Here is a 57671-nt window from a genome sequence, read left to right as displayed (position 1 = left end):
TTTGTGACACATGCTTTACTTGACAGCTGCACCACCTGGGGCACACAGCTTTTCTGGCCCTTCAGCACGTACGGCGTGGCATTTTACAACGTCTTCGTTGTGGACCCTCTGTACACGCTGCCTTTCCTGCTGCTGGTGGGCGCCACCCTGTTTTATAAGCGGAACAGCCCTAAAAGGCGCTTCTTCAACTATGCAGGCCTGGCAGTGAGTTCCGCCTATCTGCTGTGGTCTTTCGTGGCTAAAAGTATGGCGGATAGGGTTTTTGAGCAAAGCATGGCGCAGCAATCCGTCGGTTATACTTCCTTTATCAGTAAACCCACTCCCATGAACACCATATTCTGGTCGGTTACAGCCAAGGATGACAAGGGCTTTTACAATGGGTTTTACTCGCTCCTTGATCAGGACAAGAACATCAGTTATACTTTTGAGCCGCAGAACGCGTCGCTGCTGGCACCCTACCGGCGCAACGCAAAGCTGGAGCGCCTGTTAGAGATAACCAAAGGCTACTACACAGTAGCAAAAGCCGACGACGGAAGCCTGCTGATACACGACCTGCGCTTTGGCCGCTACGATGGCTGGCAAGACAGCGGCGGGCACTTTGTGTTTGTCTACAAACTTTGGCAGGATGAGCAGGGCGCTCTTCACTTTAAGGAAATCAATAACCGCCCTAACGTTGACAAGGCATACCTCCTTAGGTACTGGGAGCGTATAACCGGGAAAAAGTAATCAAACAAAGCACTTAACGAAGTATAAACCAACATCAAACTATGGCACAAAACAGGTGGCAACTGACCGGAAAAAAAGCAGTAGTAACAGGCGGCTCAAAAGGCATTGGCGAGGCAATTGTAAAGGAATTCCTGGAGCTGGGAGCTGAGGTACTGGCCGTGGCCCGCAAGCAGGAGGACCTGGAGAAGCTGCGGGAACAGCACACAGAACGCCTGCACATCCTGTCGGCTGACGTTAGCCAAGCAGAAGGCCGCGAGGCAGTGGCTACCTGGGTAAGCCAACAGTGGGGGCAGATGGACATGCTCATAAACAACGCCGGCACTAACATTCGTAAGCCCACAGCCGAGTATACTCCTGACGAGTACAATTTTATCATGCAGACCAACCTGCAGTCTGCCTTTGAGTTAAACAGGCTGCTGTACCCGGCGCTGCAGAAGTCGGAGCAGGGCAATATTGTTCACGTTACCTCAGTGGCAGGGCTGCTGCACGTGCGCACCGGCAGCATCTATGGCATGACCAAAGCCGCCCTTACGCAGCTCACTAAAAACCTGGCGGCAGAGTGGGCTAAAGACGGGATTCGCGTGAATGCCGTTGCTCCCTGGTACATCAGCACGCCTTTGGCGCAAACAGTGCTTCAGAACCAGGACTTCTACAACAACGTGATCAGCCGAACCCCGATGCAGCAGATCGGCAAGCCGGAGGATGTGGCAGGGGCCGTGGCCTTTTTATGCCTACCGGCGGCAGCCTTTATCACCGGCCAGACCCTTGCCGTAGACGGCGGCTTCACCATCAACGGTTTTCACCCCCTGTAAAAGCGTCAGAACCAGCTTTATAAGCATAATTAACAGGATAAATAGTGTTGAATGTCAGCAAAAATGCTTATTTTTGTATGATATGGATTTGAGTGCCCACTACTGTGGAACGGTGCTCGCAAAATGAACCCATGACACACAAAAAACCGCTATTCATTCTTGGCCTTGCGCTGTTCTCTCTTAGTGTAGTTTCCTGTAAACCAGCTTGTCCTATTTCATCCTGCCATGTGCGCATGGAGCACATCCACGGCAACACGGAATACCGTGGGCAGCCGATATGGAAAAAGCAGAACCCGAAAATGGGGGAGAAGATGGACAAAGCCTCGCAGGAGAAAACCCACGAAGGACACTCCAAAGCTAAAAATAAGGAATAAGCTATATAGGCGGTAAGGCTTTTTTGCCTTAACTTGCCCTTTCATCACACCATTTACATTATTTTAGACCTTTTAACATGACAGAAGGCGAACGAATAATACCGATCAACATTGAGGACGAAATGCGCGGTGCGTATATCGACTATTCAATGTCTGTTATCATTTCCAGAGCCTTGCCCGACGTTCGGGACGGACTGAAGCCTGTGCACCGCCGCGTGCTGTACGGAATGTCTGAACTGGGGGTATCGTATAACAAGCCCTACAAGAAATCTGCCCGTATTGTGGGAGAGGTGTTGGGTAAGTATCACCCGCATGGCGACTCCTCCGTGTACGAAACCATGGTGCGTATGGCCCAGGACTGGTCTTTGCGCTACCCGCTGGTTGACGGCCAGGGTAACTACGGCTCCATAGACGGCGACTCTCCGGCGGCCATGCGTTATACTGAGGCCCGCCTGAAGCGCATTGCCGATGAGCTACTGGCTGATCTGGAAAAGAATACGGTAGACTTTGTACCTAACTTTGACGACTCGCTGAAAGAGCCGAGCGTTATGCCTGCCAAGCTGCCAAACCTGCTGATCAACGGCACGTCCGGTATCGCGGTGGGTATGGCCACGAACATGGCGCCGCACAACCTGACAGAGGTGGTGAACGGCATTGTGGCTTACATCGACAACAACGAGATCACCATTGCCGAACTGATGCAGTTCATCACGGCACCGGACTTCCCGACCGGCGGTATCATACATGGCTATGACGGCGTAAAGTCTGCTTTTGAGACAGGCCGTGGACGCGTGCTGATGCGTGGACGCGCCACGTTTGAGACCACTCCGAGCGGCAAGGAGCAGATCATCGTTACCGAGATCCCATACATGGTGAACAAGGCCTCTCTCATAGAGAAGACGGCTGCGTTGGTTAATGAGAAGAAGATCGAAGGCATTGCCGACCTGCGTGACGAGTCTGACCGCGACGGACTGCGCATTGTATACGACCTGAAGCGCGACGCCATTCCGAACGTGGTGCTGAACAACCTCTACAAGTATACGCAGCTGCAGTCCTCTTTCGGCGTGAACAACGTGGCCTTGGTGAAAGGCCGCCCAATGACGCTGAACCTGAAGGACCTGATCAAGTACTTTGTGGACCATCGCCACGAGGTAGTTATCCGCAGAACGCAGTATGAGTTGGACGAGGCCAAGAAGCGTGCTCACATCCTGGAGGGCTTGCTCATTGCGCTGGACAACCTGGATGAGGTGATCAACCTGATCCGTTCCTCCCGTGACCCTGAGATAGCCCGCAACGGCTTGATGGAGCGCTTTGCCCTTTCTGAGATCCAGGCCCGTGCCATACTGGACATGCGTCTGCAGCGCCTGACAGGCCTGGAGCGTGACAAGATTCAGGCAGAGTACCAGGAGATCATGAAACTGATCGACCACCTGACGGCCATCCTCAACGATGAAGGCCTGCGCATGCAGATCATAAAGGATGAACTGACAGAGATAAAAGACCGCTACGGCGACGGACGCCGCACCGGCATTGAAGCCAGCACCGGCGACATCTCGTACGAGGACATGATCCCGGAGGAGAACATGGTGATCACCATCTCCCACGAAGGCTACATCAAGCGTACTTCGCTGAACGAGTACCGCAGCCAGAGCCGTGGCGGCGTGGGCTCCAGAGGCGTGGCCGCATCCAAGGAAAGCGACTTTACTGAGCACCTGTTCATCGCCAACACGCACCACCACATGCTGTTCTTTACAGAGTTCGGGCGTGTGTTCTGGCTCAAAGTATACGAGATTCCGGAAGGAGGGAAGACCACGAAAGGCCGTGCGATCCAGAACCTTATCCAGATAGAGCGCGACGATAAAGTGCGGGCCGTGCTGAACGTGCATGACCTGAAAAACCAGGATTATGTGCTCAACCACAACCTGGTGTTTATCACCGAGCAGGGCACGATCAAGAAAACGGTACTGGAGGCGTACTCCCGCCCAAGAACCAACGGCATCAACGCCATCTCCATCAACGAAGGCGACCGCCTGCTGGACGTGCAGCTGACCAATACCAGCAGCGAAATTGTGATTGCGCTGGAGTCGGGTAGGGCCATCCGCTTTAACGAAAGCCAGGTGCGCGCCATGGGCCGCACGGCTGCGGGTGTGCGTGCCGTAACGCTTGCCGGACCGGATGATAAAGTAGTTGGTATGGTTTGTGTAGAGAATGAGAGCACCAACCTGTTAGTGGTATCGGAGAAAGGCTTCGGCAAGCGCTCGCTCCTGGAAGAGTACCGAATCACCAACAGAGGTGGTAAAGGCGTTAAAACACTGAACATTACTGAAAAAACAGGGAAACTTGTTGCCATTAAAGGCGTAACCGACACTGATGACTTGATGATCATCAACCGCTCAGGCATTACGATCCGTCTGCGGATTAGCGAGTTACGGGTGATGGGCCGCGCCACGCAGGGCGTTCGCCTGATCAAGCTGAACGAGGGCGACCAGATTTCTTCTGTAGCCAAAGTAGAGGTGGAGAACGAGGAGGAAGTGGAAGAGGCAGTAATGGAACAGGCAGAACTTTCGCCGGACGATTCGCTGCAGCCGGATACGATGATAGATCCTGAGGCTACAGAAGAAGAATAAACTTAACTAGAACGCAATATTAAAGCTATATTACGTTAAGCAAAAAACAACAACAAACCATTATTCGAAGCATGAAAAAAGTACTTTTGACAGCCTTAGTAGCCGGTACCATTTCGGTTGCAAGTGCTCAGAACTCGGCTGTGAACAGTGCAGTCTTAAACCATAAAAATGGTACGCTTGACAAAGCACTGGCTGACATTGAGAAGGCCACAGAGCATAAAAAAACAAAAGAGAAGCCTAAAACCTGGTTCTACCGCGGTGTAATTTTGCAGGACATGATCGGCAACCCGATCTACGGCAAAAACACTGATGAGAACACGCCACTGGAAGTACTGGAGTCTTTCAACAAAACTGTAGAGCTGGATGGTGAAAACGGGGAGTATGGCAAGCAGGTGCCGGAGCGCATGCAGATGCTGTATGGCCAGGTGCTGAACCAGGCGGTAGAGTTCCATAACAACCAGGATTGGCCAAACGCTATCAGCAAGTATGAGCTGGCGCACAAAATAAGCCCGGAGGATACCACTGCCGTGCTTTATGCCGCTTATGCTTCCACAGCAGACAACAAGTACGATCAGGCAATCGGTTTTTACGATGAGCTGCTGAAAATGGGCCACACAACAGAGGATGTTTACAAGGCTAAAGTACAGCTGCAGCAAGCCACCGAGGCCAGCGACGATGCCATTATGCAAACCCTGGCTGCCGGCCTGGAGCAGCACCCGAACAGCGTGTACCTGATGCAGGAAGAACTGAAGTACTACCTGAAGAACGACCGCGCTGACGAGGCTATGGCAAAGCTTGACAAAGCCATTGCGGCAGACCCTAGCAACGCAAGCCTTTATGCTGTAAAAGGCAACCTGCTGGAGCGCAAGAAAGACCTGGACGGCGCGAGAGAAGTTTATAAGAAAGCCACTGAGGTAGACCCAACTAATTTTGACGCATACTATAACCTGGGCGTGCTGGAGTTTAACCGTGGCACGGATGTAAACAACAAAGCTGCCAAGATGGACTATGCCACTTATAAGAAGAAAGGCAAAGCGCTTGAGGCCGAGGCTAAGAAATACTACCAGGCATCAGTGCCATACTTTGAGAAGGCACACGAGATTCGTCCGGACGACAAGTCTACGATCCAGAACCTGATCAACGTATACACCAGATTGGGTCGCAAAGCAGATGCTGACAAGCTTTCTGCCAAGCTGAACTAACATTTCGATAACGCAAGTAAAAAGGAGAGACTGTAAAGTTCCTCCTTTTTTTATTTTCAAACTGTTTATTAGGGATGAAGAAGTATAAGTTTATGTCCTAATAAATGGCTCTTTACATACTTTACTTAACATAATATAAATTATAAGACTTAAAATGTACGATAGAAACTATCTATTTAAGTGTCACTTATAATGTACTTTATGTTAAGTAAAGAGAACGTAAATTGTATACCCTGTATTTGTAGGATGCTGCAGCAGGCGCTGCCGTAACTAAACGATTTCCCGCTCCGTTCAAACAAAAGATTAAACTTTCCTTATATAGGTGGCTTATACCCACTGCTGTAAGGATCAAACATGAACCAACTATGAGAAAAAATATTTTAGCCGCAGGAATTACAGTTATGCTACTGCTCTTCAACTCCTGCGCTACCAATCCTGTAACAGGCAAAAAAGACATTGTATTGATGTCTGAAGAGCAGGAAATTGCCCTAGGCGCTCAGTCAGACCCGGCTGTGGTGGCACAATTCGGGCTGTACGACAACAAGCAGCTACAGCAGTTCATCCAGTCCAAAGGCCAGGCCATGGCCGCAGTATCGCACCGGCCGGGTCTCAAGTATGAGTTCAAGATCGTGGACTCGCCGGTGATTAACGCATTTGCTTTGCCGGGCGGCTATGTATACTTTACACGCGGCATTATGGCACATTTTAACAACGAGGCGCAGTTTGCCGGTGTGCTTGGCCACGAGATCGGCCACATCGCGGCACGCCATTCCGTGCAGCAGCAGTCTAAGGCTACGCTCGCGCAGGTTGGCCTGATAGCCGGTATGGTTATTTCGCCGGAACTCGCGCAGCTCGGCGATGCTGCGTCGCAGGCGCTTGGCCTTCTCTTCTTAAAGTTTAGCCGCGACGACGAGCGGGAATCTGACGAGCTTGGTGTTGAGTACGCTACTAAAATTGGCTACGACGCCTCAGAAATGGCAGACTTTTTCCTGACGCTGCAGCGAAAACAACAAGACAGCGGCAGCACCATCCCCGATTTTATGTCCACGCACCCAAACCCAGCCGAACGCTATACTACCGTGCACGAACTGGCGGCGCAATGGAAAAAGAAAGAAAACCTGACCACTGCGAAAGTGAACCGCAATGAGTACCTTAGAATGATTGACGGCCTGGTTTACGGAGACGACCCGCGTCAGGGCTTCGTGGAGAACAGCACATTTTATCACCCCGACCTGAAGTTTAAGTTTCCTGTTCCAACAGGCTGGAATCACATGAACTCGCCGCAAGTGTTTCAGATGGCGCCCAAAGATGGCGGCGCAATTATGAACCTTACCCTGGTGCCCGGCGAAACGCTTGAGCAGGCCGCGCAGCAAATGCTGCAAGGCTATAAACTGCAGCCGGTTGAGTCGCAAAGTATAACAGTGAACGGACTGCCCGCCCTGGCCATTGTGGCAGACCAGCAACAGGAGCAGCAAACCGTCCGCACGCTCACGTACCTGATCCGCTACAACAACAATAACTACAGCCTGATGGGCATCACCACGGCGCAGAGCTTTAACAACTACTTTCAGGCCTTTAAGACAACGATGGATAATTTTTCAGTGCTGAGCGATCCTGACAAGTTAAACCGCCAGCCGGAACGCATTAAGGTGGTTTCTGTGCAGCAGAGCGCAACGCTGGGCCAGGTGCTGCAAAAATACAACGTGAAGAACGACCGCTTGGAAGAGTTGGCTGTTCTGAACGGCATGGAGCTAAAAGACCCCGTGGAGCGCGGAACACTCATCAAGACCATCAGCCACTAACAGCCGGTTAATTTATACTTTAGCGGGAGCCTTGGTTTATACCGAGGCTCTTTTTTTAATTTAGTTTGCTGATAATCAACAATAACACACAACAAATAAAATTCCGGCTGCCCGCCACTGGCAAAATATCGCGGAAAAAGTATAACTTTAAACTTGTTTCAGCCATGCTACCCGGCGCCGGTAACATAATACAGACTTTCATTTCGGATAAGGAAGCGAAATCTTTATGAAAACAGCCTTGCGTATACTTCTACCAGCACTTATACTTGTTTTAAGCACCACCGCTTTGTTTGGGCAGAGCTACCAAAAAGTTGTGGCAGAGTCTGGCGATGGCATTTACCTGTTGCTGCGCCGCTACGGCCTGGACCCTTCCGAACACCTGCAGTCTTTTCTGGAGCTTAACGAAGACCAGCTTGGGCAGGACAACAGTCTTTTTGCCGGCCGTACGTATCTGCTGCCCGTTAATGCTGGCTCTTCTGGTGCCGCAGTCCCTGAAGAAAAGCCTGCCCCCTCTCCCACCATGCTGGTTGAGCCGCTTTTTGGCAAAGCCTATGAGCGCGTTGAAGTGCTGGATAGACAGTTGCAGGGCACTGTATACTACCTGGTGGCCGGACATAGCGGCCCTGACCCCGGTGCCATCGGCAAGTATGGCCCGTATGAGCTCAGCGAAGATGAATATGCGTATGACGTGACAATCCGGCTGGCGCGCCGGCTGATGGAGCATGGCGCCACCGTTTACATGGTTATCCAGGACGAAGACGATGGTATCCGAGATGACAATATACTGAAGATGGACACTGATGAAGTCAGCTACTTCGGAAAACCCATCCCGTACAGCCAGAAACAGCGCCTTCGTAACCGTGTGGCCGACATAAACAAACTTTACCTGAAGCACCGCGGCGCCCACCAACGCATGCTCTCCATCCATATAGACAGCCGCAGCAAAGGGCAAAACATCGATGTGTTCTTTTACCACCATGAAAACAGCCCGGATGGGAAAGCATTGGCAGAGCAGATCCACCAGGTATTTGACCAGAAGTATAACCGGCATCAGCCTAACCGCGATTATTTTGGAAACGTAAGCGCGCGCAGCAGCCTGTATGTAGTGAAGTACAGCCACCCGCCCACCGTTTTTGTAGAGTTGGGCAACATCAAAAATGACAAAGACCAACGCCGTTTCGTGATACCCAATAACCGCCAGGCGCTGGCCAACTGGATCTGCGACGGCATCATCAACGATTACGAAGCTGCACGGCAATAAAAGGTTAGAAGTATAACGTACGAAGTATAAAGAGCAAAAGCACTGAGATGCTTTTGCTCTTGCTGTTTATAGGCCTATAGCTAAGCCTTCTCCTTTGGCTGCAGTATACGATTTCCGGTTATTGGGGTACCGCTCCTCTCCCACCTAACGTCCGTAATTGAGAAAGAACCTGCCAGAACCTTAGCTATTAGGATCTTACAGTAGAACCTGAATACCCTGTAGGCGTTTAACTTAAATAGAATCCATATTAATTTTCGGATTTTGTAACGCGTACATTTTGAAAACAAACATTATGAAAAAGACTATTTTACTCTCGTTTTTACTTATTACTTGGGCCAGTTGTGCTTTTGCACAAACAGAGGTAGAGGAAGAATTCAGGCAGCGTGGACCGCAAACTACAGCCGCCGTCTCTTCTGACGCCGTTCGTCAGGGAAACTGGATCGTGGGCGCTTCTATAGGCAACATCGGCTTCAACTTTGACTCGGATTTCTTTACACTCAATGTAAACCCAAGAGCTGGCTATTTTGTGAGCGATAACGCTGTGCTGGGCACGGAGGTGCAACTGGGGCTGGATATTTATGACGGCGGCGAGACGTTCCGCTATGGCCTTACCCCTTTTGCCCGCTATTACTTTCCGGAGGGAGCAGCTCCCACACACCGCTGGTTCGGGGAGGCGCTGGCAGGTATAGCAGGCAGCTCTGAAGAAGACAGTGAGGGAGATGCCGTATTTTCGGGTGTGATAGGCTTGCGCGCCGGTTATGCCCACTTTGTGGCGCAGAATGTGGCACTGGAAGGTATTCTGGGCTATACCCACACCAGCGCCGACATCTCTGTTGGCAACGGCCAGTCGGGACTGAACCTGGCTGTTGGCTTGCAAGTATACTTGCCGGGAAGGAACCGGTAACCTACCATTATTTATAAAAAGGGGGAGCGGCTAAACGATAGCCGCTCCCCCTTTTTATTGGCAATTGTCTCCTACTGCAAGGCCTCTTTGGCTATTTTACCGTCTCCATCAATTTTATGGCTATACTTCAGCCCGAGCAGCTTTGCTACTATGGGGTATACCTGTATGTTCTCGAAAGACGGCAGTTTTTTACCTTTGGCAAAGGCAGGTCCCCAGGCATAAAACGTGGCGTGCATGTCTTTTACGGCATACGGATCGAACCCATGGGCGCCAGGGCTAGGCTTTCTGCTGGAGAAGTTAAATACCTTTGGGGCATCCGTCAGCAGCAGAATATCCCCGATCCGGTCATACTTGTCGTCTTTGATGCCGTAGTGCAGCCGCTTTGGCATTTTGCGCTTCAGGTATACTTTATAGGCTCCGCGGGATTCTTTCTTCAGCTTTTTATAAGTGGGTTTGATGGCGTCTTTGTTTTTGGCATGCAGTTCCACCACCATGCCTGCCCCCGAAACAAGAAAGTCTGCCGTGTCGATGGCTGCTGGCATGGACAGCGTATGCTCCTGGTCAATCTGCGTCATCCCGTGGTCAGACACGAACACGTAATTAACAGGAAGCCCCGTAGCAGCAACGGCCTCCGTCAGCTGCTTTAAGCGCGCATCCAGCTCCTGCACGGCTTGTTGGGTTTCGGGAGCATCAGGACCGAATCGGTGCCCGGCGTGGTCCACCTCCGGCAGGTAAAAGGTAATCAGGTGCGGGCGCTTCTCGGCGGGTAGCTCCAGCCAATTTACCACCGTTTGCACACGCTCCTCAAACGGAATGTCTTCGCGGTACTTGTACCAGTAGGTTGGCCGCAGGCCCTGCACCGGCGCCTCAGAACCTACCCAGTAGTAGCTTGCCGACAACATGCTGTTCTGCTCTGCCAGCACCCACAAAGGCACCCCGCCATACCAGCTGCCATCCTCCACCTGCGCCCGGTTGCGCATGGAGTAATACTCGCGGCGCTGCGGATCGTAGAAGTAGTTGTTGATGAGGCCGTGGGTAGAAGGATACATTCCGGTTACCAACGTATAGTGGTTCGGAAACGTCTTAGAGGGGAAAGACGGAATCATGGAGGCCGCCTCCACGCCACTTGCCCGCAGGGCCTGCAGGTTATGGGCGTTATACTTATCTGCGTAATCGTAGCGGAAGCCATCCACCGAAATCATGATCACATAGGGCTTCTGCATCTGTTCGGGGCTGTTGCGGCGGCCCTCCACCACCTGCTGCAGCGAGTCTTGCTGGGCCCAGGCGGGTGCAGCCAATAGTATGGCCAGTAGTAAAAGTTGTAAGCGTTTCATGGCGCAAAGTTAAGCCCGTTCTGTTAAAAACGGATAGCAAAACTGTATTTCATACTTCGTATATGCCGCGTTTGGCTGGTACAGTATAATTTTCGTAAAGTGAGAAAGGTCAGTTTAACACTGCCGGGCAAGCTATATTTTTGCTTCTCCACTTAAATCCTGTCGTTATGATTCCTAACCCCTCTCCTGTCCAGCTTAAATTCCTCGGCGGCGCCGGCACCGTAACTGGCTCCAAAATCCTTGTCAGAACCGAGCGCCACAGCGTGCTGATCGATTGCGGCATGTTTCAGGGGCTAAAGCAGCTGCGGCTTTTAAACTGGGAAAAACTGCCCCTAAACTACGATGAGCTGGACGCGGTGATACTCACGCACGGGCACCTGGACCATTGCGGGGCGCTGCCGATGCTGGTAAAAAACGGCTACGACGGCCCCATCTACGCCACCTTGCCTACCCGCGACGTGACCGAGGTTATTCTGCGTGACAGCGCCCGCATACAGGAAGAAGACGCGCTGCAAGCCAACGAAGGCGGCTACTCCCGCCATCACCCGGCCAGGCCGCAGTACACGGAAGAGGACGTAGACCGCACCATGCCGCTTTTCGAGACGCACGACGACAACGAATGGGTGATCATCAACGAGGACTTTAAATTCTGCTTTCGAAAAAGCGGCCATATTTTGGGCTCAGCCATGGTGGAGTTGGTCTGCCAGGGGCGCAAGTTCGTGTTTTCCGGAGACCTTGGCCGCCGCCGACCTTTGCTGATGGAGCCGCCTTATTTAGTAAAGGATGCTGATTATGTCGTGCTGGAATCCACTTACGGCGACCGCAGGCACAGCGAAAAATCCCCTTACGAGGAGCTGGCGGAGGTGGTAAACCTTACCTATGAAAAGGGCGGTGTGCTGGTAATCCCGAGCTTTGCCGTGGAGCGGGCGCAGGAGTTGCTGCTGCTTTTAAACACGCTGAAGCAGGACAAAAGCATCCCACCTCTGCCGCTGTACCTCGACACGCCAATGGGCATAGACGTGACGGACCTTTACCTCCATCACCGCGACTGGCACAGCCTGACCGATGAAGAGTGCGAAACCATGATGCGCGACGTACATGTGATCCGCAATTTTGAGCACAGCCTGCACGTGCTGGATAAGAAAGGCCCTAAGATAGTGATTGCCGGTAGTGGCATGGTGACAGGAGGCCGCGTGCTTTACTACCTGGAGCAGCTTTTGGGCAACAGCCAGAACACTATTCTACTGGTTGGTTTTCAGGCGCCGGGCACGCGCGGAAATCTGCTCCGCAGCGGCTCGGATGAGCTGAAGATCCACGGCTTATACTATAAAGTACATGCCGAAGTGCGCCAGATCGGCTCCTTATCTGCCCACGGTGACCAAGCCGACCTGCTGTGGTGGCTGGAACATTTTAAAAAGGCCCCGCAGCAAGTATTTTTGAACCACGGCGAGACACAGGCAAGCGAGGCGCTCCGGCTTAAAATAACCGACACCAAGGGGTGGCCCGTGACGATAGCGCAAATGGGCGTAACCTACGATGTATAGCTCCTTAACTTAAAGACTAGAAAACTGGTTTTATTCCTTTACAAACAGGCGCTTGTCAAACTCGAAGGGGATGGTTTGGACCACTTTTACCTGCGGAAAATCGGCATGGCGCGGGTTGATGAGGTAGTTGAAGGTGCCCTGTACGGTGGCCGACGGCACTTTTAGCACCAGGTGTTCCATTTCCTGCACAAAAAGGTCGCCCAGTTCCTGTGTGCTGTTGGCATGCGGGAATGATTTCCAGTCATCCGGCAGCTCTGCTTCGGGCAGCTCTTTTATACTTGCGGTGTCTGGTAGCTCGATGCGCACCAGGAAGTAATCTTTAGGAACAATGCCCAGCGGCATGTGCACGGCAATCTCTACGGTGCAAAGCGCAATGGACTCGCTCGTGTAAAGTATGGCTGTGCCCCGGCTGTTCCAGCGGCCGCCAGCCAGCTCCGCGCCCCGGCCCGAAAGGTCGTTGCGGTACAGTCCCCGGCTCAGGCGGTAAACGATCATGCCAGCACACCGTGTTCTATGCGCGTTAACTCATCGCGCAGCAAGCCAATGCCAAAGGTGCTATCCAGAAGCTCTTTTGGCTTGAGGCCGCCTAGCGCCACGTTTTTAGCTTCCAGCCAAGCGTCAAAATTGGCTTTGTCGCCAAACACCTCGATGCCTTTGTTATACATCAGCGTTATCTCCAGAATTTTTTCAGAGTGCAGCGGGTCAAAGGTGCGCTTCTCTTTTTTGTAGCGCTGGAAAGTGCGCTCCGACAGGTGCAGGAAATTTGACCACTCGCCTACGCTAAACGGTATCTTATCGGCAATGCTCTGGAACAGGGCATACTTTATGCCTTCGCGCACCGTGCTGATGAGCATGAAAACGTCTTTATCATCGATGAGCCGATAGCTCATGCTGCTGTCTATACTTAAGGCTTGTCCCATGGCGCTGTGTCTTTTACTACTCAAATATACGAAACTTGTCGATATTTAAACGTCAATTGTCGGGGATTAATTTCTTGACAGACGGAAACATGAATTTACTTCTCCAGTTCAGCTATCGCTTGCCTGATCTTGCTGATCCGCCAGGCCCACTGCCGCGCCGAAAAATAAAGGAATAAAACAGCCACGGCTGCCATACCAGCCATAAGCAACAAGCGTTTCGCATCAAGCGCTACCGCAGAAGTAAAAAACACGGCAAGCGACACAGCCAATAATACCAAAGAAGTCAGGGAAAAGGCCTTGGCACGCTGCAAGTGGCTTAGAAACTGCTGCAACGACACCAGCACACCTCCTGCCCCAACCGGACGCTGTAAGGTAAAGAAACCATACAGATTGCTTGCCAAGTAAAACATCCCCGATAAAACCAGTACCACGGAAGCATACGCAGGTTTGGTATCTCCATCAAACCCGTCATAAAAAAGAAGAAGAAAAGCGACTATGGCAAGGGCCTCTAACAGCAACTTTATCCGGATGCGTCCCAACACCGGGTGATGCGCAATTTTAGTGAATACATGCAGCTGCGCTGTCCTTAGCTGCTCTTCTGCGCCGGCATGCTGCCAGCTTTGTTTGAGTTCGTCAAGATTCATGATTTTGCTTTTTAACGATGAGTTTTAGTTTACTTTTGATCCGGTTCAGCCTCACGCCCACATTGTTTTCGCTTATTCCCAGCACCAGGGCCATTTCCTTGTAAGTCATATCCTCCAGGAAAAGCGATATAAGCGCTTTATCGGCATCATTCAATTGCTTGAGTGCCCCAAAGAGTTGCTCCTGTTGCCCCTCCGCCGTTGCTTCATAGTTGCTCAGCGTATCCGGGAGGGTGTCTGTATACCGAAGGGTTGGCACGCGCTTTCGGAACGACGCCAGCGCGGTGTTCAGGGCAACACGGTACATCCACGTCGTTATACTTGCCTCCTGCCTGAACTGCGGAAAAGCCTTCCAGAGCTGGTAGACAATTTCCTGGAACAGGTCCTGCCTGTCTTCCGACGTATCGCGGTACAACCTGCATAATTTATGGAGAATGCCCTGATGCTTGGCGATCAGAGCTAAAAAGGCGTCTTTCATACTTGCTTGTGCGGCGCTGGCTTCTGGTTTTCAAGTATATTAGTTGTCGGTTTGCCCCATACCTTACACCTCAGGCTAAATTTATTTTTAACGCAGATCGTCGGCAGGTAATGTATACTTTGTACTAAACTCCTCCTAAGGTCGTTAAGAATCAAAACCAGCACAAAACTAACATGCGACAATGGATAGCAGCGGCAGGCCTGGCCCTAACAGCAGGCTTGAGCAGCTGCAACATGCAAAATACACTTACCAGGCAACCGCAAACGGTGCGGCCGCGCCTTACCATGCAGGAGGTGATTCCACCCATGGCCCCGGCCACCAAGGCGCAGGAAGACAGTCAGAATAAATTTTTAAAAGATAATGTGAGCCGTTTCCGCAGCCGCAAACTGGCCAGCCAGTATTATGTGCTGCAAGCAAAGCGCACCTTCAATCAAAACCAGCCCGACTCCGCCATGATTTTCCTGAACAGGGCCTGGCTGATGGACCGCAGCAACAATGAGATTTACTGGGGCTACGGCCTGGCTTATGGCCAAATGCAGGAGTATGACAAAGCGCTGTACCTTCTCTACCGGACACTCGACCAGGACAAGGAAAACCCACGGCTCCTAACCGACATAGCCACCACACACCTGGCGCGCTTCTACAGCCAGAGCAACCCCACCGACCTGCAGCAAAGCAGAAAACTCCTGAAGCGCGCCTTGGCCCAAAACCCTAAAAACACCGCGGACACATACTATAAGTTGGCCATTAACAGCTATTACCTGCTGGATTTCGGACAGGCCTGGCACTACCTTCACCAAAGTATAAAACTGGATAAAAGTAAAGAGAACAAAAAATTTATTGCGGCACTGCTGCAGAAAGAGCAGGACCCGGCGGGCGTTTACAGCAACAGGCATACAAAGTAATTTGCAAGTATAACATAGCTGTGCTACATTTATAAGCAGATGAAAGCCCGCCGCACTGGCAGGCTGTGTTGTTACAAACCCAACCATGAAGAGATTACTTTTAGCCGCCGTGGCCATACTCTGCGCCACTACCCTTAGTTTTGCCCAAGAGCAGCCGGAACAGACGCTTAGCCTGAGTGTACAGCCCATGTTTGGGGGTGTGCAGAAAACAGAAGCAGAACAGCGCAAGGATGAGAAGTTTCTCACAAGCTGCGACAAGAACTTTTCAACGCGCCAGGAGGCCAGCAAGTTCTTTATGGACCGCGGCTGGGAATACCTGAACGAGGGGCAGATCGATACAGCGATGTACCGCTTTAACCTGGCCTGGCTCCTTAACCCCGGCAATAAAGACACCTTCTGGGCATTTGGCTTGGTAACAGCTGCCCGCGGAGACCAGCCACTAGCGGTGGATATGTATGAAAAAGCCATTGAGCTGGACCCGAAGAACTCCCTCCTGCTCTCGGACGCCGCTACTTCGTACCTGGCTTGGTACAAAGAGAAAAAGAAGAAAAAGATCCTGAAAAAAGCGGCTGCCTACTTAAATGCAGCCACAGCCGCCGATACCACCAACGCGTATGCGTTTTACAACTTATCGGTGGTAAAGTTCCATGAGAAGAAGTATGACGAGGCCTGGAAACTCCTGCACCAGAGCCGCAACATCAATATGTCGGTGGTGGATTACAGTTATATTCTGGAGCTAACCTCCCAAATGCCTGATCCGCAAGGCTTCTTTAACACGACCACTTCAGCTGAGACGGCTAAATAAATTTAGATCCCCTGCCCAACACGGCGGGGGATTTTTTTGGCACTAAGTATAAATTCGCAAGAATCGGGTTGAAAGTATAAACCGGATTTAGCTATTTGCCCTCATGAACACGCATTACGATACCGTTGCTAGGGCATTGGCCTACATACGTCAGCACGCGCAGCAGCAGCCCGGTTTGGAAGAGGTTGCCGCCCATGTGCACCTCAGCCCGCATCACCTGCAGCGGGTGTTTACAGAATGGGCAGGCGTAAGCCCTAAAAAGTTTCTGCAGTACCTGACGCTGCACCACGCCAAAACTGTACTGGCCCAAAGCGCCTCGGTGCTGGACGCCACGCTCCACACAGGCCTTTCGGGCGGCGGCCGCCTGCACGATCTTTTCGTGAACATGGAAGGCATGACGCCGGGGCAGTATAAAAGCAAGGGCAGCCAAGTAATAATTGCCTACAGCTTTAACACCTGCCACTTTGGCTCTTACCTGGTAGCCTCCACTGATAAAGGAATCTGTTTTCTGCACTTCTACCAAAACCAGGAAGCGGTGCTGCAGGACTTGGCTCGAACATGGCCGCAGGCGCAGTTGGTAGCGCAGGAAAACGAAATGCACCGGCAGGTGTACCGTTTTTTCACGCAGCAGCTAACGCCTGAGGCGGAGCGCATAAGCCTGCACCTGAGCGGCACGCCTTTTCAGCTGAAAGTATGGGAGGCGCTGCTGCGCATTCCAGAGGGGCACTTGAGGTCGTATGCCAGCCTTGCCCGCCAAATCAACCAGGAAAAGGCAAGCCGCGCCGTCGGAACAGCCATTGGCAGCAACCCGATTGCCTTCCTCATCCCCTGTCACCGGGTTATCAAGAGCATGGGCGGCATTGGAGAGTACCGCTGGGGCAGCGAGCGCAAAATGGCCATGATCGGCTGGGAAGCAGCCGTACAGGCGGGAGGTATAGTATGAGCTCTTCTCTAGTGGATGCGCAAAACCGATAGTATACCAGAGGCTAAACAGCATTTACAGCCCTTGCCGCGCTTCAGGATCACACACTTAAAGGTTTTTTACTATATTTGCTTATACCCTTTTACCAAATTAGCTAAAGCAGATGAGAAAACATTTATTCAAAGCGTCCATACTACTACTAGCCGGAAGTATGTCGCTTTCTTCGTGCGTGGTCTCCAAAAAGAAGTATGACGACCTGATGGCCCGCAAAAACGCCCTGGAAGTAGACAAAGCAGGCCTGCAGCAGGATAAAACTACACTGGAGCAGCAAAAGGCGGACCTGGAAACGGCAAAAGCCAATCTGGAGGAAGAGCGCGCCAAGCTGGAGCAGCAGAAGCGCGAGTATGAGGAAGCGCTGGCAAAAGCCCTGAAAGAAGGCAAATCGCTGAGCGAAACCCTGAACATGAGCAAAAGCCAGGTAGAGCGCCTGAACGCGGACCTGAAAGCCCGTGAGGCCAGGCTGGCAGAACTGCAGCGCATCCTGGACGAGAAAGACGCCGCCGTGGCCAATCTCCGCAACCGCGTAAGCAAAGCACTTCTGGGCTTCAACGACAAAGACCTGACCATTGACGTGCGCAACGGCAAAGTATACGTGTCGCTGGCAGAGCAGCTGCTGTTTAACTCCGGCTCCACCAAAGTAGACCCGAAAGGCGTGAATGCGCTTCATAAACTGGCCAGCGTGCTAAAAGAGCAGGACGACGTGAACGTGCTGATCGAGGGCCATACCGACGATGTGCCGATTGCCCGGGGCACCGTGGGCATGCAGGATAACTGGGACCTGAGTGTGCTGCGAGCCACCGAGATCACCCGTATCCTTACAAACGCCGGCGTAGACCCAACCCGCGTGACACCTTCAGGCCGCTCCAAGTACGTGCCGCTGGAGACCGCCAAAACAAAGGAGGCGCGCCAGAAAAACCGCCGCACCGAAATTATCCTGACGCCAAAACTGGATGAGCTGTTCCAGATACTGGAAACGACCTAAACCAGCACAGACTCATAAATTGAACAAGCCGGCACTCGAAGGAGGCCGGCTTGCTCGTTTTATTATTACATACTATTTACTTTATTCGAAAGCCGCTCCACTAAGTATAAAGTATGATGCACTTAAGAAAAACCCTTACAAAAGGGGTCAAAATCATCGCCATAGTCTGTAGCGGCATACTTCTCTATGCAGATATTTTTGATCTTCAATTCTCCATACTAACAGGTCCGTTTATCGACATGCTGTTGCTGATGGGGGTTACACTTCTAGGGCTTCTCTTCTCCCTAATTACCATACCTTTAAATGGATTAAAGAAGTTAGCGTCCTATTCTCCAGTGGCTTTATTCTTAGCAACTATTTGCTTTTCATTTTTGATGCCACAGTTAAGCGTTGGGCATTACCTCCACTATTACACAAACAGAAAGAATCTAGAAAGCCTAGATGAATTAAGTAAAGAAGCTGAGGTTTATAAAATGACAGATATGCTTCGGTATCAGAAGAGATTAAATGACAAAGCGATTTCAAATGAAAAAAGCTATACTAACAAATTAGAGTTAGAAAAAGCGTTTGGAGACTATATTACCGAGCACAACCTAAAGCTGGAGCAGATCAGTGAGCTAAGAGACAGGCTTGAGGATTCAGAAGTTATATCTCTACAGCGTACCGATGATTACTTCATTTTAACAGTTGATGGCTTTGTTGACAACGAGTATGGATATGTAAAAGCATTTTCGAAAGAATTAAAGGAGGGGGACACTATGCCTCCTTACGGTTTTGTAATCGTTCGCTTGATAGAATTTGGAGACGGTTGGTACTTCTTTTATACCACCTAAATAGAAAAACAAAGTTCAACAATACTCTAATTGTTATTTAGCAACTACAGTTCTAAAGTGGCAGCCTCTGCCCCGGCGGGTTCTGCTTTCGGAAGCACACGTTGCAGCAGCGGCAAAAGTATAAAGTATAAACCGGCACCGGACGGCACCGAAATCACCGCCCATGCCGCAATGCCTGCCAGGTTGGCCATCCATAGTTTGCTGATCGCCTCCAGCCAGTCTTCCTGAAACATCAGTTGCATCTCATCCAGCGTCAGCCGCAGCTCTCCAAGCCCGAAAAAAGAAATACCCAGGCGGATAAACGGAATGGCCAGCAGCAACTGCAACGGCTGCACCAGGTAACTCACTAACACGGTAGCAGCAATGTTGAGCCGGAAGCGCGCAGCCAGCGCTGTACTCAGCAAGGTGGTAACCCCAATGGCAGGCACCACTCCCACCACACTGCCCACAGCCACCGTGGCAGACAAGCTACGCGGCGTCATGCCCTGCCGCAGCAGGTTAGAAACCGGCAGCACCAGCCTGCGCCGCAAAAATCCGGATATGGCACCTAGAACAGCCAAGGAAAATATTTAAGTATGATGGGTGGAGATGGCCAGCCAATGCCGCATAAGTATAAACCCAGGGCAAAACGGACAGCTTGCTCTATATACGATTACAAGTATAAAAGTAACCCCTTTGGCCGGAAATAGTTTTACATTTCCTCTAAAACTAAGGCATCCATGAAGAGCCTCATAAAATCTAATGCAAAACGCTAATATTTTAAGGCACGCTTAAACCTTGCCAGGCAGCCTGTGTCTAAACATGCGACACATACTATGACTTCACAACCATAACATGAAGAGGCTTTTTACCTTTTTTCTGATGCTTGTAGCTGTAGCGCAGGCATACGGCCAAACAACCTCAGTGAGCGGCAGCGTGCAAAGCGCCGCCGACAACACAGCGCTCCCGGGTGCCAACGTGGTGCTCACGCGCACTTCCGATGCCACAAAATCCGTAACAGCCACAGACGGAGAAGGCCGTTTCCGGTTTGAGCGGGTGGCGCAGGGGCAGTATACTTTGGAGATAAATTACATAGGCTTTCAGAACTTTAGCCGTAAGGTGCAGGTGGCGGGCAAGCCGGTAGAGTTGGGGCAACTGATGTTGCAGGACGGTGCCACAGCTATCAAGGAAGTGCAGATTATTGGCCGGGCGCCGCTGGGCGAGCAGAAAGGCGACACCTCTCAGTTCAACGCCAAGGCCTTTAAAACAGCCCCCGATGCCAGCGCCGAAGACTTGGTAACCAAAATGCCGGGCGTAACGGTGCAGGATGGAAAGATACAGGCGCAGGGCGAGGATGTGCAGCAGGTGATGATAGACGGCAAGCGCTATACCGGCGAAGACGTGAACTCAGCGGTGCGTAACCTCTCGGCTGATATGGTGGAGAGCGTGCAGGTATTTGACGGACAGAGCGACCGTGCCTCTTTCAGTGGCTTTGACGACGGCAACCGCGTTAAAACGCTCAACTTCGTTACAAAAAAAGAGCTCCGCCATGGTTATGCAGGCAAGGCCTCAGCCGGTTACGGCACCGACGACCGCTACATGGTGGGCGCTTCTGTCAATTACTTTAAAGGCGATCAGCGCATCACCCTGACAGGGCTTACGAACAATATCAACATGTTCGACTTCTCTATTGGCGAGACACCAGGCGGCGGCATGCGCGGGCGCAGAGGCTGGGGCGGCGGCTCACCGGACGGCATCATCAAGACAAACACCTTCGGGCTGAACTATAACGATAACTGGGGAAAGAAAATGGAAGTTGGCGGCAACTACAACTACTCCGGCCGCGATGTGGTGAACAACCAGTACCGCTTCCGCGATTACGTGAACAGCGACACCTCCTACACCGAAAATAGCCTGAACCAGGACATCTCCGACAGCCACCGCTTTAACTTTAGGCTGCAGTATAACATCAACGAGAACAACCGCCTACTGGTAACACCAAGATTAACGGTAGAGCGGACGCAATCGTTTACAAGCCGCAACGCCACCACAAACGCAGAGGGAAATGAGCTTTCAAACTCTCTCAACTCTGATGACACAGATAATGCTTCGCTATACTTCAGCAACAATATCCTGTTCTCGCACCGCTTCGGCGACTCCGGCCGCATCCTTACCACCGAGCTGAACACCAGTTACAACTCTACCGAAGGCGACACCTACCAACTGGAAGATACACGAAACCTGGTAGAACCGGAGCGCGACGTTACCCGAAACCAGTACCTCAACCTCGACAGATCGAACCTTGCCTGGTCGGGCAACCTGGACTATTCGCAGCGGCTTGGGGAGCAATCGCGGCTGCAGTTGGAGTACAACATCCGTAACCAGCAAAACGACGCCGACCGCAGAACCTACGACTACGTGGAAAGCGAGAATGCGTACAACGACTTTAATTCACCGCTGAGCAACACCTTCCAGAGCGATTACTTGGCGCAGAGCTTTGGCCCGAGCTACCAGTTCCGGTCTGATAAAGCCAACCTGCAGCTGAATGCCCGCTACCAGTATGCCACACTGCAAGGCGAGCGGATTTTTCCGGAAGACTATACATTAAAGCGCAGCTTCACCAATGTGCTGCCTTCGGCGGAGTATGAGTACAAGTTCTCAAAGAGCAGAAACCTGCGCATTAACTTCCGCACCAGCACGGATGTGCCGTCGGTGGAGCAGCTGCAAAACGTGCTGAACATCTCTAACCCGCTACAGCCAAGAATCGGTAACCCGTCGCTGGACCAGGAGTACCAGAACAGGCTGTACATGCGCTTCCGTAACTTTAATGCCGAAACAAACCAGGTATTTTACATGGGCATCTTCGGCACCATGACGCAGAACTACATCACCAACAGCATCTATACCCGCGACATACCCTTTGAGCTGCCCGAAAGCTATACTTACCGCCCCGGTGCCCGCTTTTACCGCCCGGTAAACCTGGATGGCTACTGGAGCGTGCGCTCGTTCTTTAACTACGGGCAGCCGGTGAACTTCATCAGCTCCAACTTTAACATGCACGGCTCGGTGGGTTACTCCAGAACACCCGGTATGATTGATGAGTTGATCAACTACGCCAACAACACCAACTTCAGGCTGGGCCTAAACATCAGTAGTAACATCAGTGAGAAAGTGGACTTCAACGTGTTTACAAACGGCTCTTACAACATCGTGAAAAACACGCTGCGCACCAACCAGAACAGCAACTACTACAACCACAGCACCAACCTGCGCCTGAACACCATTCTCTGGAAAGGCCTGGTGTACCGCACAGAGCTGCGACATGAGTATAATTCAGGCCTTTCTGCCGGCGTCGATAACAGCTACGTGCTCTGGAACATGAGCCTTGGCAAAAAGATCTTCAAAAACCAACGGGGAGAGATAAGCCTGAGCGTGAATGACTTGCTAAAGCAGAACGTGAGCATCAACCGCAACATCGCCTCAGACTATGTAGAGGATGTGCAGTCCACGGTGCTGCAGCGCTACTTTATGCTGACCTTTACTTATAACCTGCGAAAGTTCTTCAGCGGCGAGGCGCCGGACATGGAAGACGAAGGAGGCCGTGGCCAGTGGCGCGGCAGGCATTAAAAATCTAATTTATTGTTTGATTGCGCAAAGCCTGGCCCGTTTGGGCCAGGCTTTTTGTTTGTGGCAACAGTATAAATTTTAATAAGATTTTAACATCTTTCAGTAGCTTAGCATCCTGTAGTATAAAGAAAAGTATAATGCCCACCGCTGACACTTTCTTCCGGTTCGACTGGTACGCCGCCCTGCTTCTGGCGGGTATAGCGCAGGGCTTTTTCCTGACCCTGCTGTTCCTGGCTAAGCGCCCGCACCGGCAGCCGTACCACCACCTGCTGCTGGCCGCGTTGGTGTTCAGTTTCGCCTGCATGGTGCTGGAGGTGTTTCTCTGCTACAGCGGCCTGATGTTCCGGGTGCTCCCGCTAGTGGATTTCTCGGAGCCGCTGAACTTTGCGGTCGGCCCCCTCACCTACCTGCTTTTCCGGAGCCTGAACGGTAACAACTGGACGCGCAAGCAGTGGTTGCACCTGGCGCCCTTCGGCGTTTATTTGCTCTACCACGTGCTTTTTTACTTGCAGCCCGAGACCGTAAAGTATAATGCTTACATCGGCGCCTATTTCCCCGACATGGAGCATATGCCGGTTACTGTTGATTTCTACTGGGACCCCTTGCACTGGACCGCGTATGTCAATGAGCTCACCATGCTGCATATACTGGCTTACATCCTCCTATGCTTCGTGCTCCTGAAAAGGCAAAGCGGCGCTACGCCCTCCAACCCATACTTTTATTCCTGGGCCCGGCTGCTGCTGTACTTCTTTGTGGCTACCCTCGCATTGATCTTTTTTGTGAAGATGAGCTATGAGGAGGACCTGGGCGACCATCTGCTGGCATCTTTCCTGGTGCTGCAGCTTTTCTTCATCTCCTTCCGCATTCTTACCGCCTCCACCTTTTTTCAGCCGGTGGTGCAGGTAAAGTATGAAAAGTCGGCCCTGAGCGAGGAGTCTAAGCAGGACCTGCTGCAGAAGCTGAAAATAGCCGAACAGGAGAAATTCTACACGCAGCCGTCGGCCTCTCTGCCGGCGCTGGCCCGGCAGCTGCACACCTCGCCGCACTACCTTTCCCAGAGCCTGAACGAGTGCCTGGGCAAAAGCTTTTTCGAGTACCTGGCCGAGCTGCGCATCCAGGAGGCAAAGCAGATTCTTGCTGACCCTGGGCAGCAACACCTCAAAATAGAGGAAGTGGCCGAGCAGACCGGCTACCTTTCGAAGTCTGCCTTCAGCGCGGCCTTTAAAAAAATGACGGGGCAGACACCTGGACAGTACCGCAAAAACAGCGTTCCCGGGGCAGTTTAAGTGCTTCCCTATAAACCAGCACCTCGCACTTACCGGCAGATTCCGCTATTTCATACTTCCATACTTAGGTTTGTGCTAAAACTGAAACGCTATGGAAAATCAAGTAAAAATCAGACGTTACGAGTTCGACTGGCTGCGGGTGCTGGCCTTTTCGCTCCTCATCTTTTACCACACCGGCATGTTCTTCGTGAGCTGGGAGTGGCACGTAAAAAACAACCAGCTCAGCGAGAGCATGGAGTACCCGATGCTTTTCCTGAGCCAGTGGCGCATGTCGCTGATATTCCTGGTGTCGGGCGTGGGCGTATACTATGCCCTGGGCTACCGCAGCGCAGGCACCTTTGTAAAAGACAGGCTAAAGCGCATTCTGGTGCCGCTGCTGGTAGGCATGCTGCTGGTGGTGCCGCCGCAGGTATACTTTGAGCGGGTGGTGCAGGGCTTTAGTGGCAGCTATTGGAGCTTCTTTCCCTCTGTCTTTGATTTCGAGCCTTACCCACAGGGCAACTTTAGCTGGCACCACCTCTGGTATCTGGCCTACATCCTGCACTACAGTATCTTTTTGCTGCCCTTGCTACTGTTTCTGCGCAAAGCAAAACTCAACCTAAGCAAAACCAACGGCGTTATGCTACTGCTGGCTCCTGCGCTTTGGCTAAGTATGGGCGGTGTGCTCCTGTACGAGCGGTTCCCAGCCACCAACGCCCTGATAGATGACTGGGCCAATCATTTCCTGTACGTGAGCGTGTTTTTAGTTGGTTTTATACTGATGAAGGTTCCTGAGCTGCAGGAGAAGATCAGGAAAATACGCTGGTACAGCCTGGCTACGGCTTTGCTAACCCTGAGCCTGGTGCTGTTGGCCTACTGGTTTAGAGACAAAGACTTTACAGCATTCCAGCTAAACAGCTACTATATCATAAAGCAGAGCAACCGCTGGTTATGGATGATGGCCATCCTGGGCTTTGCCATGCAGCACCTCAACATCAAAAGCAAATACCTGGCGCAGGCCAACGAAATGGTGTACCCCTTCTACATTTTGCACCAGACGATAACGGTGGCCCTGGGCTTTTACCTGCAGGATGCCCCGTTATCGATCGGCACCAAGTTCACCCTGATGTCGCTGGGCACGTTTATACTTTGCTTTGTGCTGGTGAAGTACGTGATCATGCCGGTGAACTGGCTGCGCGTGCCGTTTGGGCTGAAGGCAAAGAACAAGGCCATAACAGCGGTGCCCGTAAAGGGCGTGCTAATAAGCTCCTCTGTTCCGGTAAGTGAGCAAACTCATTGAATTTCACGTCAATACATGACATATATCATTGTTATCAAGATACTTACCCAATAATTTTACGCTTATTAAATTATAAAATTTCTCTCTTGTTTCAGGTTATGTATGCAGCGAGCGAGAGTAAAATTAAATAGGATATGAAAAAGAACATGGGAAGTGCCGACAGAATTATCAGGTTGGTAGTGGCGGCCGTTTTAGCGATTTTATACTTTACAGGCACTGTTACAGGCACATTGGGAATCGTACTCTTAGTTGTTGCCGCTATCTTTATACTTACTAGTTTAGTGGCTTTTTGCCCGTTATATGCCATCTTCGGGCTGAACACCTGCCCACGCACCACAAGGCACCATAACTAAAGAAGCCAATGCCGGAGGCTATCGTAGCTTAATATTGATCTAAAAGATCTTAAGCACACCCGCAAAAGCCCATTGGCTGGCCCTGCTTATAGGGAATGGAGCAGGGCCAGCCAGTGGTAAAGTAAGATTTAGATTTACTACAACCTTCCCTCTTCCTCACCGGTGCCGGTTTTGCGGTTGCGGGCGGTCTTTACTTTAGAGTTGCCAAACTTAATGTCAAAGGACAAGTCCAGGCGGCGGCTCTCCCATTGGTTTTGCCAAAACATATTTACGTTGGCATACTGAAGCGTGCTGCGCCACCTGCTGGTGTTAAACACGTCGCGCAACTTTAGGCCCAGGGTGGCTTTCCCGTTCCACAGCTCTTTTTTGGCCCCGAGGTCTATCTGGTAACCCGCCTTCATGTGGTGAAGGCCCTGCACAGACGGAGAAATATAGTACGCTGAAAGCTGCAGTTTATACGCTTTGGGCAATGTTACAGTTTGATCTGTGCTGGCTGACCAGGTAAACTGGTCCGTATTATAATTTTCGCCCAATAACGGCGTAGATATGGTAGAGTAGCTGCCTTCCAGTTGCAGAGTTGAGGAGAGCCAGTCTGTCAGGGGAAGCGTGCCGCCGCTGCTAAGGGTCAGGTCAGTTGCCTTGCTCAGGTTTTGCGGTTTGCTGATGCTGACCTTTGTCTCATCGTTCTGCTCAATCACGTTCATCACAAAATCATTCGTTTCGAGGTAACTCAGGCTCAGCAACTGAAAGTTCTTGTACGTGTAGTTAACCTGCAGGGAGTTGGAAAAAGACGGCTGCAGGAACGGGTTTCCTTCCATGGCCGTGTACGGGTCGCTGAAAGAGGTAAATGGGTTCAGGCGGCTGTAGGACGGGCGGCTGATGCGGCGGCTATAGGAAGCTGAAAACTGGTTATTTTCATCTGCCTTGTAGCTCACAAACAAGCTCGGGAAAAGCTTCAGGTAGTTTCTGTCTACCTCCTCACCTTTTGTTACCGAATGGCCCTCCGCATTAGTTTGCTCTGCACGCACTCCCGCTTTTATACTGAAGGCCTCGCTGAACTGCTTGCTCAGGCTTAGGTAAGCCGCGTTAATGTTCTCGTTGTACAAAAAGCTGTTGGTGCGCATGGTGTCGTTTACCCACCCCTGCTCCTGCAGTTCTTCAAATTTCACATCGCTGTTATTTCGCACCCAGCTGCTCTTCCAGCCAGCCTCTGCTTTAAAATCGTTCCCGAAGGGGTGCACATAGTCCAGTTTCAGGGATTTTATACTTGCCTCGGCCCCGTTGGCGCTGCGCAACTGCACCGGAACCTGCGTTGCCTCTCCGGCTGCGCCGTAAAAGTGGTTCGTAAACTGTTCGTTGGATTGGGTTCCGTAAGTTACATAGTCCGCATCAAAGCTAAGGGCGCGACCCGTGCTGTCTATCTCAAACTTATAGTTCAGGTTCACGCTATAGTTATCGGTGCTGGATTCCTCGGGGTTGCGCATGGCCATCCGGCCAAACAAAGCGCCTTCGGCATCATAGTTCACTGAGTTGCTGGTAACCATGGTTTCAGACGGGGAAATATAGCTTTTGGCCATCACGCCCACGGTATGCCTGGCGTTTATAAAGTAATCGGCACCGGCTGTCAGGTTGTAGCTTTTGGTAATGGGGTGCCAATAGTTTACCTGGTTATACAGGCTGTCGTTAATGTTGCGCCTTAAGGTAAGGCGGTTAAAGGAGTTGTAGTGCCCGGCGTTCAGGCGGGTAAAAAGGCTTACTTTGCCAGTATTGTAATTCAAATTCACCCCTGCCCGCACTTTCTCATACTTTCCCTGCCCCAGGCTGAGATTGGCCGAGCCGTTCAGTCCCATTGTCTCGTCGCGTTTTAACAGGATGTTGATCACACCACCGGTACCTGCCGCATCAAAAGAGGCCGGCGGATTGGCCATTAGCTCTACTTTGCTTACAGTTGCGGCTGGCAAGGATTTCAGGTAGCTTCTTAACTCCGCATTGGTCATGTAGGTCATTTTGCCGTTGATCATCACATTCACGCTGCCGTTTCCCCTAAACAGGATGTTTTCGTCCTTGTCCAGCCGTACGCCCGGCGCATACTTTAGTACCTCCAGGGCGTTATCGCCCGCGGTGTTCAGCTGCTCCACGTTCATCACCAGCCGGTCGGGCTGCTGCTCCAGCAAGGGTTTCTGTCCCTGCACCACTACTTCCTGCAGTTCATTGGCTTTTTGCTGCATTTTCAACGCCGGCAGCACCACCGCCTGCTGCTTTACTTCAAATGGTAAGCTTGCGGCGGGGTTAAATCCTACCATCAGCGCCTTCACCACATATATTCCAGGCTTCACCTCGCTGAATGTATACGTGCCGCCGCTCTCTGTCATCTCAGAGGCAGCCACGGCAGAGTCCGGCAGGTGCAGCAACACGATGGAAGTATACGCCAGCGGCGACTGGGTGGCGGCATCCGCTACAATGCCACTTACCGTGGGTGTAGTCTGCGCCAGAATTGGCGTGGCGGTAATGTATATAGAGAATCCGCAGATCAGGTATACCAGGCGAAGTACCTGCTTTACTGCTTTGGCCTGTAAGATAGTTGTAGATGCTTTTTTCATGGCTTTAGATTGTGTTTTGCTTTATCCTGAGCCAAAATTGCGTGATGCCTCTCACTCTATAAATTAAATAATCCCAACGCCGCAGAATATTATCCGAACCCGAAAAAGCCACTTAGTGCCGGGTTTATACCGGTAACGTTGGGGTTGAGACGACAAAACCGGGGAATGGGATAAAAAAAGTGCCGGTGCGGGAAGTTCTTCCTATTTTTAGTGCATGACTGAATCTCAGAAAAAAGTGGGGCTGCACCTGTTGGGCTGGACACTCTACATTGGTTATACAATTTTAGGTTACATCCTCTACAGCTGGAAATTCAACCTCCTTATGCTGAAACTTTCCTCCGACGTGTTGAGCATGGTGGAGTTTTATGCCTGTTATAAGCTGGTGCTTCCTTTATGGATGAGAAAAAAGAACTGGTTAGTGCTGGGGCTTGGTCTGATGGGCGTGATGCTGCTTTATACTTGCCTCCGCTATGGCATTGAAGAGACCCTATTCCCCTACCTGTTCGGGTTCAGGAACTATGGCACACATACCCCGCTTTTGTATTACTTCTTTGATAACCTTTATTGGGCATTGCCCGGCATTGTTCTAGGAACTGTAGTGTGGTTACTTGAGGCGACATTGGAAAAAGAACGGGAGAACCGCACCCTGAAACAGGAAAAGGCGCAGGCAGAGCTTGCTTTCCTTAAATCGCAGATCAACCCGCACTTCTTGTACAACACCTTAAACTATTTATACTCTTTAGCTTATCCGGTTTCCGGCAAACTGGCTGACGCCATTATACGGCTATCTGACCTGATGCGCTACATGTTGCACGAGAGCAAAGACGGCAAGGTGGAGCTGCAAAAGGAAGTGGATTACCTGCACAACTACCTCGAGATCTACCGGCTGCGTTTCGAAGACAATTTCTTTGTGAACTTTAACATACAAGGGCAGGTGAACGGGCAGCGGATGCCCTCGCTGGTGCTCATCCCGTTTGTAGAGAATGCCCTGAAGCATGGCGTGGTAGACGATGCCGCTGCCCCGGTAAAAATAAACCTGCAGCTGGAGCATGACAGTTTATATTTTGACGTGAGCAACCGCATCAATAAAAGCCAGAAAGACCAGACTACCGGCATCGGCCTGGCTAACGTTCGCCGCCGCCTGGAGCTGCTTTACCCCGGCAGGTATACCATGGATGTGCAGGATGATGGCAAACAGTATAAAACCACGCTGAAGCTGCAGCAAGTATAATTCTGCAGACCTCGCGGCGTCTTTATGACCCGCGAGTGTCTAATGCTACACCGCATCTGACCTGCCTTAGCCAGACGCTCGCAGGAGCTGCGCACGCTGCGAGGTCTTAGCTGTCTGAATCAGGATTTACAGGATTCAAGGATGAACAGGATTTATGCACTTCCCTAATTTTCAATAATGAAGATGAATATTGATCATAATCCAAGTATCTTAACCCTGTAAATCATCATGTAATCCCGCAAATCCTGAACCAGACAAAATACTCCTAAACTCTCTAACTCCTAAACTCCCAAACGCACTATGATCCGTTGCATTGCCGTTGATGACGAAGCCTACGCTGCCAACCTCCTGGCTGATTACATCAGCAAGGTGCCTTTCCTGGAACTGGTAGGCAAAACCACCAGCCCGATAGAGGCCATTAACTGGGTGCAGGAGGGTAAGGTTGACCTGGTGTTCCTGGACATACAGATGCCGGAGCTGACGGGCATTCAGTTCCTGAAGATCTGCGGCAGCAAGTGCAAAGTTATACTGACCACCGCCTACCCTGAGTATGCGCTGGAAGGCTACGAGCACGACGTGGTGGATTACCTGCTCAAGCCCATCCCCTTCGACCGCTTTTTAAAAGCGGTGCACAAAGCGCAAAGTATGCTGCAACTGCAGGAGCCGGTTAAAGCATCGCCAGCCCTCACAGAACCGATAACCGCGCCGCCAGCACCGGATTACATGTTCGTGAAAGGCGAGAGCAAGAACAAGTTTCTGAAGGTGGCCTACAGCGACATTCTGTATGTGGAAGGCCTGAAGAACTACGTGTCGCTGTACCTGCCGGGGCAGCGCCTGGTTACTTACCAATCCCTGACGGACCTGGCAGAGCAACTGCCGCAGCCGCCTTTTTACCGCGTGCACCGCTCCTACATCATCTCCATCGAGAAAGTAAGTATGATTGACGGCAATACCGTATACATTGGCGAAAAGGAAATACCAGTGGGCGAGACTTACCGCGAAGGTTTCCTGCGCATGATCCGGGACAAGAACAGGCTCTGAGGCTACCTTTTATTTCTAAACATTTTTTTTATCTTCTCAAAGGTAAGCGCATGCTGTTCGGTGCCTTCCGTGCCCAGCATGTACGACCAGCCTTGCAGGTGCTCATGGTGGTCGCAGTATACTTTGAACATGCCCAGGTATGGCACTGCCAGAAACATACCGGGCAAACCCCAGATCATGCCGCCCACAATAATGCTAAGGATGGTAAACAGCGGGTTGATGTTCACTTTGCTGCCCGTGATGTTGGGCGTCAGGATGTTGTTTTCGGTGAACTGCACCAGCAGGAAAAACAGCAGCACCAGCAGCGCCTTGTGCGGGTCGCCCTGCACCAGCAGCGTGTAGAGCAGCGGCACGGCTCCGCCGATCAGGGTGCCGAAGTATGGTATAAAGTTGATAAACGCAGAAATCAGCCCCAACAGGAGCCAATAATCCACGCCAATCAGTAACAAGCCTGTGGAATTGAGCACGCAAAGTATAAGTATGACGCGCACCACGCCCGCCATGTAATGCTTGGTAACCTGCGAAATTTCAGCGATGACCTTCCGGATGGCTACTTGCCTGGCCTCAGATGTCTGCCGGTAGACAAAAGCCTCAAACTTGTTGCGGTAATACAGAAACAGAAATATATAAACCGGCATCAGGCCCAATTTTGCCAGCGTGCCGGTGGTAGCCATCAGGATGTCTTTCAGAAAATTGCCGCTCATCTCCAGCGCATTTCCAATCTGGGCTTGCAGCCAGTGCTTATCTTCAGGGTTTGTCTCGCCAAAACGGCGGTCTATATTTTGCTGCAGCCGGTCCAAATTGTGCATCGCCTCCTCCTGCAGCTCCGGAAAATCGCTCAGAAACACGATGAGCTGTTTGTAGAGAAGCAGCAAAGCCCCTATAAAAATAGCCATGGCCCCCACCACAGTAATGAAGTTGGCCAGCACCCGGGGCAAGCCTTTTGTTTCGAGCCACTTGCCCACAGGGTAGAGCAGGTAAGAGAAGAGCACCGCCATCAGGATCGGGTACAGGAACTCCCGTGCCTGCACCAGCACGTAGACCAGTAGCACGCCAAAGAGCAGTAGAAGAGTATAATGCCGGAGCCGCTTGTCTGCTTCCATACTTCCTCATACCGCCGCCCCCGTGTATTGGGTTCGGAATACCCCTCCGAAGCACGCTGCACACGCAGAAATAACGTACCTTTGCTGCTCACTTACCCTACGGCCATGGCTACTTTTGAGCAACTCAAGCTGAATAAGCAACTGTTACAGGCGCTGCAGGCACTGCAGTATACTTCGCCCACTCCCATTCAGGAACAGGCCATTCCGCTGCTACTGCAGCACCTGGATGTGGCCGGACAGGCCGAAACAGGGAGCGGCAAAACAGCTGCCTTCGGCTTGCCCTTGCTGCAAAGTATAAACCCGGCGCTACAGCAGGTGCAGGCCCTGGTGGTAGTGCCCACCCGAGAGCTGGCCGTGCAGGTGCGGCAGGAGCTGAAACTGTACGCCCGCTTTATCCCAAACCTGAAGATCAGCGCTTTCTACGGGGGACACTCTTTTCGGGTAGAGGAAGACTCGCTGGCGCAGCCGCCACAGGTGCTTGTGGGTACGCCGGGCCGCCTTACCGACCACCTCAGCCGCAGAACCTTAGATCTTAGCAAAGCTACCAAAGTAGTTTTAGATGAGGCGGATAAGCTGCTCGAGATGGGCTTTGAGGAGGAATTGGACGAGCTGCTGCGGGCGCTTCCCCGCCAACGGCAGACCATCCTGTTCTCGGCTACCATGGAGGAGGATGTAAAGGAACTAATAGCAAACTCGCTGCAGGACCCGAAGTTTATACATGCCACCGCCACTACCGTACCCGACCGCATTCTATACTATGGCCTGAAGGTGCAGGACGCGCAGAAGCCACAGGCACTGCTCGCTTTGCTGCAAAGTATAAACTCAGCCGGAACTGTGGTGTTCGTTAATGCTCGCCTCACTACCGAGGAAGTGGCCCGGCACCTGCAGGAGCATGGTTTCTCGTCGCGCGCCTTGCACGGCAAGCTAGAGCAGCGCGAGCGCGACAAAACCATGACGCTTTTCCGCAATGGTACCACCGCCATCCTTGTTGCCACCGACCTGGCCGCCCGCGGGTTGGACATGGACGTGGTGCAGCAGATTGTGCATTACGAACTGCCCCAGCACCAGGACGCCTACCTGCACCGCAGCGGCCGCACCGGCAGGGCGGGCAAATCGGGTACCGTTTATTCCTTGCTGAGCCCGCGCGAAGTGCAAAAGCTGGAGCAATGGCCGGAGGTGCAGGTGAATGAGTGGCTGGAGCCTGAACAGCTAACCGCAGCCGACACGCTTGCCCCTGTCGAAACGCCGGGACTCACCACGCTGCACATCAGCGGCGGCCGCAAAGACAAGCTTAGTCCGCGCGATATTGTGGGAGCGCTCATTGCTGAAGTAGGCCTGAAAGCCGCAGAGATCGGCAAGATAGAGATCCAGGACCGTCACAGCTTTGTTGCCATTCCCGAAGATGCTGCATCCAAGGCGGTTCGTAAGCTAAACGAAGCTAAAATCAAAGGCCGCAAGTATAAAGTGAGCTTTGTGAAATAAGCCTGCCGCCACCTTCACAGTTCTTGCTATACCTGAATTTTGGAGCTGTACCTACTTAAGCCATTGGATTAAACTGTGAATTTACATTGAGTCGGAACCATCGGTTTTCTCCTGCGGTTGCCTAGGTATGAAGAGAATGATCCTGACTTTTGTGCTTGGCGTGTCTATCGCCTGTTTGCCAGCCAGCGCCAACAGCAAGGGCGGCCATGAAAAAACGATCGAACAGATCGAGCAGAAATACAGAACACTTGCTGAAGAGTCTGCTGCCATGGTATCCGACAAAGCTGCCGTGGCACATGCTGTTCGCTTCATTCAACCGGAAGACCAGGTGGTGGAAGACTACAGCAATCTTCGCCAGATTGCCCTTGTGCGCCACGGGGAGCCGGACCTGGTGAAGACGGGCAAATTCTCTTTTAAAGAGGCCAGAAAGTTCCTGGTGGATTACGACAGTGTGGGTATTGTGGCACCAACTATGCCACTGCTTGCTATCGACAACCCGGAGGAGGTATCTCTGTTCTGCAGCTCTATCAACCGTGCCCGCGCTACGGCAAAATATCTTTTTGGGGAAGAAGCCAACGTCACCGTATCCCCGGACTTCAGGGAATTTGAAACCGCGCTAGGTAAACGAGGCCTTAGCTTCCGCTTACCCATCAAGCTCTGGACAGCCGCCGCCAGAATCAAGTGGATGCTGGGTGGTGCCCCGGACGGCATTGAAAGTTTCGCTGAGGCAAAGGCTCGGGCTCGCAAAGCGGCTGAGAGCTTGGCCGCGGCCACGGAGAAGAATCCCAAGGCAGTGCTGGTGGCGCACGGCTTCCTGAACAGGTACATTAAAAAGGACCTGGAGGAAATGGGCTGGCGTGTGGTGCGCGACGGTGGGAACGGATACCTCGGCACTACCATCCTGGTGAAAGTAGAAGACAAAGCACCTGCCCCGTTAGCCCTTTCTACAAGAGATTAAGTTGAAACCTACAGGAGCCTACATCTTTCAGGTTTCCCACTTCCAAGTGTTTTATTGTACGGTACTTCCTCTTATACTATAGCAGAGCAGCCTTCTGCTTAGTAAGCTAATTTCATTAGCAAAACCATTTGCTCCGATGCTAAAAAGCTATACCTTTACCTAATGGAGATGATCATAGGTATAGCAGCATTTTTGGCGGGGCTGGTAGTGGCTTTTCTGGCGCTGAAGGGGAAAATGAATGCGCTGCAGCAGGTAGCCAACCAGGCAGCCGTTACCCAGGGCGTGCTTGAAGGACAGGCAAAGCAGAAAGCCGATGAACTGGACCAACTGAAGCTACAGCTGCGCGAGGCGCAGTCCGAAACGCTGGACCTGACCAACGCCCTTACCAAAACCGAAACCGATTACGAGCACCTGAAAGCCCGCCTGCAGGAGCAGGGGCGCGAGTTGGAACAGCTCCGCGAAAAGTTCCTGCAGCAGTTCCAGAGCATCTCTAACCAGGTGCTCATGACAAACGCCGAGCACTTCAACAAAGCCTCTTCCGAAAACCTGGAGCGCATCCTCTCCCCGCTTAAAGAGCGCATTAAGGAGTTTGAAGTAAAGGTGGAGCAGACCTACGAGAAAACCCTAAAAGACAGCATCTCCCTAAAAGAGCAAATTACCCAGCTAGCCTCCCTGAACCAGCAGATGAGCCAGGATGCTGTGAACCTGACAAAGGCCCTAAAAGGCGAAAGCAAAACGCAGGGTAACTGGGGCGAATACCTGCTGGAGAGCCTGCTGGAGAAGTCCGGCTTGCGCAAAGGGGTGCATTACGAGCGCGAGGAAGTACGGCAAAACGAGGAAAAGCAAGTATACCGCCCCGACGTGATTGTGCGCCTGCCCGAGGGCAAGCACCTGATCATCGACTCTAAGATGTCGCTGGTGGCGTATGAGGCCTTCTGCAGCTGCGAGGATGAGCACCAGCAGGAAGTATACTTGCGCGGCCATATCAACTCCGTCCGCACCCACTTCTCCGACCTCAGCCGTAAAAGCTATCACCGCCTCAACGGCATCAACTCCCCGGATTTTGTGCTGATGTACATCCCCATAGAGCCAGCCTTTAACCTGGCCGTGCAGCACGACCACAACCTCTTCACCGACGCCTTTGACAAAAATATTGTGCTGGTTACCACCTCTACCCTTCTGGCGACCCTAAGAACGGTGGCCGGCGTATGGCGGCAGGAGGACCAGAAACGTAACGTACTCAAGATAGCGGAGGAAAGCGGCAAGCTGTACGACAAATTTGTAGGCTTTGTGGAGGACCTGAAAACGGTGGGCAAGCACCTGGAAAGCAGCCAGACGTCTTACAACGCCGCCATGAACAAACTCACCGAGGGCCGCGGCAACCTCATTCGCCGGGTAGAGATTTTGCGCGAACTGGGGGCCAAAACCAGCAAAACAATTGATGAGAACCTGCTGCAGGAAGCGCAACTGCCGGAGGAGGAAAACTGCTGAGCATAGCTCACATGCTCCATTTTTAGACTTGTCTCGTCCTGAAATAAGTTGACGGTTTTGAGACGAAATTACTTTTTAAATTGAGACCTCCAATGCGTTTGTGTTGGAGGTTTTCTTTTTCCACTGTTTTACCTCGAGTTCCTGCTGGCGGTGCATCTGCTCAGGCGTCAGGTAATGGCACGAGAGGTGGGGCCTGAGGGTGTTGTAGATGCTCACTGACTCAGCTATCACCTGCACTGCCTCCAGGTGGTGGGCAAAGCCCCGCTCCAGAGCGAACTCATCCTTCAAAATGCCGTTCACCCGCTCTGCCACCGCATTCTGGTAAGGGTCGTATTTCTCCGTCATGCTCGGTTTTATCTGGACTGCCGCCAGCAGCTGCTGGTACTCCTGGGAGCAGTACTGCAGCCCCCGGTCCGAATGGTGGATAAGGCTGAACCCATACTTTCTCTTGCCCACGGCCATCTTCAGGGCCTCTACCGGCCCCTCTGCCCGCAGGTCCTCGGAGAGGTGGTAGCCCATGATCTTCTTGGAGTAGCCATCGGTGACCAGGGAAAGGTAGCTGTGCCCTTCTCTGGTAGGGATATAGGTGATGTCTGAGACCCACACCTGCTCGGCACGTTCTACCTTGAGCCCCTCCACCAGGTTCCTGTGCTTTTTCATCCAGTGCTTGGAGTCCGTGGTCTTATGGTAGCTTTTCTTTGGCTTGACCAGCAGTGCCCTGTCGCTGAGGATAGAGAAGAACTTGTCTCTTCCCACCTTCAGTTCCCGGAGCTGCCCCTGGAGCAGGTAGTAGAGCTTGCGGGTGCCCAGCCGCGGCATCTTCAGGCGGACCTGCTGCACCAGCTCCACAACCCGGTCGGCGATCTGCTTTTGTTGCAGAGCCCTTGCCTGCCGCTGGTAATGGGCCTGCCGGCTGTGACCAAGCAGCCGGCAGGCCAGCGCGAGGCTTATTTGCTCTTTCTGGCGGAGACGTTCGAGGGCCCCGCCACAGGCTTTTTTCGGATCTGGATCCCCATCTGCCCCTCGGCCACGTCAATGATGGTGTCCAGCAGCTTGGCCTTGAGCTCGGCTTCTTTGGCTCTTTTCTCGGAAGCCGCCAGCTGGGCTTCCAGTTCTTTGATGCGTTGGTTGGGTGTCTGGGGCATAGCGTTCGGGTTGTAGTCCCAAGTTAAGCGACCGTGCTTGCGAAGCCAAACCAAAACGGTGCTTCTGCCCTGAATGCCGTACTTCTTTTGGGCTTGCTTGTAGGTCAGATCTACTTGCTCTACCTCGGCCACCACGGCCAATTTAAAGCCAAAGGTGTAGTCCCGCTGGGTGCGCTTGCTTTTTTTCTCTGTCGGTTTTTCCATATAAGGTTGATTTTAGTGTCAACCTATTTTAGGACGGGACAACTTTAAAAATAAAAGCACCATGGATAAATGGTGCTTTTATTTTTGTTGAATAATCAATTCAAGAGCCCCAACAAGAACTCTTACACTTGCTTCTCCCGCACCTGCGTATTATCTTAGTTAGCTGAACTCAATGCTAACCCATGAAAAAACTAATCTTTACCGGCCTTACTGCGGCGGTGCTCCTCTCCTCCTGCTCTACCCAAAAAACGGAGACTGCTGGCACCGAGCAAACTGCAGAGATGACCGAAGCACAACAGGTAGCGCAGGCGTTCCTGAATGAGTACTCCAACACCTACCAGGACCTGTACACAAAATCTGCCGAGGCAGAATGGGCCTCCAACACCAAAATAGTAGAAGGCGACACCACCAATGCCGCCGCCACACAACGCGCTAACGAAGCCTTTGCCGCCTTTACCGGCAGTGCCGAAAACATAGAGAAAGCCAAGGCCATGCTGGAGAAAAAAGATCAGCTCACGCCACTGCAGGTAAAGCAGTTCGAGGCCATACTTTATGCCGGTGCCAACAATCCGCAGATTATTCCGGATGTGGTGAAAGCCCGCATTAAGGCCGAGACAGAGCAGACAGAAAAGCTTTACGGCTTTGACTACCGCATCTACGATAAGTCGGTGAGCACAAACGACATCGACAACATCCTGAAAACAGAAACAGACCCCAAAAAGCGTTTGGATGCCTGGGAAGCTAGCAAAGCGGTTGGCCCTGACCTGCGTGAAGGCCTGCTGAACCTGCGCGACCTGCGCAACAAAACAGTACAAAGCCTCGGCTACGACGATTATTTTACCTATCAAGCATCGGATTACGGCATGAGCCGCGAGGAGATGATGGACCTGATGCGGCAGATAAACCAGGAACTGCGCCCGCTATACCGCGAGCTCCATACCTATGCCCGTTATGAGCTGGCCAAGAAGTATGGCGTAAAAGAGGTGCCGGATTACCTGCCTGCCCACTGGGTGCCCAACCGCTGGGGCCAGGACTGGAGCCCGATGGTAGAGGTAGAAGGAATAGATTTGGACGCAGCCCTGAAGCCAAAAGGCGCTAAGTGGCTCGTAAAGCAGGGCGAGCGTTTTTATACCAGCCTCGGCTTTTCGGAGTTGCCGCAGAGCTTTTACGAAAAGTCCAGCCTGTACCCGCTGCCGGCAAGCGCCGACTACAAAAAGAACAACCATGCCTCTGCCTGGCACATGGACCTGGACAAGGATGTGCGCAGCCTGATGAGCGTGGAGCCAAACGCGGAATGGTATGAGACAACGCACCACGAGCTGGGCCACATCTACTATTACATGAGCTATACCAACCCGGACGTACCGGTGTTGCTGCGGGGCGGCGCCAACCGCGCGTACCACGAGGCGATCGGATCGCTGATGGGTCTGGCTGCCATGCAAAAGCCTTTCCTGGCGGAGCTGAACCTGATCGACAAGAACACGCAGACCGACGAGGTGCAAACCTTGCTGAAAGAGGCCCTTAACTATGTGGTGTTTATACCTTTCTCTTCCGGGGTGATGAGCGAGTGGGAGCATGATTTCTATGCCCAAAACCTGCCCTCAGACCAGCTGAACAAGCGCTGGTGGGAGCTGAAGAAAAAGTACCAGGGCATTGTGCCGCCAACAGACCGCGGCGAGAACTACCTGGACGCAGCCACTAAAACGCACATCAACGACGATGCGGCGCAGTATTACGACTATGCCATGAGCTATGTGATCCTGTTCCAGTTGCACGACCACATCGCCAAAAACATACTGCACCAGGATCCGCACGCCACCAACTACTATGGCAGCAAAGAAGTCGGTAACTTCCTCCGCGACATCATGTACCCGGGTGCCTCTGCCGACTGGCGCCAGATGCTGAAAGAGAAAACCGGCGAAGAGCTAAGCGCCCGCGCCATGGTGGCCTACTTCCAGCCGCTGATGGACTACCTGAAAGAACAGAACAAAGGCAGAAAGTATACGCTTTAGGAGTTCCGAATTACGAGTTCCGAGATAAGGCAAAAGCCGCAGCAGATTTCTCTGTTGCGGCTTTTGTGTTTTGAGGCAACTCTTTGGCTATGGCACGTTTTATTGAATTCTTCTTTCACTTCTTGTGAGCCCGAAGTGATGAAGTAAACTTGTGAAGCTGTTGTACCGAAGCAAATTTTACAATAGCACCTCCAACAGAATTAAATTTGCTCCACAAAATCTAAAAAGACTTTTTTGTGAAGTTCAAGATCCATATCAGGAGATAAGGATACACGGGCTATGTAATCTTTGTCGGCCTCTTTAGTCGTTCCCTGAGTGGAGGTGGCAGGTATCGTCCAGTAACACCCTTTTAACTGCCCGTAACTCACACAGTATTTACTCTCGTTCGGGATCTCTCTGATCATCATATCAATCAGTTTCTGATTCAGTGCTCTTTTATAGGACTCCCTTTCTTCATCTGTATTTCCTTTTGTGGGAAGGTCCAGCGAAAATACGGAGGGCGTAAATCCTTCTTTTGCCAATTCTTCTGAAACAAAATTAATCTTCGCCCCAGGTAAAGTATCCTTGATGAAGTTTACAAATTCACGCGTATTCTTATAGGCTTCTTCAATCCTTTGATTCATGGAAGGCAATTGCTGGGCAAGTATCTCCATTTGAAGATCGGTCGCCTCATTATCGCAAAGCATCAGGTGCTTTTCTATTTTTTCCAGCAAAGCTTCCGCTTTGGTGTTTGCTACACAGTAGCCGGCGGTAACTTTGCCGCCACTCGGGAATTTAGATCCGCTGACGTAAGATATGGCCCTGATCGCTGAGAGTATGCCGTCTTTTCTTAAGAATTGTACATTAGGGCAGAAGGTCTGGTCCAAGATAAAAACAGGGTCAATAGCTACTTCCCCAGTTGCCGTTTTACGCTCTTTACTTAGCACATCCCTTAGTTTTTTAAGATCCGGAACCTCGACTCTTGGGTTCGTCGGAATTTCAGCGATGATGTAAGGTACCGCATCTTCCTTCGCAATTTTCTCCAGCACGGTATCTATACTTTGAACCATGTCATGATCCCCGTCCACCGGCAAGTCCACCACTTCTACATTATCAATACAAGCAGCTACCCGCCTAGCCTGGTCATTGGTACCACCATAGCAGTTCGGGGGGACAACAAATTTTATAGCCTTTCCTTTATGGTTGTCCAGGGCATCATGAACAAGACCCATCATGATCGCATATTGTGTAGACAGTCCGGAAGAACCAAGCAGCGATTTTGTGTTAGTGCCGGTAATCTCTTTGATTAAATCTAAGACACGTGCTTTGTTTGCCTCGGCATTGCTTTTATCATGATCAGAAGAAGGCTTCTTTAACAGCTGCTGCAAGGCAGAGAAACATTTGGCTGGCGTCATAGCGATCGTCTCTCTTCTTCTGACGTGCTGGATTTCTGAAATGTAACTTTCATTCTGTTCACCGTTTACTAACAGGATACTTCCCAAGGGAGGATGGACACTGATATAAAAGTCAATTTTTGGGGAGAGGCTAGCGTTGCCGACTTCATCTTCTTGTGAAACGAAAATAGTACTGCCGTTAAACTCAGATATCTCTTCTGTGTTCTCTATCTGCTTTAAGTCAAAATTATAACCATAAACACGCTTTATCACTTCAGCATCAAAAACATCCGGTAACGCACCGGTATAAAGGATTCGGGTGTTCTTATGGTCCAGCAGGTTTTTTCTCAGAACTGCTAAAACAGGGACCGTCCTGGAAGAAAAACTGATTACATTTTCCGGCTTGAGAGTATTCAATCTAGCAACTGTCCATTCCAGTACCGAAGACAACGGATGACCTAAGCGGATATAATCGAAAGCAGTGGGTAAGCTGCTGAGCGCTGATGTTTCAGAGTTATTGTCGTTAAAAAGGACTTCGAACTGTTCTAGAAATTCGGTTTTGGCTAATTGTTCATTATAAATATCCAGCCGATGCGTTGTTAGCCTCAACCAATCAGTTGGCATGTTTTCTACTACATCTTCAATATAATGCAGCACTTTATTGTCTTTCATAATTTTTACCTTGTGTTAGGCCGATAATATAGATTGCTTAGACCTATTTTAAAAGTGTTGTTCCATGTTTGTTGCATTGCAACAGATTTGTGCATGCAGAGCCTGAAGCAATAACGTAGATAAATTTTTTTTCTAGGTGTGCCGACTATTAGCGATGAACCGTTGTTGTATACTCTAGCCAAAAAAATCGCTTTTTGATTCTACTTTTACTAAAACAATAATGCTACCTTGGAAGTAGATGGTATTTAAATTTAGTAGGCATCGATTAATAGATACTCTAAATTAATTACTGAAAAGTCAGCATCATTAACAGCTTTTATAGCCTTTTTGTAATCCTCTTCTGTGTTTAGCACAATACCATTTTGGTGTTGCTTTAGATTAGAGAAAAACTTTACTTCAAACCAGACTTTGCCTAAAAGATCTTGTTCTTCTGCAGTAAGACCATTACCAATCTCACCTTGGATGAAAGTAATTTTATTGTCCCTCATCATCGTAAATGAATATCCTTGTATTTCATCCATCCGCATTCTAGCTATTTCTTTGATCTTTTCCGCAGCTTCATCGTTTGTAGGTAGATTTCGTATTGCACCAATAACGATATAGTTTTTTCCGAAATCTACTTTCTTGATGATCTCCTGCCCATATTTAAGTTCAAAAAACTCAGGCTCATCTTCTTTTACCTTTGCCAGGGAATCACTAATAATAAAACTAGGGGAGAATTCTTTAAATGCTTCGAGATCATAGCCACCGGTCAGCATTACTCCATTTTCGGTTACCGGATATTGCTCGATTATAGCCTGGTACATAGGGTTGCTGACAGCGAGTTTGGTATTCAACTTACGAAAACCAGCGGGCTCAGGGTAAATAAGCTCATTAAAAGAATTTATGTCATATTTCCAGTCAGTAGAGGATAATAGAGATTTACCCCAGTTCTTGTCTCTATAAACCGTTTCAATATCTTCGAAAACGTCGGCAACCGGAACAAATGTCTTCGAGTAAAAGCCTGTACCAACTTGATCCTGGATTGGATAATTTTCATTTAGGATGGTTTGGCCGTTATTTAGAATATTCACATTCCTTGTTCCTGCCGCTTGATCATAAGTAATGATACTATTACTAATATTATTCGCTGCCGTGTATTCTATTGAAATCAATTCTCCATCATCGTACTCATGAATAGCTATGCCTTCTTCACTATAAAATTTTTTAACTAAAGGAAGACCATTTTCATATTCGGTTTCGAACCAAACATTTCCCTCCGGCAAATAATATTTTGACCATAATGGTTTGTTATCCTCGCTACGACTTACTTCCATATATAAATGATCGGTTGGAAGAACTCGATATAGTTTAGCGGATTTTATATACCCGTTTTGGTAATATTCGAATTCTTCCTTTGTTCTGCTTCCCGAATTTGAACTAATTATTGTTTTAGCCTCTTTGATCCATCCGTTTGGATATTGACTAATAACCTCCAGCTCTGAGTTACATTTAATACTATAATCGGTGTGTGGAACATTATCATCTTTCTGACAGGAAGAAAGTAAAACTGCAACTGCTAATACCAGTGATCTGGAAATTAAATTGTTCATTAAAGGGATTGAAGAGTAATAAATTTTTTAAAAAATATAAAAGAAACTATCTCTGTTAAATTCTTTAATGACGAAAATAGTAAATAATTAAGGTCTTACAAGTAAAGACATTATCAACTTCCTTTATCAAAATAACTGAATTGATTTATACTAGAGTTAAGAGACTTTTTTGGATCATGTTTACAACGGCTTTGCTAAACGATGGATATGGCCTAAGGCCGATGCCTGACGTTTAGTTTATGTTGTATGATGTTGTTCTTTTATTTGATTTATGTTCTGCTGAGAAAATAATCTGTCAGAACTGACTTTAATTAAATGTTATAATAGGAGCATTAGTTTTAGGTATATTTTGTCCTATTAATCCAGCTGCTTCTATTGCTTTCTGAAGCTTGTCCGAGATAAAAACTCCACCAATTCGTAATCTTATGCAATCATAGTTTGCTTCAGATTCTTCTAGTACAAACTTTTCAGCCCTCCAAAGGGCATTTTGCTTCCAGAAAACCTTAAAATCATCTTCGCTGTGGATTTTGTGGTAGACCTTATCCTGCCCTGGTCTTTGCGTGTAAAACACAGACTTCTCAAAATTTATCGTACTATTCTCTGTAAAAGGATACCTAAAAAGGTAGTAGCTATTATCTTTATTTTCTTTGAATTCAATTTCAATCAAAGAGTGCTCTTTTAAAGAGAAATCATTAAAGATTCTTACCGCCTTGCCTGATAAAACAAAAGGAACTCCTATAAGGCTTTGTGAGTACCCCATAAAGTCAGTAAGCTTTGCTTTTTTAAGAACTCTATATATTAGTGGCCGCGGATAATTTATGTCTACATTGCTATCTTCTGGAAATTCTAAAATGAATTTTTCATACTCTTTGATATTTGAGAAGCATGACTTGTCAAGTTCAATTTGATAAATCCCATTGTTAACACCAATTACTTTAGGGTCTGAACTTATTCGAAGAATATTGTAATGCATTAATTGAATTTATCTAGAGGATTTATTTTTCAGCTTATATTCTTTGATAGTCATTAATACCATGTAACGTTACTCGTGCAGCCGATGGGCGAGGCTTTGCCAAGCATAAAGGCTGAACCTTGTTGTGTGACGTATTTTATTCCATACCTGTACGTCTACTTTTCATGTTCTTTATTTAATAATTTTTCTATGCTTTTCGGGAAGAACTCCCTTACAACATAGTTTACTTTTCCTTGGGCACTTATTCCGATTGCACTATACTCTTTATCAACTACAGGTACTATTTGCTCTGTCAAACTATAACTTCCTTGTTGAAGAACTCTTGTTCCTTTTATTAGCGTCAAGCATAATTCACTTTCATGAAGCTCTAATTTTACAACAAGTTTATCCAACTTCGATATGGCATTCTGGGCAATAAATACACAAATTATTGTGGTGAATATTGTCAATAACGAAAACAATATGATGGAAATATTTATATCCAGATTGAAGGAGTAAATGAAAAGAGAATTTAACAAGAGAAGAATGAAAGGTCCTAAAACTCGTGTTTTGTTGAAGGACTTCCTTTTCTTCTTGAGGTAGTGGAAACGCTCAGATTCCATAGTTTGTATCTGCATCCCTTCTTATTTCTATTCTTTAGATAAAATCATTTTGTACTTCTATGCCACACAACATACTGCTAAACGGAAGTCTACTCGGCTTATCTGCACTATGTGTGGAGTTGTTTCAGATACGAAGCACCACCACCGTGATTGAAAAGCCATAAAAAAAAGTTACATACCTCTTTCTTAATATACAACTTTTCTACAGCTTATCAATAAAACTTTGAAGTACAGCATATTCCAACTCTTACCCCTCCTGCTGATAAGCTTTGAGGAAAGACGCCAGCCTGTCCAGCGTCTGGCTCAGTTCCTGCGGCTCTGGCAGGTATACTACCCGGAAATGATCGTGGTGCGGATAGTTGAAGCCCGTTCCCGGCACGAGCAGCACCTGCTGCTCCGAGAGAAGATCGAGGGCAAACTGTTGGTCATCCTGTAGTTTAAACCGCTTTACGTCCAGCTTCGGGAACATGTAAAAAGCACCCTTTGGCTTCACACAGGAAATGCCGGGCATGGCTGAGAGCTTCTCGTAACAGATCGCCCGCTGCCGCCCCAGCCTGCCATGGGGTTTGGTGAGGTCGGTTATACTTTGCTGCCCCTCCAGGGCCGCCTCAATGGCATACTGCGCCGGCACGTTGCTGCACACGCGCAGGCTTGCCAGAGTATTCAGGCCGCTGATGTAGTCCTTTGCTTTATGCCTGGCACCGCTCACCAGCATCCAACCCGCCCGGAAGCCAGCCGCCAGGTAGTTTTTGGACAAGCCACTGAAGGTAACGAACAACACATCCTCAGACAGGGTGGCGGCAGAGGTGAACGCTGTCTCATCATACAGGATTTTATCGTAGATCTCATCGGCGAAAACAACCAGGTTGTGCTCCTCGGCCAGCGCCACCAATTCCTGCAAAAGCGCTTTAGAGTATACTGCGCCGGTTGGGTTGTTGGGGTTGATGATAACGACGGCGCGGGTACGGCTGGTGAGTTTACGCTTGATGTCCTGCACATCCGGGAACCAGTCGGCCTCCTCGTCGCAGCGGTAGTGCACGGCTTTGCCCCCTGCGAAGCGCACGGCGGCAGTCCAGAGCGGGTAATCCGGCGACGGCACCAGCACCTCATCTCCTTCGTTCAGCAGGGCCTCCACCGCATGCATGATTAGCTCGCTCAGGCCGTTGCCCAGAAAAATTTCCTCGTTGCTTATATTCCAGATCCCTTTGTTATCGTAATAGCGCTTTACAGCCTCGCGGGCGCTAAGCAGGCCCTTGTGGTCGGAGTAGCCCTGGGCATTACTCAGATTTCGGATAATATGCTGCACCACCTCCTCAGGAGCCTCAAAGCCAAAGGGGGCAGGATTGCCGATGTTCAGTTTGGTAATGCGGTGGCCCAAAAGCTCCAGCTCCTTCGCCTTTTCATACAGCGGCCCGCACAGGTCATACGACACGTTGTTAAGGCGATTGCTCCTGTTAATCATACAGCTAAAAATTTTAGCGAATATAGCACCGCAGAAGATTGCCTGTACACCAGCTCCCCATGAATTTATTTAGCGCCTTTCCTATTCCGGTACCTGCCATACTTCATACTCTCCCCAGGGCATCAGTTGCACAACGTATAGTTTGTCGAAGCCTTCGCTCAACGTGGGTTTCTCCAGCCGCTTATGGGTACCGTAAATGCCTTTAACCGGTACCAGGAAACGCCCGCTGCGCTGGCTGTTGCGCCGCACGGCATCGCCGGAACCGGATTCGAAAAAATAGCCGATCACCTCATACTTTGCAGCTTTCGCCATACGGATATACTTTGCGCGCTCTGCCCGGGTGGGGTTGGTATTGTCTACCACAAAGCGCATCTGGCTTTTCAGGCAGGTATCCAGGAAAAGCCGTTCCCGGTGTCGGGTCCGGAGCTGATCCAGGCTGATGCGCACGTGGCTGTTAAAGAAGCGCTCTTTGTAGAAGGTGGACTTGCCGCTGGCCTGTATGCCGCAGAAGATGATGGCTTGCATGGTGTCAGATTTTAAGTAGGTTTCCTGTAAATAGTTGCAGGGCGTAGCTATTACTGTAACTTTAGCGGCTCCGGAGCATATAAGTTTTAAGTATGGCTTTGGTTGAGGCAACATAAAGTATAGATGATTTGAAAAAGAAGCTGGTGGTGTTAACGGGTGCTGGCATCAGCGCCGAGAGCGGGATTGCTACCTTCCGCGATGCGGACGGGCTGTGGGAAGGGCATGACGTGATGGAGGTGGCCTCGCCGCAGGGCTGGCATAAAAACCCCGAGCTGGTGCTGGACTTCTACAACCAGCGCCGGAAGAATGCCCATACCGTAAAACCAAACGCGGCCCACATGGCGCTGGCCGACCTGGAACAGGACTTCGATGTGCGCATCATCACCCAAAACGTAGACGACCTGCACGAGCGCGCCGGCTCCACCAACATCATCCACCTCCACGGCAAACTCTTTGAGAGCCGCAGCACCCTCGACCCATCGCTGGTATACCCTATCGAAGGCTGGGAACTGAAAAAAGGCGATAAGTGCGAGCGCGGGTCTCAGCTGCGGCCAAACATCGTGTGGTTCGGGGAACCCGTGCCGATGATGGAGAAAGCCATTGAGGAAACGCTGCAGGCTGAGATCTTCCTGGTTGTGGGCACTTCGCTGGTCGTTTACCCGGCTGCCGGCCTGGTGGATTTCGTTGAGGCAGACGTGCCTGTATTTGTCATCGATCCGAACCTGCCCAGCATGCGGAAGCGGCCTAACCTGCACCTGTACGAGGAAAAAGCAAGTACTGGCATGCAAAAAGTAGCGGCTTTGCTCCGGGAAAAATATACATGAGTCCATACTTTTAGAAAATACAGCAAGCCCTGCCGGTTATACCTGCAGGGCTTTTTTGTTGGCCTCCCTCTACCATGCCACCCAAAGTATAATCAACATCAGAAGAGATTAAACTTGCATAAACATTGTTTTAGATAAATCTAAATTTATACTTTTGCGTTTCAAATAAATTAAATAGCTATACTTTAAAACTATGAGAAACGCACTACTACTTCTATTACATCTCGTCTCGTTTACCGCCGCTGCACAGCATGGTTCCGTTAAAGGCACTGTAAAAGCTGACGGCAAGGCTATTCCCTACGCCACCGTCTTATTAAAAGGCACGACCTGGGGCGCCCCTACCGACCTGGAGGGGAAGTATACGCTGGAGAAGATCCCGGCTGGAAAATATGAGCTGATGGTAACAGCCATCGGCTATAAAAGGGAGCTGCACCCTGTACAGGTGTATCCTGATTCCGCAGTAATGCTGCCTACCACCCTCACGGAGGCCAATGCCACCCTGAACGAGGTGGTGGTGACGGGCACCCGGACCGAACGGCGAAGGCTGGAGAGCCCTGTGGCAGTGAACGTGCTGGACAGCCGCACGTTTAACCTCACACAGTCCAACACCCTGTCGGAGGGTTTGTGCTTTCAGCCGGGCCTGCGCATGGAAACCGACTGCCAGACCTGCAACTACACGCAGCTGCGCATGAACGGCCTGGGGGGCTCCTATTCGCAGATCCTGATAAACAGCCGCCCTGTCTTTTCCTCCCTGATGAGCCTGTATGGCTTAGAGCAAATTCCTGCCAATATGGTGGAGCGCGTAGAGGTAGTGCGGGGAGGCGGTTCCATCCTATATGGCTCCAGCGCCATCGCCGGCACCGTGAATATCATCACCAAAGAGCCCAAAGAGAGCACCTTCACCCTCTCGAGCAACTCCTCCCTAACAGACGGCAAGGCGTGGGACCACTTCCTCAATGCCAACGCCAACACGGTAAACGAGGCAGGCAACGCCGGCGCCTCCTTTTTCGCCTCTCACCGTGACAAAGAAGCGTATGACGCCAACCGTGATGGTTACTCGGAGCTGGCGCAGCTGAAGAACAACTCCTTCGGCGTTAATGCCTTTTTCAGGCCGACCGACAGAGACAAACTGGATGTGAACGGCTGGAGCATTTATGAAGAACGCAAAGGCGGCAACCGCCTGGATGAGCCTGCCGACCGTGCAGACCAGTCCGAGTACCGGCTGCACAACATATTGGTAGGCGGTTTTAACTGGGACCACCGGCTCGGGAACGGGAAATCCTCCTTCAGTGTCTACGGCTCGGGCCAAAACACCAAACGCACCCACTACACAGGCATAGACCAGGCGGACGGATGGGGGCAGACGCGGAATTATACCTTGCAGGGTGGTTTTCAGTTGAACCATACTTCCCACAGCTTCCTGGGCGGCAGCAACACTTTTACAGCTGGGGCCGAGCATCAGTATGACGATACTTTTGATGCGATTGAAGCCTACAACTACCTGATAGACCAGGAGAACAGCCTGACCGGCCTGTTCCTGCAAAGCGACTGGGAATTTACCCCTGCCTTGACCATACTTTCCGGCGTAAGGGCCAACCGGCACAGCAACGTGGAGGGGCTCGTTTTTACGCCCCGCCTGAACGCGCTCTACAAGATTGGCACCACCACGCAGGTACGCGCCTCTTACGCCCGCGGCTTTAAGGCACCACAGGCCTTCGAAACCGACCTGCACATTGCCTTTGCAGGCGGCGGCATTTCGCTTGTCCAGCTTGACCCGGAGCTGCGGGAGGAGACTTCCAACGCCTTCAACGCCTCCGTGGACTTTAACAAGCCTGGTGAGCATATGATCTATGGTTTTACGCTGGACGCCTTTCACACGCGCCTGCAGAACGCCTTTGTGCTGGAGGAGATCGGGACGGATGCGCAGGGCAACCAGCAGTTGCTGCGCAAGAACGGCAGCCATTCTACGGTGAAAGGCATTACCCTGGAAGGGCGCCTGAATTATGACCAGCGGTTTCAGCTGGAGACGGGGCTAACGGTGCAAAGCTCCAGGTATGATGCGCCGGTGCAATGGTCTTCCGAGATACAGGGCACGCGCGATTACCTGCGCACGCCAGGCAGCTACGGCTACTATGTGCTTTCCTTTTTTCCGCAGGGCCGTTTCAACGCCACTTTCTCGGGCGTGCTGACGGGGCCGATGCTGGTGCCGCACTTTGCAGGGGCGCCGGGCGTGGTGGAGGATGAGCTGTACTCCTCTCCTACGTTTGTAGAAAACAACCTGAAACTCGCTTACCGCTTCACCATCAAAAGTATAAAGCAGGACCTGCAGCTGCACGCCGGCGTACAGAACATCCTCAACGCCTACCAAAGCGATTTTGACACCGGCCGCTACCGCGACAGCAACTATGTGTATGGCCCGGCCAGGCCACGCACTTTTTTCTTCGGGCTGAAATTCGGGCTGATGTAAGCGTATGGGCCAACATGTTTTTTCCTAAGCTAAAGCCCCTTATATTGCCGCTTTACACGTAAGAGATTGAGCATACAATATATACTTGAGTTAATAGGAACCGCCGTGTTTGCCATGTCCGGGGCGCTGGCGGTGAGTGAGCGGGACCGGGAGCAGGATTGGTTCGGCGCTGCCTTCACGGGCTTTGTCACGGCCATCGGCGGCGGCAGTCTCCGTGATATCATGCTGGGCAGCTACCCACTTGTCTGGATACAGGACACCACAGTGCTCTACGTTATTTTTGCTTCCATACTTGCCAGTGGCCTCTTTTACAAGTGGATGCTGCAACTGCGCCGAACCTTTCAGCTGTTCGATACCATGGGGATTGCCATTTTTACGGTGGTAGGCATGGAGAAAGCCCTCGAGCTGGGCACGAGCCCTGAGGTAGCAGCCATCATGGGCATGTTCTCAGCTGTCATGGGCGGCGTTATCCGCGACACGCTTACCAACGAGGTGCCGGTGCTCTTCCGGCAGGAAATCTATGCCAGCGCCTGCCTGGTGGGTGCGTCTTTTTACCTGGGCCTGGAGTATCTGCAAGTGGAAAGAAACATCAGCTTCATCGCTTCCATGCTACTGATCATCATTATCCGCCTGGTGGCCATCAAGTTTAATCTAAGCCTTCCTAAGTTTAACCGGCAGCCGTAGCTTATCTATCTTTCCGGAATATTCGTACTGTGGAGGGAACAAACGACGGCATCGGATATGGGTTTCTTTAAAGATAGAGTTCTGGCCACACACGACACCTGGAGCCTCACTATAGTGCGGGTGTTCTTGGGCTTGATCATTTTTCCGCACGGCGCTCAGAAACTTCTGGGCTGGTTTGGCGGCCATGGGCCGGCAGGCTTCATGCAGTCATTCGAGCAAATATCCGGTCTTCCCGGCTGGCTGGGCTGGATCGTCATCATTATTGAGGTAATAGGCTCTATCTGTTTGATCCTTGGCTTTTGGGTGCGCCTGTGGGCTTTGTGCCTCATCGGCCTTTTTGTAGGCATCATACTTACGGTGCACCTACCAAACGGCTTTTTTATGAACTGGGGCGGCAACCAGGCCGGCGAGGGCTACGAATATCACCTGCTGGTAATAGGTATGGCCTGGGCTTTGGTTGTTGGCGGCGCCGGAAACCTGAGCATCGACCAAAGTATGGCGATGCAGGAGCGGAGGTTCTAGTCCTCCGCCTTCTCCCCTTTTTCCACGATATCCCCTTCGGAGAAAAGGATAATCTTCATCATCTCGCGCCATTTCGGCTTTTTGCGCAGCAGAAATTCCAGGTCCATCCCAAAGTGCTTGAATTCCTCTTCCTGCGCGTTCTGCATAATGGCTTTTGCTTGAGGATCCTTCTCCACCGAGATGCGCTGCTCGTACCAGTTAATGGCCTCTGCCTCTTCTATAACTGAAGTAAGCATGCGGGCAAAAGTCCGTGTTTCCTGCGACAGCTCGCTGGCTGGCTCATGGTATTGTTCCGTAGGCATAAGAAGTATAGTTTTGTGTTACTGTACCCTCTAACGGAACCTCCTCGTGCCAGGTTGGCAAGCCCAACAGCCTTTACCTGTTCAACAGGCGCGCCACATACTTCCCGATGATGTCGAACTCCAGGTTTACCGTGTGCCCGGGCTTTATGGTGTGCAGGTTGGTATGCTCATAGGTATAAGGGATGATGGCTACCGAAAAACGGTCTTCGTGCGAGTTGACTACGGTCAGGCTGATGCCGTTCACGCAGATAGAGCCTTTCTCTACCGTTACATTCCCCTTGCCGGGGTCGTAGCTGAAGGTAAACAGCCAGCTGCCGTTCTCATCCTCCACCGATTCGCATACGCCGGTTTGGTCTACGTGCCCTTGCACCACGTGCCCGTCGAAGCGACCGTTGGCCTGCATGCAACGCTCCAGGTTTACCTTATCCCCCACGCTCAGGCTATTGAGGTTGGTTTTCTGCAGCGTTTCATCAATGGCCGTAACCGTGTAGGCCTCATCATCAATGCCCACCACAGTTAAACATACACCGTTATGCGCCAGGCTTTGGTCAATTTTGAGTTCCTGCGTAAAGGGGCCGCTCAGCGTGAAATGCTTGTTAGTGCCTTCTTCCCGGATATTTTTTACCTGGCCCAGGGCCTCTATAATTCCTGTAAACATATATATTCCTGTTAATGATGCGATGCGCTCCTATTTCAACCGCAATGAAAAACGATCCCTCAAATTTAACATCATTCTGCCAGCCATACAGCTGCCCGGCTAAATAATGCGCAGGAAATGCTGCAAATGGCAGGTAAAATTGCCCAGGGATGCTTATTTTCGCAAACCTGCCGCCTGAACCGGCAGTAAGTTTAGCATAAACCCCTAGCAAATTCCTCATGCAAACCGACACGTACAGACATAAAGGCATGCGCCGGGCTTTAGTAAGACAGCTTCGCGAGAAAGGCATCCACGATGAGCGCGTGCTGAAAGCCATCGAAACTGTACCGCGTCATTACTTCTTCGACAAGGCTTTTGTGGAACAGGCCTACCAGGACAAAGCTTTCCCGATTGGAGAAGGCCAAACCATCTCACAGCCTTACACAGTGGCATTTCAGTCGGAGCTGCTGCAGCTTAAGCCTACCGACAAGGTGCTGGAAATCGGAACGGGCTCCGGCTACCAGTGCACGGTGCTCCTGCAAATCACCCCAAATGTTTATACCATTGAGTATAACCGGCCGCTTTTCGAGAAGGCCCGCCTCTTTTTCCGCAAGCATGGTTTAAAACCGCATACCTTTCATGGCGATGGATCACTGGGCTTACCCGCCCACGCGCCTTACGACAAAATTATTGTGACCGCCGGGGCTCCCGTTGTGCCCAAAGAGCTGCTGCGCCAGCTAACGACCGATGGCATACTGGTGATACCTGTCGGGGATGAGCAGACGCAGAAAATGCTGCGCATTACCAGAGTCGGTGAGAACGAGTTTACCCGCGAGGAATTCACAGACTTTAAGTTTGTGCCGTTGCTCGGCCGCTCCGGCTGGGACGGCGGCGCATAACCTCTCGCATTTCCTGCCCCCGCCCTTTTATAGTTGTAGAAACATTGGCACACGCTGCCTTCACAGCTGAAGCTGCTTTACCAGCACGAAAGTGGGCTTTAACTGTTTATTAGGCAGGTAAGTGCAACCTTTTGCCCTAAGCTCTTATCTTTAGCTAAAAACCTACAACTATGAAAAAATTATATGCTCTTTTAACACTGCTGCTCACCTCTGCTGCTGGCTATAGCCAGGCTTCTTTCCAGATCGTCACCTCGGATGTTGACCTCTTCTGGAATGCCTTTGATAAACTGAAAGAGGCACAAAGCAAAGAAGACTCTGTGCGGGTGCTGGACGAAGAATACCTGCAGAAAGCATCAGCCGGTGTAAAGCAGTTCACGCCCGGCCGCATCAGGAATGCTGCATACCTGCAAAAGGTCATCAACAGGCACCCTCAATATTACACACAACTAAAAGGACATACCCATAAGCTGCAGGAGGCAGTGCCCAAAATGCAGGCACACTATGGGCGGCTAAAGGAACTCTATCCCGACACAAATATCCCCCGTGTATACTTCGTCGTCGGAGCGATGAACTCTGCCGGCACCATTGCAGATGACCCTGTGATAGGCGTGGACATGTTTGGTTTATACCCTAACACCCCCACGGAGGAGCTCGGAAACTGGCACAAAGCCGTACTCAAGCCCATGGACCAGATCGACCTGGTAGTGATCCATGAGTTCATTCACATTCTACAGAGAGACTCTAAGGGAGACTCCACGCTGCTGGGCATGAGTATAGGCGAGGGAGCCGCAGACTTCGTAGCTACCCTTGCCGCAAACGGTCATATTAATAAAGTGGCGCATGCCTACGGCGATAAGCACGAGCAGGCGCTTTGGGAGGAGTTCCGGGCAGGCATGCACCAAGGTGACGTCAGCAACTGGCTCTACAACGGCGAAAACATGAAAGAGAGGCCTGCTGACCTTGGCTACTACATGGGGTACAAAATCTGCGAAGCCTACTATAACAAGGCTACAGATAAAAAACAAGCCGTGCGGGATATCCTGAGGATACAGGATTACGCTGCCTTCCTGGAGAAAAGCGGCTACGCACAGAAGTTCAACTAAGAAACACTGCCATTTCGTTGGCTGATGATAACATGGCACCTGTACCTAACGGCAGGTGCCTTCCTCATGCTGCGCCGGCCGCAATGCCTGTTACGCTTAGGTTGTACCTGCCCAAAGAGATGAAGTATATTTTACCGTTTCGGGGCTTAAGCGTATCTTTGCATCAAAATCATCGCTTATACAATGCGCAAACAAAAAAAAGTATCTGACTCTTATGTTATCATGACGGAGCTGGTGTTGCCCAACGACACCAACACGCTGCACAACCTGATGGGCGGAAAAATGATGCACTGGATGGATATTGTGTCGGCTATCGCGGCCCAGAAACACTCTAACCGCATCGTGGTGACAGCCTCTGTAGACAATGTTTCTTTCGCTGAAAGTATAAAGCTGGGGAACGTGGTGACGCTGGAAGCCAAGGTTACCCGCGCCTTTAACTCCTCCATGGAGGTGCACATTGTAGTGTATGCTGAGGATATCCCAAGCGGTAAGAAGGTTATGTCGAACCAAGCTTTCTTTACCTTTGTGGCCGTAGACCAGTTGGGCAACCCGATTGATGTGCCCGAAGCTGTTCCAGAAACCGAAGAAGAGATCAGCTTATATGATGGGGCCCTGCGCCGCCGCCAGCTGCGCCTGGTACTTGCCGGCCGCATGAAACCAAGCGAGGCAAACGAGCTACGCTCTATTTTTGACATCAAGGAAGACGCACAAGGATAAATCTACATGCCATGCTTACAAGCAGATATTAGCGATGAGTTCCTGAAGAGCTTTATACCCGAAACAGTTTACCTGGTTGAGGGCGATATTGCTTTGCCTGCGCCTAAAATTGCTGAGCCTGCGACTGCACCAGCACCTAAACCAGCCGAGGAAGATGCCACCTCACCGGCTACGGTAGCGGCTCCTGAGGCCATGGTACCGCCAGAGCCGGTGGCTGCCAAGCAGCACGTGCACGAGCTGCCAAAAATTCCGAAAAAGGAGCCCGCCGCGCAAAAGCAGAAGTATAAGGTTGCCGGGGAAAACAGGAAAGGCGTTGTGGTGCTGGTAACTATTCCGGAGGCTGAGTTTGCCCATCTGCCACAGCTGCAGTTCCTGCAGAAGATCCTTTCGGCCATTGGGCTGCAGCCATCCGATGTGGCGTATGTAAATAATATTTCCGGAGAACTGGCCTTGTTCGAGGAACTGCAGAAGGAGCTGCAGGTAAACTATATCATCAGCTTTGCCAGCCGCATCGAGACAGCGCTGCCGCACGAGAAGTTTACGCTTTATAATCCGGTAACAGTTGGGTCGGTGCCGGTGGTTTTCTCACAGGCGCTTAAAATGCTGGCAGATAACGTGGAGCATAAAAAAATGCTGTGGGGCGCCTTGCAGAGAACGTTCAAAGTATAGCCTATACTCCGAAAGCTTTCGGTAAAGCATAAAAAGAGCGGCCTTCCAATGTTGCAAGGCCGCTCTTTAATTATGTCAAAAGATCAAATGATCCGGTAACCCTTACCCTTCGTTCAGCAAAGACTCAAGCTTCTGCTCCAGTTCCGCACCTCGCAGGCCTTTGGCTACGATTTTTCCTTCCGGATCAACTAGCACCGTCTGTGGGATGGCCGTGATGTTATAGAGCTGCGCTGCGCTGCTCTCCCAGCCTTTCAGGTCAGACACGTGCGGCCAGGTAAGCTGGTCCTTTTCAATGGCTGCCAACCACTTTTCCTCCGACTGGTCCAGGGAAACGCCGAAAATCTCGAAGCCCTGGCCTTTGTCCTTCAGCCGGTTATACATCTTCACCACATTTGGGTTCTCTTTGCGGCACGGTCCGCACCAGCTGGCCCAAAAGTCAATTAAAACATACTTGCCACGCAGCGAGGACAGTGACTTAGTGCCGCCATCCGGAGTAGGCAGCGTAATCTCTGGCGCCACCTGCCCAATAGCTGTGCTACGGTGCGGCTTCAGGCGCTCGTTCACCATGGCAGTGTACTTGGAGTTTGGGATGTACTTGGTATACAACGTAGCCATGCTATCGGCAAAGGCAAAATCATTCACGGGGTCTACCAGGCTAGCTGTTCCAAAAGCAGAGACAATGGACTTCGGGTGCTGCGCGATGAAATTCTTTATTTGGTCCTGCAGCTTAAAGTACTCACCGCGCAGGCGTTCACCTTCTGCCTCGTTGCCTTCCTGCATGGCTTTCGCAAAACCCTGCTCCAGTTCCTGCTGCTTCTTGCGGGTATCGTTCACCAAGTTATTAAGCTCTATAAACAGCTTCGACTCTTCAGAGCCTTCTACCTTGGCCGTACCGTTCAGGTCTTTGGCATCAGCCTCCACCTCAATTTTACCTTCTTCCACCACCAGCATCAAACCATTCTGCTGGTCTAAGGAGATGCGGTAAAAGGTAGGTTCGTCGATCTTGCCAGAAAACGTAAAGTTGCCTTCTTTGCTCAACTGAGCGGTATCACGCGGCTCAAAGCTCTGCTCCCCCAGTTCAAATAAGTATACCTGGCCGGGTGTGGCATTATTTAGCTTACCTTCTATTGTGTAGTTGTCGCCGTTGGTGGCTGACTTGTTGCCCTGGCAGCTGGCAAGTATAGCCGTAGCCGAGGCGACAGCTAAGATGCTTCTAAATTTCATAGTTGACCTATTTATGCGTTCAATTTTTCTCTAAGGAGTTGGTTTGTCACTTTCGGATCGGCTTTGCCTTTCGTCTTTTTCATGATCTCCCCCATAAACATGCCAATCAGCGACTGCTTGCCGGCTTTGTACTCCTCCACTTTTGCCGGATTCTCAGACAACACCTGCTGCACAATCTGTGCCAGCTCGTCGGAGTTAGACTCCTGTAGCAGGTTCTCCTCCTCGGCCACGCGCTGAGCTGTGTACTCCGGATGCTCCACCATGTATGGGAAGATCTTCTTGGCTGCCACTGAGTGACTTACCTTATTCTCATCTACCAAAGCGATCAGCTGCGCAATTTGTTCCGGCTTCAGCGGAAAATCCCGGATGTGCAGCTGCAGCTCGTTCAGGTATGACTTTACAGGCCCCATTACCCAGTTGGAAGCGGCTTTATAGTTTTTGGTGTGGTTTGCCAGTTGCTCAAAGTATAACGCAATCTCTTTAGCATCCGTCAGCACCGCCGCGTCGTACTCCGGCAGGCCAAACTCTGTTACAAAGCGCTTGTAGAGCTCTTGCGGCAAACTCGGCATGGCTGCCTTCACGCTTTCCAGCCACTCCTGCTCGATCACCAGCGGCGGCAGGTCCGGCTCCGGGAAGTAGCGGTAGTCGTTCAGTGTTTCCTTAGAGCGCATGGCCGTGGTGGTGCCGGTGTTCGAGTCGAAGTTACGGGTTTCGCCATCTACCTTACCGCCGTTCTCCAGCACCATGATCTGGCGCTCGATCTCGTGCTCAATAGCGCGCTGCACATTGCGGAAGGAGTTCATATTCTTCACCTCCACTTTCGTACCCCACAGCGGTGAGTCCTTCAGCATGACTGAAATGTTGGCATCGCAACGCAAAGAGCCTTCCTCCATGTTGCCGTCGCAGATGTCCAGGTAACGCACCAGGCGCTTGATCTCGATCAGGTAGTTGTAGGCCTCCTCCGAGTCGCGGATATCCGGCTCCGATACAATCTCGATCAGCGGCACGCCGGCACGGTTAAAGTCCACCAGTGTCTCCACCTCGCCCGGCAAGTGCATCGATTTACCGGCGTCTTCCTCCATGTGGATGCGGGTAATACCGATTTGCTTCTCCTCTCCGGCAGCATCTTTGATCAGGATATGGCCATGTGTACAGATCGGGGTTTTATCCTGCGTGATCTGGTAGCCCTTCGGAAGGTCCGGGTAGAAGTAGTTCTTACGGGCGTACACGTTATGCTTCGTGATCTCGCAGTTCGTAGCCAGTCCCATTTTCACGGCCATCTCCACCACGCGCTTGTTCACGCGCGGCAAAGTTCCCGGGTGCGCCAGGGTGATCTCGCTCAGGTTGGTGTTGGGCAGCATGCCATACTCTGTCGAGTCGGAAGAATAGGCCTTGCTTTCGGTGAGCAACTGCGCGTGTACCTCTAAACCAATAATGGCCTGGTATTTATCTCTTATCGCTTTATCCATTTGTTTAATGATTAATGAGTAATGATGAATGA

51 protein-coding genes (1 of these 51 only partly in view) are annotated in these 57671 nt (G+C 51.0%); 32 read left to right on the top strand and 19 right to left on the bottom strand.

Annotated features, from left to right (window positions below; all coding sequences use genetic code 11):
* The 8 genes from FJM65_RS00505 to FJM65_RS00475 all read left to right on the top strand — a co-directional run.
* A protein-coding gene (locus FJM65_RS00505) for a metal-dependent hydrolase (protein WP_140618258.1) crosses the window boundary here: on the top strand, positions 1-726 show its 3' portion. Its footprint begins 294 nt before the window's first position; the window shows 726 of its 1020 coding nt (coding positions 295-1020); the start codon falls outside the window, past its left edge; it ends in the stop codon at positions 724-726.
* Between the two features lie 41 nt (positions 727-767).
* Positions 768-1538 (top strand): SDR family oxidoreductase, encoded by a 771-nt coding sequence (locus FJM65_RS00500; protein ID WP_140618255.1) that lies wholly within the window; start codon positions 768-770, stop codon positions 1536-1538.
* Between the two features lie 131 nt (positions 1539-1669).
* Positions 1670-1912, top strand: a complete 243-nt coding sequence (locus FJM65_RS21130; RefSeq protein ID WP_181163599.1) for a hypothetical protein — start codon at positions 1670-1672, stop codon at positions 1910-1912.
* 77 nt (positions 1913-1989) lie between these two features.
* Positions 1990-4539, top strand: coding sequence for a DNA gyrase subunit A (gene gyrA, locus FJM65_RS00495; protein WP_140618253.1), 2550 nt, complete (start codon positions 1990-1992; stop codon positions 4537-4539).
* Between the two features lie 71 nt (positions 4540-4610).
* On the top strand, positions 4611-5741 hold the full coding sequence (locus tag FJM65_RS00490) for a tetratricopeptide repeat protein (RefSeq protein ID WP_140618251.1): 1131 nt from the start codon (positions 4611-4613) through the stop codon (positions 5739-5741).
* A 401-nt stretch (positions 5742-6142) separates the two neighbouring features.
* A complete protein-coding gene (locus tag FJM65_RS00485; protein WP_239022775.1) occupies positions 6143-7543 on the top strand; it encodes a M48 family metalloprotease in 1401 nt (466 codons plus the stop codon).
* A 226-nt stretch (positions 7544-7769) separates the two neighbouring features.
* A complete protein-coding gene (locus FJM65_RS00480) occupies positions 7770-8804 on the top strand; it encodes an N-acetylmuramoyl-L-alanine amidase family protein (protein ID WP_140618247.1) in 1035 nt (344 codons plus the stop codon).
* A gap of 292 nt (positions 8805-9096) precedes the next feature.
* Positions 9097-9708 (top strand): hypothetical protein, encoded by a 612-nt coding sequence (locus tag FJM65_RS00475; protein ID WP_140618245.1) that lies wholly within the window; start codon positions 9097-9099, stop codon positions 9706-9708.
* 71 nt (positions 9709-9779) lie between these two features.
* Here FJM65_RS00475 and FJM65_RS00470 read toward each other — a convergent pair whose 3' ends face one another.
* Positions 9780-11042, bottom strand: coding sequence for an alkaline phosphatase family protein (locus tag FJM65_RS00470; protein WP_140618243.1), 1263 nt, complete (start codon positions 11040-11042; stop codon positions 9780-9782).
* A 167-nt stretch (positions 11043-11209) separates the two neighbouring features.
* Here FJM65_RS00470 and FJM65_RS00465 point away from each other — a divergent pair, with 167 nt between their 5' ends.
* The gene (locus FJM65_RS00465; RefSeq protein WP_140618241.1) at positions 11210-12586 is read left to right on the top strand and encodes an MBL fold metallo-hydrolase RNA specificity domain-containing protein; all 1377 of its coding nucleotides are present in this window, start codon (positions 11210-11212) and stop codon (positions 12584-12586) included.
* Between the two features lie 30 nt (positions 12587-12616).
* Here the strand turns inward: FJM65_RS00465 and FJM65_RS00460 are convergent, their stop codons facing one another.
* The 4 genes from FJM65_RS00460 to FJM65_RS00445 form a co-directional block, all read right to left on the bottom strand.
* Positions 12617-13081, bottom strand: a complete 465-nt coding sequence (locus FJM65_RS00460) for an RES family NAD+ phosphorylase (RefSeq protein WP_140618238.1) — start codon at positions 13079-13081, stop codon at positions 12617-12619.
* Positions 13078-13506 carry a type II RES/Xre toxin-antitoxin system antitoxin gene (gene parS / locus FJM65_RS00455; RefSeq protein ID WP_140618236.1) on the bottom strand — a complete coding sequence of 143 codons (429 nt, stop codon included), beginning with the start codon at positions 13504-13506 and terminating at the stop codon, positions 13078-13080. The genes FJM65_RS00460 and parS overlap by 4 nt, the downstream gene beginning before the upstream one ends.
* A 95-nt stretch (positions 13507-13601) precedes the next feature.
* Entirely contained in the window at positions 13602-14150 is a 549-nt protein-coding gene (locus tag FJM65_RS00450; RefSeq protein WP_140618234.1) for a hypothetical protein, read from the bottom strand.
* On the bottom strand, positions 14140-14625 hold the full coding sequence (locus FJM65_RS00445) for an RNA polymerase sigma factor (protein ID WP_140618232.1): 486 nt from the start codon (positions 14623-14625) through the stop codon (positions 14140-14142). The genes FJM65_RS00450 and FJM65_RS00445 overlap by 11 nt, the downstream gene beginning before the upstream one ends.
* Positions 14626-14798: 173 nt before the next feature.
* Here FJM65_RS00445 and FJM65_RS00440 point away from each other — a divergent pair, with 173 nt between their 5' ends.
* The 5 genes from FJM65_RS00440 (at position 14799) to FJM65_RS00420 (ending at position 19132) form a co-directional block, all read left to right on the top strand.
* Positions 14799-15530 carry a tetratricopeptide repeat protein gene (locus FJM65_RS00440; RefSeq protein ID WP_140618230.1) on the top strand — a complete coding sequence of 244 codons (732 nt, stop codon included), beginning with the start codon at positions 14799-14801 and terminating at the stop codon, positions 15528-15530.
* Positions 15531-15615: 85 nt separating this feature from the next.
* Positions 15616-16335 (top strand): tetratricopeptide repeat protein, encoded by a 720-nt coding sequence (locus FJM65_RS00435; RefSeq protein WP_140618227.1) that lies wholly within the window; start codon positions 15616-15618, stop codon positions 16333-16335.
* 103 nt (positions 16336-16438) lie between these two features.
* Positions 16439-17278, top strand: coding sequence for a bifunctional transcriptional activator/DNA repair enzyme AdaA (locus FJM65_RS00430; protein ID WP_140618225.1), 840 nt, complete (start codon positions 16439-16441; stop codon positions 17276-17278).
* Positions 17279-17420: 142 nt separating this feature from the next.
* Positions 17421-18299: an OmpA/MotB family protein gene (locus tag FJM65_RS00425; RefSeq protein ID WP_140618223.1), complete on the top strand. Its 879-nt coding sequence runs from the start codon at positions 17421-17423 to the stop codon at positions 18297-18299.
* Positions 18300-18412: 113 nt separating this feature from the next.
* Complete coding sequence (locus FJM65_RS00420; protein WP_140618221.1) at positions 18413-19132, top strand: hypothetical protein; 720 nt, start codon at positions 18413-18415, stop codon at positions 19130-19132.
* 44 nt (positions 19133-19176) lie between these two features.
* Here FJM65_RS00420 and FJM65_RS00415 read toward each other — a convergent pair whose 3' ends face one another.
* Entirely contained in the window at positions 19177-19692 is a 516-nt protein-coding gene (locus FJM65_RS00415) for a DUF2062 domain-containing protein (protein ID WP_239022774.1), read from the bottom strand.
* 274 nt (positions 19693-19966) lie between these two features.
* On the opposite strand from FJM65_RS00415, the gene FJM65_RS00410 reads away from it, so the two are divergent.
* The 4 genes from FJM65_RS00410 to FJM65_RS00395 all read left to right on the top strand — a co-directional run bounded on the left by FJM65_RS00410 (position 19967) and on the right by FJM65_RS00395 (position 25656).
* On the top strand, positions 19967-22738 hold the full coding sequence (locus tag FJM65_RS00410; RefSeq protein WP_140618219.1) for a TonB-dependent receptor: 2772 nt from the start codon (positions 19967-19969) through the stop codon (positions 22736-22738).
* A 137-nt stretch (positions 22739-22875) separates the two neighbouring features.
* Positions 22876-24024, top strand: a complete 1149-nt coding sequence (locus FJM65_RS00405) for a helix-turn-helix domain-containing protein (RefSeq protein WP_140618216.1) — start codon at positions 22876-22878, stop codon at positions 24022-24024.
* A 91-nt stretch (positions 24025-24115) separates the two neighbouring features.
* Entirely contained in the window at positions 24116-25303 is a 1188-nt protein-coding gene (locus FJM65_RS00400; RefSeq protein ID WP_140618214.1) for an acyltransferase family protein, read from the top strand.
* A 134-nt stretch (positions 25304-25437) separates the two neighbouring features.
* Entirely contained in the window at positions 25438-25656 is a 219-nt protein-coding gene (locus tag FJM65_RS00395; protein ID WP_140618212.1) for a YgaP family membrane protein, read from the top strand.
* A 137-nt stretch (positions 25657-25793) separates the two neighbouring features.
* On the opposite strand, the gene FJM65_RS00390 is transcribed toward FJM65_RS00395, so the two are convergent.
* Positions 25794-28256: an outer membrane beta-barrel family protein gene (locus FJM65_RS00390; RefSeq protein WP_140618210.1), complete on the bottom strand. Its 2463-nt coding sequence runs from the start codon at positions 28254-28256 to the stop codon at positions 25794-25796.
* A 214-nt stretch (positions 28257-28470) separates the two neighbouring features.
* Here FJM65_RS00390 and FJM65_RS00385 point away from each other — a divergent pair, with 214 nt between their 5' ends.
* Positions 28471-29487 (top strand): sensor histidine kinase, encoded by a 1017-nt coding sequence (locus FJM65_RS00385; RefSeq protein WP_140618208.1) that lies wholly within the window; start codon positions 28471-28473, stop codon positions 29485-29487.
* A gap of 300 nt (positions 29488-29787) precedes the next feature.
* Positions 29788-30528: a LytR/AlgR family response regulator transcription factor gene (locus FJM65_RS00380; RefSeq protein WP_140618205.1), complete on the top strand. Its 741-nt coding sequence runs from the start codon at positions 29788-29790 to the stop codon at positions 30526-30528.
* Positions 30529-30530: 2 nt separating this feature from the next.
* On the opposite strand, the gene FJM65_RS00375 is transcribed toward FJM65_RS00380, so the two are convergent.
* Positions 30531-31631 carry an AI-2E family transporter gene (locus FJM65_RS00375; RefSeq protein ID WP_140618203.1) on the bottom strand — a complete coding sequence of 367 codons (1101 nt, stop codon included), beginning with the start codon at positions 31629-31631 and terminating at the stop codon, positions 30531-30533.
* Between the two features lie 105 nt (positions 31632-31736).
* Here FJM65_RS00375 and FJM65_RS00370 point away from each other — a divergent pair, with 105 nt between their 5' ends.
* The 3 genes from FJM65_RS00370 to rmuC all read left to right on the top strand — a co-directional run bounded on the left by FJM65_RS00370 (position 31737) and on the right by rmuC (position 35562).
* Complete coding sequence (locus tag FJM65_RS00370; RefSeq protein ID WP_140619450.1) at positions 31737-33113, top strand: DEAD/DEAH box helicase; 1377 nt, start codon at positions 31737-31739, stop codon at positions 33111-33113.
* A 127-nt stretch (positions 33114-33240) separates the two neighbouring features.
* Entirely contained in the window at positions 33241-34071 is an 831-nt protein-coding gene (locus tag FJM65_RS00365) for a histidine phosphatase family protein (RefSeq protein ID WP_140618201.1), read from the top strand.
* 162 nt (positions 34072-34233) lie between these two features.
* Positions 34234-35562, top strand: a complete 1329-nt coding sequence (gene rmuC / locus FJM65_RS00360) for a DNA recombination protein RmuC (protein WP_140618198.1) — start codon at positions 34234-34236, stop codon at positions 35560-35562.
* A gap of 75 nt (positions 35563-35637) precedes the next feature.
* Here the strand turns inward: rmuC and FJM65_RS00355 are convergent.
* Positions 35638-36911 (bottom strand): IS3 family transposase gene (locus FJM65_RS00355; RefSeq protein WP_140618196.1). Its coding sequence is split into 2 segments (ribosomal slippage): positions 35638-36545 and positions 36545-36911, totalling 1275 coding nucleotides; the frame shifts between segments, so codons are not numbered across the junction.
* Between the two features lie 182 nt (positions 36912-37093).
* Between FJM65_RS00355 and FJM65_RS00350 the strand changes: the two genes are divergently transcribed.
* Positions 37094-38923 carry a M2 family metallopeptidase gene (locus FJM65_RS00350; RefSeq protein ID WP_140618194.1) on the top strand — a complete coding sequence of 610 codons (1830 nt, stop codon included), beginning with the start codon at positions 37094-37096 and terminating at the stop codon, positions 38921-38923.
* Positions 38924-39123: 200 nt separating this feature from the next.
* Here FJM65_RS00350 and FJM65_RS00345 read toward each other — a convergent pair whose 3' ends face one another.
* The 6 genes from FJM65_RS00345 to FJM65_RS00320 form a co-directional block, all read right to left on the bottom strand.
* Positions 39124-40968 carry a PLP-dependent aminotransferase family protein gene (locus tag FJM65_RS00345; RefSeq protein ID WP_140618192.1) on the bottom strand — a complete coding sequence of 615 codons (1845 nt, stop codon included), beginning with the start codon at positions 40966-40968 and terminating at the stop codon, positions 39124-39126.
* 251 nt (positions 40969-41219) lie between these two features.
* Positions 41220-42560, bottom strand: coding sequence for a hypothetical protein (locus FJM65_RS00340; protein ID WP_140618190.1), 1341 nt, complete (start codon positions 42558-42560; stop codon positions 41220-41222).
* Between the two features lie 307 nt (positions 42561-42867).
* On the bottom strand, positions 42868-43533 hold the full coding sequence (locus FJM65_RS00335; protein WP_140618188.1) for a hypothetical protein: 666 nt from the start codon (positions 43531-43533) through the stop codon (positions 42868-42870).
* Between the two features lie 155 nt (positions 43534-43688).
* Positions 43689-44135, bottom strand: a complete 447-nt coding sequence (locus FJM65_RS00330) for a hypothetical protein (protein ID WP_140618186.1) — start codon at positions 44133-44135, stop codon at positions 43689-43691.
* Positions 44136-44382: 247 nt separating this feature from the next.
* The gene (locus FJM65_RS00325; RefSeq protein WP_140618183.1) at positions 44383-45597 is read right to left on the bottom strand and encodes a pyridoxal phosphate-dependent aminotransferase; all 1215 of its coding nucleotides are present in this window, start codon (positions 45595-45597) and stop codon (positions 44383-44385) included.
* An 81-nt stretch (positions 45598-45678) separates the two neighbouring features.
* A complete protein-coding gene (locus tag FJM65_RS00320; RefSeq protein WP_140618181.1) occupies positions 45679-46122 on the bottom strand; it encodes an AAA family ATPase in 444 nt (147 codons plus the stop codon).
* 128 nt (positions 46123-46250) lie between these two features.
* Here FJM65_RS00320 and FJM65_RS00315 point away from each other — a divergent pair, with 128 nt between their 5' ends.
* The 4 genes from FJM65_RS00315 (at position 46251) to FJM65_RS00300 (ending at position 50619) form a co-directional block, all read left to right on the top strand.
* A complete protein-coding gene (locus FJM65_RS00315; protein ID WP_140618178.1) occupies positions 46251-46946 on the top strand; it encodes an SIR2 family NAD-dependent protein deacylase in 696 nt (231 codons plus the stop codon).
* Positions 46947-47139: 193 nt separating this feature from the next.
* Entirely contained in the window at positions 47140-49413 is a 2274-nt protein-coding gene (locus tag FJM65_RS00310; RefSeq protein WP_140618176.1) for a TonB-dependent receptor, read from the top strand.
* 66 nt (positions 49414-49479) lie between these two features.
* Positions 49480-50097: a trimeric intracellular cation channel family protein gene (locus tag FJM65_RS00305; RefSeq protein WP_140618174.1), complete on the top strand. Its 618-nt coding sequence runs from the start codon at positions 49480-49482 to the stop codon at positions 50095-50097.
* Between the two features lie 57 nt (positions 50098-50154).
* Complete coding sequence (locus tag FJM65_RS00300) at positions 50155-50619, top strand: DoxX family protein (protein ID WP_140618172.1); 465 nt, start codon at positions 50155-50157, stop codon at positions 50617-50619.
* On the opposite strand, the gene FJM65_RS00295 is transcribed toward FJM65_RS00300, so the two are convergent.
* Positions 50616-50921, bottom strand: a complete 306-nt coding sequence (locus FJM65_RS00295; protein ID WP_140618170.1) for a ferritin family protein — start codon at positions 50919-50921, stop codon at positions 50616-50618. The genes FJM65_RS00300 and FJM65_RS00295 overlap by 4 nt on opposite strands.
* Before the next feature lie 73 nt (positions 50922-50994).
* On the bottom strand, positions 50995-51579 hold the full coding sequence (locus FJM65_RS00290) for a riboflavin synthase (RefSeq protein WP_140618168.1): 585 nt from the start codon (positions 51577-51579) through the stop codon (positions 50995-50997).
* Positions 51580-51797: 218 nt separating this feature from the next.
* On the opposite strand from FJM65_RS00290, the gene FJM65_RS00285 reads away from it, so the two are divergent.
* The 4 genes from FJM65_RS00285 to FJM65_RS00270 all read left to right on the top strand — a co-directional run bounded on the left by FJM65_RS00285 (position 51798) and on the right by FJM65_RS00270 (position 54946).
* Positions 51798-52457 carry a protein-L-isoaspartate(D-aspartate) O-methyltransferase gene (locus FJM65_RS00285; protein WP_140618166.1) on the top strand — a complete coding sequence of 220 codons (660 nt, stop codon included), beginning with the start codon at positions 51798-51800 and terminating at the stop codon, positions 52455-52457.
* A gap of 170 nt (positions 52458-52627) precedes the next feature.
* Positions 52628-53560: a gliding motility protein GldB-related protein gene (locus FJM65_RS00280; RefSeq protein ID WP_140618164.1), complete on the top strand. Its 933-nt coding sequence runs from the start codon at positions 52628-52630 to the stop codon at positions 53558-53560.
* Between the two features lie 183 nt (positions 53561-53743).
* Positions 53744-54277 carry an acyl-CoA thioesterase gene (locus tag FJM65_RS00275; protein ID WP_140618161.1) on the top strand — a complete coding sequence of 178 codons (534 nt, stop codon included), beginning with the start codon at positions 53744-53746 and terminating at the stop codon, positions 54275-54277.
* A 6-nt stretch (positions 54278-54283) separates the two neighbouring features.
* Positions 54284-54946 carry a hypothetical protein gene (locus FJM65_RS00270; RefSeq protein ID WP_140618159.1) on the top strand — a complete coding sequence of 221 codons (663 nt, stop codon included), beginning with the start codon at positions 54284-54286 and terminating at the stop codon, positions 54944-54946.
* 102 nt (positions 54947-55048) lie between these two features.
* Here FJM65_RS00270 and FJM65_RS00265 read toward each other — a convergent pair whose 3' ends face one another.
* Both FJM65_RS00265 and gatB read right to left on the bottom strand, forming a co-directional pair.
* A complete protein-coding gene (locus FJM65_RS00265; protein WP_140618156.1) occupies positions 55049-56170 on the bottom strand; it encodes a TlpA disulfide reductase family protein in 1122 nt (373 codons plus the stop codon).
* A gap of 11 nt (positions 56171-56181) precedes the next feature.
* Positions 56182-57639, bottom strand: coding sequence for an Asp-tRNA(Asn)/Glu-tRNA(Gln) amidotransferase subunit GatB (gene gatB / locus FJM65_RS00260; protein ID WP_140618154.1), 1458 nt, complete (start codon positions 57637-57639; stop codon positions 56182-56184).
* Positions 57640-57671: the final 32 nt, after the last annotated feature.

Origin of the sequence: Pontibacter mangrovi, assembly GCF_006385705.1 — a bacterium.
Classification (GTDB): Bacteria; Bacteroidota; Bacteroidia; order Cytophagales; family Hymenobacteraceae; genus Pontibacter; species Pontibacter mangrovi.
The sequence above is the reverse complement of the archived record's forward strand: the minus strand, read 5'-3'. Positions and strand labels throughout refer to the sequence as shown.

What these genes read in the sequence shown, in the direction of transcription:
- FJM65_RS00295 (WP_140618170.1), bottom strand. Translation starts at nt 50,921, where the DNA reads ATGCCTACGGAACAATACCATGAGCCAGCCAGCGAGCTGTCGCAGGAA.
- FJM65_RS00380 (WP_140618205.1), top strand. Translation starts at nt 29,788, where the DNA reads ATGATCCGTTGCATTGCCGTTGATGACGAAGCCTACGCTGCCAACCTC.
- FJM65_RS00350 (WP_140618194.1), top strand. Translation starts at nt 37,094, where the DNA reads ATGAAAAAACTAATCTTTACCGGCCTTACTGCGGCGGTGCTCCTCTCC.
- FJM65_RS00410 (WP_140618219.1), top strand. Translation starts at nt 19,967, where the DNA reads ATGAAGAGGCTTTTTACCTTTTTTCTGATGCTTGTAGCTGTAGCGCAG.
- FJM65_RS00475 (WP_140618245.1), top strand. Translation starts at nt 9,097, where the DNA reads ATGAAAAAGACTATTTTACTCTCGTTTTTACTTATTACTTGGGCCAGT.
- FJM65_RS00435 (WP_140618227.1), top strand. Translation starts at nt 15,616, where the DNA reads ATGAAGAGATTACTTTTAGCCGCCGTGGCCATACTCTGCGCCACTACC.
- FJM65_RS00485 (WP_239022775.1), top strand. Translation starts at nt 6,143, where the DNA reads ATGCTACTGCTCTTCAACTCCTGCGCTACCAATCCTGTAACAGGCAAA.
- rmuC (WP_140618198.1), top strand. Translation starts at nt 34,234, where the DNA reads ATGGAGATGATCATAGGTATAGCAGCATTTTTGGCGGGGCTGGTAGTG.
- FJM65_RS00365 (WP_140618201.1), top strand. Translation starts at nt 33,241, where the DNA reads ATGAAGAGAATGATCCTGACTTTTGTGCTTGGCGTGTCTATCGCCTGT.
- FJM65_RS00375 (WP_140618203.1), bottom strand. Translation starts at nt 31,631, where the DNA reads ATGGAAGCAGACAAGCGGCTCCGGCATTATACTCTTCTACTGCTCTTT.
- FJM65_RS00345 (WP_140618192.1), bottom strand. Translation starts at nt 40,968, where the DNA reads ATGAAAGACAATAAAGTGCTGCATTATATTGAAGATGTAGTAGAAAAC.
- FJM65_RS00270 (WP_140618159.1), top strand. Translation starts at nt 54,284, where the DNA reads ATGCCATGCTTACAAGCAGATATTAGCGATGAGTTCCTGAAGAGCTTT.
- FJM65_RS00465 (WP_140618241.1), top strand. Translation starts at nt 11,210, where the DNA reads ATGATTCCTAACCCCTCTCCTGTCCAGCTTAAATTCCTCGGCGGCGCC.
- gatB (WP_140618154.1), bottom strand. Translation starts at nt 57,639, where the DNA reads ATGGATAAAGCGATAAGAGATAAATACCAGGCCATTATTGGTTTAGAG.
- FJM65_RS00445 (WP_140618232.1), bottom strand. Translation starts at nt 14,625, where the DNA reads ATGAAAGACGCCTTTTTAGCTCTGATCGCCAAGCATCAGGGCATTCTC.
- FJM65_RS00430 (WP_140618225.1), top strand. Translation starts at nt 16,439, where the DNA reads ATGAACACGCATTACGATACCGTTGCTAGGGCATTGGCCTACATACGT.
- FJM65_RS00400 (WP_140618214.1), top strand. Translation starts at nt 24,116, where the DNA reads ATGGAAAATCAAGTAAAAATCAGACGTTACGAGTTCGACTGGCTGCGG.
- FJM65_RS00280 (WP_140618164.1), top strand. Translation starts at nt 52,628, where the DNA reads ATGAAAAAATTATATGCTCTTTTAACACTGCTGCTCACCTCTGCTGCT.
- FJM65_RS00385 (WP_140618208.1), top strand. Translation starts at nt 28,471, where the DNA reads ATGACTGAATCTCAGAAAAAAGTGGGGCTGCACCTGTTGGGCTGGACA.
- FJM65_RS00395 (WP_140618212.1), top strand. Translation starts at nt 25,438, where the DNA reads ATGAAAAAGAACATGGGAAGTGCCGACAGAATTATCAGGTTGGTAGTG.
- FJM65_RS00335 (WP_140618188.1), bottom strand. Translation starts at nt 43,533, where the DNA reads ATGCATTACAATATTCTTCGAATAAGTTCAGACCCTAAAGTAATTGGT.
- FJM65_RS00290 (WP_140618168.1), bottom strand. Translation starts at nt 51,579, where the DNA reads ATGTTTACAGGAATTATAGAGGCCCTGGGCCAGGTAAAAAATATCCGG.
- FJM65_RS21130 (WP_181163599.1), top strand. Translation starts at nt 1,670, where the DNA reads ATGACACACAAAAAACCGCTATTCATTCTTGGCCTTGCGCTGTTCTCT.
- FJM65_RS00285 (WP_140618166.1), top strand. Translation starts at nt 51,798, where the DNA reads ATGCAAACCGACACGTACAGACATAAAGGCATGCGCCGGGCTTTAGTA.
- FJM65_RS00440 (WP_140618230.1), top strand. Translation starts at nt 14,799, where the DNA reads ATGCGACAATGGATAGCAGCGGCAGGCCTGGCCCTAACAGCAGGCTTG.
- FJM65_RS00340 (WP_140618190.1), bottom strand. Translation starts at nt 42,560, where the DNA reads ATGAACAATTTAATTTCCAGATCACTGGTATTAGCAGTTGCAGTTTTA.
- parS (WP_140618236.1), bottom strand. Translation starts at nt 13,506, where the DNA reads ATGGGACAAGCCTTAAGTATAGACAGCAGCATGAGCTATCGGCTCATC.
- FJM65_RS00500 (WP_140618255.1), top strand. Translation starts at nt 768, where the DNA reads ATGGCACAAAACAGGTGGCAACTGACCGGAAAAAAAGCAGTAGTAACA.
- FJM65_RS00470 (WP_140618243.1), bottom strand. Translation starts at nt 11,042, where the DNA reads ATGAAACGCTTACAACTTTTACTACTGGCCATACTATTGGCTGCACCC.
- FJM65_RS00425 (WP_140618223.1), top strand. Translation starts at nt 17,421, where the DNA reads ATGAGAAAACATTTATTCAAAGCGTCCATACTACTACTAGCCGGAAGT.
- FJM65_RS00300 (WP_140618172.1), top strand. Translation starts at nt 50,155, where the DNA reads ATGGGTTTCTTTAAAGATAGAGTTCTGGCCACACACGACACCTGGAGC.
- FJM65_RS00370 (WP_140619450.1), top strand. Translation starts at nt 31,737, where the DNA reads ATGGCTACTTTTGAGCAACTCAAGCTGAATAAGCAACTGTTACAGGCG.
- FJM65_RS00275 (WP_140618161.1), top strand. Translation starts at nt 53,744, where the DNA reads ATGCGCAAACAAAAAAAAGTATCTGACTCTTATGTTATCATGACGGAG.
- FJM65_RS00405 (WP_140618216.1), top strand. Translation starts at nt 22,876, where the DNA reads ATGCCCACCGCTGACACTTTCTTCCGGTTCGACTGGTACGCCGCCCTG.
- FJM65_RS00325 (WP_140618183.1), bottom strand. Translation starts at nt 45,597, where the DNA reads ATGATTAACAGGAGCAATCGCCTTAACAACGTGTCGTATGACCTGTGC.
- FJM65_RS00420 (WP_140618221.1), top strand. Translation starts at nt 18,413, where the DNA reads ATGATGCACTTAAGAAAAACCCTTACAAAAGGGGTCAAAATCATCGCC.
- FJM65_RS00480 (WP_140618247.1), top strand. Translation starts at nt 7,770, where the DNA reads ATGAAAACAGCCTTGCGTATACTTCTACCAGCACTTATACTTGTTTTA.
- FJM65_RS00390 (WP_140618210.1), bottom strand. Translation starts at nt 28,256, where the DNA reads ATGAAAAAAGCATCTACAACTATCTTACAGGCCAAAGCAGTAAAGCAG.
- FJM65_RS00330 (WP_140618186.1), bottom strand. Translation starts at nt 44,135, where the DNA reads ATGGAATCTGAGCGTTTCCACTACCTCAAGAAGAAAAGGAAGTCCTTC.
- FJM65_RS00490 (WP_140618251.1), top strand. Translation starts at nt 4,611, where the DNA reads ATGAAAAAAGTACTTTTGACAGCCTTAGTAGCCGGTACCATTTCGGTT.
- FJM65_RS00310 (WP_140618176.1), top strand. Translation starts at nt 47,140, where the DNA reads ATGAGAAACGCACTACTACTTCTATTACATCTCGTCTCGTTTACCGCC.
- FJM65_RS00450 (WP_140618234.1), bottom strand. Translation starts at nt 14,150, where the DNA reads ATGAATCTTGACGAACTCAAACAAAGCTGGCAGCATGCCGGCGCAGAA.
- gyrA (WP_140618253.1), top strand. Translation starts at nt 1,990, where the DNA reads ATGACAGAAGGCGAACGAATAATACCGATCAACATTGAGGACGAAATG.
- FJM65_RS00265 (WP_140618156.1), bottom strand. Translation starts at nt 56,170, where the DNA reads ATGAAATTTAGAAGCATCTTAGCTGTCGCCTCGGCTACGGCTATACTT.
- FJM65_RS00320 (WP_140618181.1), bottom strand. Translation starts at nt 46,122, where the DNA reads ATGCAAGCCATCATCTTCTGCGGCATACAGGCCAGCGGCAAGTCCACC.
- FJM65_RS00460 (WP_140618238.1), bottom strand. Translation starts at nt 13,081, where the DNA reads ATGATCGTTTACCGCCTGAGCCGGGGACTGTACCGCAACGACCTTTCG.